At 44.5% G+C, this 57,671-nt stretch carries 52 protein-coding genes and 2 tRNA genes (2 of these 54 only partly in view); 29 read left to right on the top strand and 25 right to left on the bottom strand.

Annotated elements, in window-relative coordinates; all coding sequences use genetic code 11:
* The 5 genes from FLAVO9R_RS02180 to orn form a co-directional block, all read right to left on the bottom strand.
* A protein-coding gene (locus FLAVO9R_RS02180) for a tetratricopeptide repeat-containing sulfotransferase family protein (protein WP_159528378.1) crosses the window boundary here: on the bottom strand, positions 1–490 show its beginning. 1,097 nt of this gene lie to the left of the window's left edge; only the first 490 of its 1,587 coding nucleotides appear in the window; it begins with the start codon at positions 488–490; its stop codon lies beyond the left edge, outside the window.
* Positions 491–576: 86 nt separating this feature from the next.
* Positions 577–3,051, bottom strand: a complete 2,475-nt coding sequence (locus FLAVO9R_RS02175) for a TonB-dependent receptor (protein WP_159528377.1) — start codon at positions 3,049–3,051, stop codon at positions 577–579.
* Positions 3,052–3,680: 629 nt separating this feature from the next.
* Positions 3,681–3,756 (bottom strand) — tRNA-Gly (locus tag FLAVO9R_RS02170).
* A 64-nt stretch (positions 3,757–3,820) separates the two neighbouring features.
* Positions 3,821–3,896 (bottom strand) — tRNA-Gly (locus tag FLAVO9R_RS02165).
* Between the two features lie 104 nt (positions 3,897–4,000).
* Entirely contained in the window at positions 4,001–4,546 is a 546-nt protein-coding gene (gene orn / locus FLAVO9R_RS02160) for an oligoribonuclease (protein ID WP_013785622.1), read from the bottom strand.
* Between the two features lie 84 nt (positions 4,547–4,630).
* On the opposite strand from orn, the gene rsgA reads away from it, so the two are divergent.
* From rsgA to FLAVO9R_RS02140, 4 genes are all read left to right on the top strand, one after another.
* Positions 4,631–5,677 carry a small ribosomal subunit biogenesis GTPase RsgA gene (gene rsgA, locus FLAVO9R_RS02155; RefSeq protein ID WP_126872918.1) on the top strand — a complete coding sequence of 349 codons (1,047 nt, stop codon included), beginning with the start codon at positions 4,631–4,633 and terminating at the stop codon, positions 5,675–5,677.
* 168 nt (positions 5,678–5,845) lie between these two features.
* The gene (gene asd, locus FLAVO9R_RS02150; protein WP_159528375.1) at positions 5,846–6,796 is read left to right on the top strand and encodes an archaetidylserine decarboxylase; all 951 of its coding nucleotides are present in this window, start codon (positions 5,846–5,848) and stop codon (positions 6,794–6,796) included.
* Positions 6,797–6,799: 3 nt separating this feature from the next.
* Positions 6,800–7,684, top strand: a complete 885-nt coding sequence (locus tag FLAVO9R_RS02145) for a DMT family transporter (protein ID WP_126872920.1) — start codon at positions 6,800–6,802, stop codon at positions 7,682–7,684.
* A complete protein-coding gene (locus FLAVO9R_RS02140; RefSeq protein WP_159528373.1) occupies positions 7,685–8,374 on the top strand; it encodes a glycerophosphodiester phosphodiesterase in 690 nt (229 codons plus the stop codon). It abuts the gene before it with no gap.
* Positions 8,375–8,457: 83 nt separating this feature from the next.
* Here the strand turns inward: FLAVO9R_RS02140 and FLAVO9R_RS02135 are convergent, their stop codons facing one another.
* Together FLAVO9R_RS02135 and FLAVO9R_RS02130 are read right to left on the bottom strand one after the other, a co-directional pair.
* The gene (locus FLAVO9R_RS02135) at positions 8,458–8,886 is read right to left on the bottom strand and encodes a MerC domain-containing protein (RefSeq protein ID WP_159528371.1); all 429 of its coding nucleotides are present in this window, start codon (positions 8,884–8,886) and stop codon (positions 8,458–8,460) included.
* Positions 8,887–9,218: 332 nt separating this feature from the next.
* On the bottom strand, positions 9,219–10,061 hold the full coding sequence (locus tag FLAVO9R_RS02130; RefSeq protein ID WP_159528369.1) for a divergent polysaccharide deacetylase family protein: 843 nt from the start codon (positions 10,059–10,061) through the stop codon (positions 9,219–9,221).
* 302 nt (positions 10,062–10,363) lie between these two features.
* Here FLAVO9R_RS02130 and FLAVO9R_RS02125 point away from each other — a divergent pair, with 302 nt between their 5' ends.
* Positions 10,364–10,696: a hypothetical protein gene (locus FLAVO9R_RS02125; RefSeq protein ID WP_159528367.1), complete on the top strand. Its 333-nt coding sequence runs from the start codon at positions 10,364–10,366 to the stop codon at positions 10,694–10,696.
* 43 nt (positions 10,697–10,739) lie between these two features.
* On the opposite strand, the gene FLAVO9R_RS02120 is transcribed toward FLAVO9R_RS02125, so the two are convergent.
* Entirely contained in the window at positions 10,740–11,840 is a 1,101-nt protein-coding gene (locus FLAVO9R_RS02120) for a murein hydrolase activator EnvC family protein (RefSeq protein ID WP_373996582.1), read from the bottom strand.
* Between the two features lie 311 nt (positions 11,841–12,151).
* On the opposite strand from FLAVO9R_RS02120, the gene FLAVO9R_RS02115 reads away from it, so the two are divergent.
* The 4 genes from FLAVO9R_RS02115 to gpsA all read left to right on the top strand — a co-directional run bounded on the left by FLAVO9R_RS02115 (position 12,152) and on the right by gpsA (position 14,435).
* Positions 12,152–12,577, top strand: a complete 426-nt coding sequence (locus FLAVO9R_RS02115) for a rhodanese-like domain-containing protein (protein WP_159528363.1) — start codon at positions 12,152–12,154, stop codon at positions 12,575–12,577.
* Positions 12,578–12,589: 12 nt separating this feature from the next.
* Positions 12,590–12,850: a glutaredoxin 3 gene (grxC, locus tag FLAVO9R_RS02110; protein ID WP_159528361.1), complete on the top strand. Its 261-nt coding sequence runs from the start codon at positions 12,590–12,592 to the stop codon at positions 12,848–12,850.
* 62 nt (positions 12,851–12,912) lie between these two features.
* The gene (gene secB / locus FLAVO9R_RS02105; RefSeq protein WP_013785633.1) at positions 12,913–13,419 is read left to right on the top strand and encodes a protein-export chaperone SecB; all 507 of its coding nucleotides are present in this window, start codon (positions 12,913–12,915) and stop codon (positions 13,417–13,419) included.
* An 11-nt stretch (positions 13,420–13,430) separates the two neighbouring features.
* Positions 13,431–14,435: an NAD(P)H-dependent glycerol-3-phosphate dehydrogenase gene (gene gpsA, locus FLAVO9R_RS02100; RefSeq protein ID WP_159534338.1), complete on the top strand. Its 1,005-nt coding sequence runs from the start codon at positions 13,431–13,433 to the stop codon at positions 14,433–14,435.
* A 60-nt stretch (positions 14,436–14,495) separates the two neighbouring features.
* Here the strand turns inward: gpsA and trmL are convergent, their stop codons facing one another.
* The 4 genes from trmL to FLAVO9R_RS02080 all read right to left on the bottom strand — a co-directional run bounded on the left by trmL (position 14,496) and on the right by FLAVO9R_RS02080 (position 18,190).
* A complete protein-coding gene (gene trmL / locus FLAVO9R_RS02095) occupies positions 14,496–14,960 on the bottom strand; it encodes a tRNA (uridine(34)/cytosine(34)/5-carboxymethylaminomethyluridine(34)-2'-O)-methyltransferase TrmL (RefSeq protein ID WP_159528359.1) in 465 nt (154 codons plus the stop codon).
* A gap of 84 nt (positions 14,961–15,044) precedes the next feature.
* A complete protein-coding gene (locus tag FLAVO9R_RS02090; protein ID WP_159528357.1) occupies positions 15,045–16,010 on the bottom strand; it encodes an alpha/beta fold hydrolase in 966 nt (321 codons plus the stop codon).
* A 72-nt stretch (positions 16,011–16,082) separates the two neighbouring features.
* Positions 16,083–17,453 carry an ATP-binding protein gene (locus tag FLAVO9R_RS02085; RefSeq protein WP_159528355.1) on the bottom strand — a complete coding sequence of 457 codons (1,371 nt, stop codon included), beginning with the start codon at positions 17,451–17,453 and terminating at the stop codon, positions 16,083–16,085.
* On the bottom strand, positions 17,450–18,190 hold the full coding sequence (locus FLAVO9R_RS02080; protein WP_159528353.1) for a response regulator transcription factor: 741 nt from the start codon (positions 18,188–18,190) through the stop codon (positions 17,450–17,452). The genes FLAVO9R_RS02085 and FLAVO9R_RS02080 overlap by 4 nt, the downstream gene beginning before the upstream one ends.
* Positions 18,191–18,438: 248 nt before the next feature.
* On the opposite strand from FLAVO9R_RS02080, the gene FLAVO9R_RS02075 reads away from it, so the two are divergent.
* A complete protein-coding gene (locus FLAVO9R_RS02075; protein ID WP_159528351.1) occupies positions 18,439–19,263 on the top strand; it encodes a Spy/CpxP family protein refolding chaperone in 825 nt (274 codons plus the stop codon).
* A gap of 53 nt (positions 19,264–19,316) precedes the next feature.
* Here FLAVO9R_RS02075 and FLAVO9R_RS02070 read toward each other — a convergent pair whose 3' ends face one another.
* The gene (locus FLAVO9R_RS02070; RefSeq protein ID WP_159528349.1) at positions 19,317–20,507 is read right to left on the bottom strand and encodes a flagellar assembly protein T N-terminal domain-containing protein; all 1,191 of its coding nucleotides are present in this window, start codon (positions 20,505–20,507) and stop codon (positions 19,317–19,319) included.
* Between the two features lie 12 nt (positions 20,508–20,519).
* A complete protein-coding gene (locus FLAVO9R_RS02065; RefSeq protein ID WP_159528347.1) occupies positions 20,520–21,269 on the bottom strand; it encodes a flagellar basal body L-ring protein FlgH in 750 nt (249 codons plus the stop codon).
* Between the two features lie 159 nt (positions 21,270–21,428).
* On the opposite strand from FLAVO9R_RS02065, the gene FLAVO9R_RS02060 reads away from it, so the two are divergent.
* Entirely contained in the window at positions 21,429–22,265 is an 837-nt protein-coding gene (locus tag FLAVO9R_RS02060) for a hypothetical protein (RefSeq protein ID WP_159528345.1), read from the top strand.
* Between the two features lie 65 nt (positions 22,266–22,330).
* Here the strand turns inward: FLAVO9R_RS02060 and FLAVO9R_RS02055 are convergent, their stop codons facing one another.
* Positions 22,331–22,741: a methylglyoxal synthase gene (locus tag FLAVO9R_RS02055; RefSeq protein ID WP_159528343.1), complete on the bottom strand. Its 411-nt coding sequence runs from the start codon at positions 22,739–22,741 to the stop codon at positions 22,331–22,333.
* Between the two features lie 526 nt (positions 22,742–23,267).
* Here FLAVO9R_RS02055 and argC point away from each other — a divergent pair.
* From argC to FLAVO9R_RS02015, 8 genes are all read left to right on the top strand, one after another.
* Complete coding sequence (gene argC, locus FLAVO9R_RS02050) at positions 23,268–24,281, top strand: N-acetyl-gamma-glutamyl-phosphate reductase (RefSeq protein ID WP_159528341.1); 1,014 nt, start codon at positions 23,268–23,270, stop codon at positions 24,279–24,281.
* On the top strand, positions 24,281–25,087 hold the full coding sequence (gene argB, locus FLAVO9R_RS02045) for an acetylglutamate kinase (protein WP_159528339.1): 807 nt from the start codon (positions 24,281–24,283) through the stop codon (positions 25,085–25,087). Before argC ends, argB begins: the two co-directional genes overlap by 1 nt.
* Positions 25,084–25,995 carry an ornithine carbamoyltransferase gene (locus FLAVO9R_RS02040; RefSeq protein WP_159528337.1) on the top strand — a complete coding sequence of 304 codons (912 nt, stop codon included), beginning with the start codon at positions 25,084–25,086 and terminating at the stop codon, positions 25,993–25,995. The genes argB and FLAVO9R_RS02040 overlap by 4 nt, the downstream gene beginning before the upstream one ends.
* 14 nt (positions 25,996–26,009) lie before the next feature.
* On the top strand, positions 26,010–27,215 hold the full coding sequence (locus tag FLAVO9R_RS02035; protein ID WP_159528335.1) for an argininosuccinate synthase: 1,206 nt from the start codon (positions 26,010–26,012) through the stop codon (positions 27,213–27,215).
* 10 nt (positions 27,216–27,225) lie between these two features.
* Positions 27,226–28,608, top strand: coding sequence for an argininosuccinate lyase (argH, locus tag FLAVO9R_RS02030; RefSeq protein ID WP_159528333.1), 1,383 nt, complete (start codon positions 27,226–27,228; stop codon positions 28,606–28,608).
* Between the two features lie 4 nt (positions 28,609–28,612).
* Positions 28,613–29,923 (top strand): amino-acid N-acetyltransferase, encoded by a 1,311-nt coding sequence (argA, locus tag FLAVO9R_RS02025; protein ID WP_159528331.1) that lies wholly within the window; start codon positions 28,613–28,615, stop codon positions 29,921–29,923.
* Between the two features lie 132 nt (positions 29,924–30,055).
* Positions 30,056–32,311, top strand: a complete 2,256-nt coding sequence (locus FLAVO9R_RS02020; RefSeq protein WP_159528329.1) for a sensor domain-containing phosphodiesterase — start codon at positions 30,056–30,058, stop codon at positions 32,309–32,311.
* Positions 32,312–32,402: 91 nt separating this feature from the next.
* Entirely contained in the window at positions 32,403–33,263 is an 861-nt protein-coding gene (locus tag FLAVO9R_RS02015) for an alpha/beta hydrolase family protein (RefSeq protein WP_159528327.1), read from the top strand.
* Here FLAVO9R_RS02015 and FLAVO9R_RS02010 read toward each other — a convergent pair.
* The 4 genes from FLAVO9R_RS02010 to FLAVO9R_RS01995 form a co-directional block, all read right to left on the bottom strand.
* A complete protein-coding gene (locus tag FLAVO9R_RS02010; protein ID WP_159528325.1) occupies positions 33,253–36,087 on the bottom strand; it encodes a tetratricopeptide repeat protein in 2,835 nt (944 codons plus the stop codon). The genes FLAVO9R_RS02015 and FLAVO9R_RS02010 overlap by 11 nt on opposite strands.
* A 26-nt stretch (positions 36,088–36,113) precedes the next feature.
* On the bottom strand, positions 36,114–37,064 hold the full coding sequence (locus FLAVO9R_RS02005; protein WP_159534337.1) for a choice-of-anchor A family protein: 951 nt from the start codon (positions 37,062–37,064) through the stop codon (positions 36,114–36,116).
* 297 nt (positions 37,065–37,361) lie between these two features.
* Positions 37,362–38,534, bottom strand: coding sequence for a DUF2855 family protein (locus FLAVO9R_RS02000; protein ID WP_159528323.1), 1,173 nt, complete (start codon positions 38,532–38,534; stop codon positions 37,362–37,364).
* Positions 38,535–38,552: 18 nt separating this feature from the next.
* Positions 38,553–39,974 (bottom strand): NAD(P)/FAD-dependent oxidoreductase, encoded by a 1,422-nt coding sequence (locus tag FLAVO9R_RS01995; protein ID WP_159528321.1) that lies wholly within the window; start codon positions 39,972–39,974, stop codon positions 38,553–38,555.
* 152 nt (positions 39,975–40,126) lie between these two features.
* Between FLAVO9R_RS01995 and FLAVO9R_RS01990 the strand changes: the two genes are divergently transcribed.
* Positions 40,127–40,717, top strand: coding sequence for a TetR/AcrR family transcriptional regulator (locus tag FLAVO9R_RS01990; protein WP_159528319.1), 591 nt, complete (start codon positions 40,127–40,129; stop codon positions 40,715–40,717).
* 102 nt (positions 40,718–40,819) lie between these two features.
* Here the strand turns inward: FLAVO9R_RS01990 and yghU are convergent, their stop codons facing one another.
* From yghU to FLAVO9R_RS01975, 3 genes are all read right to left on the bottom strand, one after another.
* Entirely contained in the window at positions 40,820–41,677 is an 858-nt protein-coding gene (yghU, locus tag FLAVO9R_RS01985) for a glutathione-dependent disulfide-bond oxidoreductase (protein ID WP_159528317.1), read from the bottom strand.
* 964 nt (positions 41,678–42,641) lie between these two features.
* Entirely contained in the window at positions 42,642–44,333 is a 1,692-nt protein-coding gene (locus FLAVO9R_RS01980; protein WP_159528315.1) for an NAD-dependent malic enzyme, read from the bottom strand.
* 71 nt (positions 44,334–44,404) lie between these two features.
* Positions 44,405–47,083, bottom strand: a complete 2,679-nt coding sequence (locus tag FLAVO9R_RS01975) for a penicillin-binding protein 1A (protein ID WP_159528313.1) — start codon at positions 47,081–47,083, stop codon at positions 44,405–44,407.
* Between the two features lie 139 nt (positions 47,084–47,222).
* On the opposite strand from FLAVO9R_RS01975, the gene pilM reads away from it, so the two are divergent.
* From pilM to FLAVO9R_RS01930, 9 genes are all read left to right on the top strand, one after another.
* Positions 47,223–48,290 carry a type IV pilus assembly protein PilM gene (gene pilM, locus FLAVO9R_RS01970; protein ID WP_159528311.1) on the top strand — a complete coding sequence of 356 codons (1,068 nt, stop codon included), beginning with the start codon at positions 47,223–47,225 and terminating at the stop codon, positions 48,288–48,290.
* Positions 48,278–48,862 (top strand): PilN domain-containing protein, encoded by a 585-nt coding sequence (locus FLAVO9R_RS01965; RefSeq protein WP_159528309.1) that lies wholly within the window; start codon positions 48,278–48,280, stop codon positions 48,860–48,862. Before pilM ends, FLAVO9R_RS01965 begins: the two co-directional genes overlap by 13 nt.
* Entirely contained in the window at positions 48,859–49,470 is a 612-nt protein-coding gene (locus tag FLAVO9R_RS01960) for a type 4a pilus biogenesis protein PilO (protein ID WP_159528307.1), read from the top strand. The genes FLAVO9R_RS01965 and FLAVO9R_RS01960 overlap by 4 nt, the downstream gene beginning before the upstream one ends.
* Entirely contained in the window at positions 49,470–50,000 is a 531-nt protein-coding gene (locus tag FLAVO9R_RS01955; protein ID WP_201299235.1) for a pilus assembly protein PilP, read from the top strand. The genes FLAVO9R_RS01960 and FLAVO9R_RS01955 overlap by 1 nt, the downstream gene beginning before the upstream one ends.
* Positions 50,000–51,760: a type IV pilus secretin PilQ gene (locus tag FLAVO9R_RS01950; protein WP_159528303.1), complete on the top strand. Its 1,761-nt coding sequence runs from the start codon at positions 50,000–50,002 to the stop codon at positions 51,758–51,760. Before FLAVO9R_RS01955 ends, FLAVO9R_RS01950 begins: the two co-directional genes overlap by 1 nt.
* Positions 51,761–52,032: 272 nt before the next feature.
* Complete coding sequence (aroK, locus tag FLAVO9R_RS01945) at positions 52,033–52,548, top strand: shikimate kinase AroK (protein WP_013785664.1); 516 nt, start codon at positions 52,033–52,035, stop codon at positions 52,546–52,548.
* A gap of 27 nt (positions 52,549–52,575) precedes the next feature.
* A complete protein-coding gene (gene aroB / locus FLAVO9R_RS01940) occupies positions 52,576–53,643 on the top strand; it encodes a 3-dehydroquinate synthase (RefSeq protein WP_159528301.1) in 1,068 nt (355 codons plus the stop codon).
* Between the two features lie 74 nt (positions 53,644–53,717).
* A complete protein-coding gene (locus tag FLAVO9R_RS01935; RefSeq protein ID WP_232370556.1) occupies positions 53,718–55,211 on the top strand; it encodes an SPOR domain-containing protein in 1,494 nt (497 codons plus the stop codon).
* A 211-nt stretch (positions 55,212–55,422) separates the two neighbouring features.
* Positions 55,423–56,301 carry a Dam family site-specific DNA-(adenine-N6)-methyltransferase gene (locus FLAVO9R_RS01930; RefSeq protein WP_159528299.1) on the top strand — a complete coding sequence of 293 codons (879 nt, stop codon included), beginning with the start codon at positions 55,423–55,425 and terminating at the stop codon, positions 56,299–56,301.
* On the opposite strand, the gene FLAVO9R_RS01925 is transcribed toward FLAVO9R_RS01930, so the two are convergent.
* From FLAVO9R_RS01925 to FLAVO9R_RS01915, 3 genes are all read right to left on the bottom strand, one after another.
* Complete coding sequence (locus tag FLAVO9R_RS01925; protein ID WP_159528297.1) at positions 56,302–56,502, bottom strand: DUF2970 domain-containing protein; 201 nt, start codon at positions 56,500–56,502, stop codon at positions 56,302–56,304. It abuts the gene before it with no gap.
* Positions 56,503–56,535: 33 nt separating this feature from the next.
* Entirely contained in the window at positions 56,536–56,814 is a 279-nt protein-coding gene (locus FLAVO9R_RS01920) for a hypothetical protein (RefSeq protein ID WP_159528295.1), read from the bottom strand.
* A gap of 194 nt (positions 56,815–57,008) precedes the next feature.
* On the bottom strand, positions 57,009–57,671 hold the 3' portion of the coding sequence (locus FLAVO9R_RS01915) for a TorF family putative porin (RefSeq protein WP_159528293.1). Its footprint extends 63 nt past the window's final position; 663 of the gene's 726 nt are visible here — the last part of the coding sequence; the start codon falls outside the window, past its right edge — the gene reads right to left on this strand; it ends in the stop codon at positions 57,009–57,011.

Below are 57,671 nucleotides of genomic sequence, written 5' to 3'. Positions count from 1 at the left end.
GCTCGAAGTGGTCTCTGGCTTGAGTAAAACTACCGGCGAACTTACTACTGACGCCATAGTTATAATGAAACTGTGGATTGTCATTATTAATAGATAACGCGCGCTTGAAGTAAGAAAGTGCCCCTTCATGATCGCCTACTCTGCTTAACGCTACCCCAACGGTATCTAAATCAAGCGCTCGGGTGAGTGACGTTGGTGGGGCGAGTTTAGCGGCGGCTTGGGCAAGATTAAGATCGCCAATGAGGGCAAAGCATTTGGCAAGATAAGCATAGGTGAGCGCCCTAGCATCAAGGCTATTCGACTTCTCTAACAACTTAACCGCTTTATTAATTTGTCCTAATTCAATGTGGATGATACCCAGAAGAAAATAAGCATGAGGGTCATCGCCGAAGGCCTGAATAACCTCTACGCAGGCTTTATGTGCTGACGTATAATCTCGTTTGCTAATGGCTGTGGTGGCCACATTGAAATGCTGTTGTTTATCTATCATTGCTGTCTATCATTGCTATTATCATGATGCGCCTGAAAAAAAGGCACTCCATGGAGTGCCTTTATTAAGTACTGTTGGTAATACTACTACATATCAAACTTGTAGTTGAACTTCAGACCTACTGTACGTGGCGTAAGTATGTAATGCCCATAGTTACGGCTTAATTCAGTACCGTTTGGTTCAAGCACACTGTCATAAACACCTTCGCCAATATCACTTACGTTGCGTCGTGTAGACACAAACGCGTACTTGTCGAATAGGTTGTCGATGTACAAGGTTACCGACCAAGTTTCAGATGAAATACGCGCATTTAAGTTACTGATTGCATATCCTGGTAATGCTTCACCGTCCTGGCGTAAACCAACCGTAGTATAAATATCACTTTGTGCAGTGATACCATAATTCACGTCTAACATCTTATCGCCAAATACTTCTTGGCTGTATGTCATACCAAATGAAAATTGATGCTCGGCTGAACCTGGCAAACGATCACCATCTTTACCATCATAAAAATCTTGTAGTTCAGATCCCTCTTCACCTTGGGCTGTAAACAAGAATGGCGCATCAGCGGTTAACTCTGCTTTCGTATGAGCATAAGTAGCATACATGGTTAAATAGTCGTTTGCGCGACCACGCAACGATAACTCTAGCCCTTTAGATGCAGCACCTTCAGCATTAACCGTAATGGTTTGCTGACCATTTACGGTTGCACCAGTAACTTGTGGATCTTCCCAATCAACATAGAACAATGCGGTGTTCACTTGTAGTTTGTTGTTGAAGAAATTGGTTTTAACCCCAAGCTCGTAGTTGGTAGTGGTATCCGCTCCGTAAGTCTGCTCATCCGGTAATGCGCACACTATTTGGTTATTCAAGTCATCAACATTGTCGGGGCACGCCGGGGCACCATTAGCGCCACCAATTCGGAACCCTTCGCTGATTGTCGCGTAAGCCATGGTATCGCGGGTAAACTTATAACTGGTATTAAATTTAAACAGTGTACCGCTGTCATCCTCGGTAGGCGCTTCGGTGAGTTCTAAATCGATGGAATCAGAAGCTCGACCTTCAAATACTGAGTAGTAAAGCGGCAAGTCTACGCCTGAGCGGGCTGACACTTCATAGTCGTAGGCTCTCAAACCGATGGTAGCATCCCACTTATCGGTAATTTCATAAGTGAGCTCACCGAAAAGGGCTTTTTCAGTAATATCGATTTCGTCTGCTGAGAAGTATTCAAGGCTGTCTGGACGATAGTTGCCGTCAACGCCCCACACTTCAATAGCGTACACGTCAAAGTTTGGGGTAAATTCTTTACTGGTACCTTCGCTGTCGGTGTCGTAATAGAAACCACCCACAATCCACGATAATGGACCATCATCTAGCGACACTAAGCGCACTTCTTGCGTCAGCGTAGAGCGTTCTGTTAATTCTTCCGTGTAAGAAGAAAACGCCGGAAATTCTTCGTAACTGTAGTCTAAGCGAATAAGCAGGTCAGTTTGGTCCCGTTGACCGTCTGATTCAAACTTCGAATAACCTGTAGCCGACACCAATTCAGCAAAACCAAGATCGGCTTTAACTTCTAAGCTTAATAATGAATCTTCTTTCTCACGAGGCTCTTCGTAACGATAAGCCGACTCGTATTTACCTACTAACGCACTTAACCCGTTTTCATCAGACAACGCATTGTAGTGGCTGATTGAACGGCCTTCTACGTCTTGTGTCTGGAAGAAATAAGTCAGCGTAGCGTCAATGGTGTCGGTGGGTAACCAACGTACTGCTACGCGACCTGTTAGCGTGTCTTCACCGTTAGCATCTTCTACTTGGCGTAAGTTTTCGCTAATAGCCGTGCTGTCGGTCCAATCTGGATCGGGCAGTGAAACACCACCTTCTTGCACAACGTAATTGTAATCAATAAACCCCGGATTATTGAAATAATTAAGTGATGCACGAACACCCAATTCACCTTCAATAATAGGCGCGTTGAATACGAAACTTCCTTCGCCACCTAATGAATCACTTTCTTGAATGGTGAACACATCACCGGTAATTTCAGCAGTAGTAAAATCTAAATCTACTGTTTTAGGTATATAGCGAATGGCACCGCCAAGCGTACCAGCACCATATAAGGTGCCTTGCGGCCCAATGAGTACTTCAACACGATCTACATCAAGTAAACGCATGTTAAGGAATAATGGAATTTCACCAAAATAAGTAGCTACCGTCCCCCCATCTGAACCTGGGCCAGATGAGTTTGTATTTAAGCCTCGCACGATAATAGGAGAATCGTTTCGACCACCCTGATCGGTGACGGTCAAGCCTGGTACCCAGCGAGCTACTGAGTCAAGGTCTTCAATATTTTGTTGGGCCAACACGTCCGATGTTATGGCGGAGATATTAATTGGAACTTCCTGCAAAGTGCCGCTTCGGCGGGTTGCAGTAACTTCAATTGTTTCTACTTGTTTTTCATCTACAGTAACTTCTTGGGCGACAACTGCACTGCTACTTAAAGCAGTAAATACAGCGCCGGCAACCAAAGAGTACCCGAAGGTGCTGCCTTTATAGTGCATGCTTGTGTTTTCTCCTGGCGGGGCTTCTATCTTTGTACCCGTTAATTTTATTGTTGGGTACGTGCATCAGTGTTTTCAGCATGATCCGTAGCAGAATCTATGCCGTTAAGGGCGCGCATTCTAAAGCAAAAACACATAAATTTTTAATTATTTTTGAATAAATATGCTCTAATATCGCGCATGCATGCACTAAATCTGAATTAAGAGTAATAAGCAGCGGATCTAATGCAGCATTAGAAATTGATATCTAAGGACTTTTATAGATTATCACCAAAACAGTGAGTACATGCTCGCACACGGTGCAAAGCTGCGGGAATAAAAACCCATTCAAAAAAAGAAGCCTTTTAAAGGGTGTAAAAAGAGAAAATTTACACTCGCTTACGCTAAAAAGTGCATTATTGGCATGAATAAACATAGAAAGCTTAAATAAAGACAGCGGGTTTTAGCTGGGAGATGATTTAAATATTAAGGCTGATTAAATTTAGATAAGAAAATTTGAAGCCGGAAACGAGACTTGTAACTGGCCGACACTCGCTGGGCCGACATTCGGTCGCCGGGAACCGGTCGTGACCCGTGGGGTCGCATTAATCAAACTGAAGTAGGTTGATTTAATTTTATATATGAAAATTTGGAGCGGGAAACGAGATTCGAACTCGCGACCCCGACCTTGGCAAGGTCGTGCTCTACCAACTGAGCTATTCCCGCATAGAGTCGATGCTGTTGCATCTGATGATACTCACTACCATTTGGATTGTGATAGGAGTTTTTTTGGAGCGGGAAACGAGATTCGAACTCGCGACCCCGACCTTGGCAAGGTCGTGCTCTACCAACTGAGCTATTCCCGCATACAAAAAAAGGCACTTCGTTTTGAAGTGGTGCGCATTGTACAAAAATAATTTTATTTGGCAACCATTAATTGGATTTTTTTGTACAAACGCACCTTTCCCGCTTAAATCGTGAACACTTTCTCACGATAGTAGCGCATTTCTTCAATAGACTCGCGAATGTCATCAAGGGCTAGGTGAACCCCCTTTTTATCAAATCCATCTAATACTTCTGGCTTCCATCGCTTAATCAGCTCTTTTACGCTGCTCACATCAATACTGCGGTAATGAAAGTAATCTTCTAGCTCTGGCATGTACTTCACCATAAAGCGTCTGTCTTGCCCTATAGTGTTTCCGCACAAAGGAGATTTACCGGCATCAACATAGTCAGATAAAAACGCCATTGTTTGACGGGCGGCTTCAGCTTCATTCACCGAACTGGCTCGACAACGTGCAGTAAGCCCAGTTTCACCGTGTACACGCGTACACCACTCATCCATATTATCAAGTACATCATCAGGCTGATGCACTGCAATAACGGGGCCTTCAGCAAGCACATTTAGCTGTGCATCTGTCACTATGGTTGCAATTTCCATCACCACACAAGTCTCTGGATCGAGCCCTGTCATCTCCATATCAATCCACACTAAATTACTGTCGTGCTTTGTCATCGGCTTCCTCTTAGTACTGAGGCATGGCAACCATGCCCTACAAACGTTATTATAAGCGCAGTATACGTGAACTAGAAAAGAATCGTGGCGAAAAAACCAAAACTTACACATAGACAGAAACGCCAAGTCGCAGCTAACAGAAGCAAACGGCTGCAAGATAAGCATGGTGACAACAAGCAAACGTCAGTAGATGAAAGCCAACTAATGAGCGGCGTTGTGACGGGGCGCTTTGGCAAACATGCCGATGTTGAAGACGCCGAGGGCAATGTGTCACGGTGTCATATCCGCCGTACAGTAGACTCTGTGGTATGTGGTGATAAAGTACTATTCAGTAAAGGCGACGATGCCGACTCTGGTAGTGTACGTGGTGTTATTGAAATAGTTAACGATCGCCATTCAGTCCTCACTCGCCCCGACTTTTACGACGGCATAAAGCCCATTGCGGCTAATATCGATAAAATTATTGTGGTAAGCGCTACCCTTCCATCACTCTCTACGCACATTATCGACCGCTATTTAGTGGCTTGTGAAGACATTGGCATTACCCCTTTTATTGTTTTAAACAAAGTGGAGCTCCTTTCACAAAGCGAAAGAGAAACCATTAATGAACAATTAAAGGTTTATAACGATTTAGGTTATGAAGTGCTTTTCACCAGCTGTAAGACCGGTGAAGGTATTGATGAACTTAATGCCTATCTTGATAACAATGTAAGTGTTTTCGTAGGTCAATCGGGTGTAGGGAAATCTAGCTTAATTAATAAAGTATTACCTGGTGCCGACATACTCACCGGTGAAGTATCAGATAACTCAGGCTTAGGCCAACACACCACTACCGCAGCCAAACTACTGCATTTACCGGCTGGCGGTGATTTAATAGATTCTCCAGGCGTCCGTGAGTTTGGCTTATGGCACATTCCTACCGAACGCATTACTTGGGGCTTTATTGAATTTAGGGATTACTTAGGTGGGTGTAAATTCCGTGACTGTAAACACCTTAACGACCCTGGCTGCATTCTTCGGGAAGCCGTAGAAGAAGGTAAGATTAATGCCGAGCGTTTTGCTAGCTACCACAAAATATTAACCACCATGGACGAGCAACGTCCGAGCCACAGCCAACCACCTGGCGCATAAGGCTTATATTTACGCTTTGTTTGGCTTGTTGAAACAGAATATAGACACGACTTCAACAAGCCCAACCTTTCTGGCTTATTCCAAGTTTGTAGCATACATAATCTTAAAGTTGCTTACGCGCTTATAAGTTAGGGTACAATTAACCTGTCTTTTTAATGGAGAGCTTTCGTGCTGGACTGGCTTAAAATAAACTTACAATACATTACCCCTAAACATTTGTTGTCTCGCCTAGTAGGCAAATTAGCGGCAGCAGAGCTTGGTGGTTTCACTACGTTTCTTATCAAGCTTTTCATCAAGCAATATAATGTTGATATGAGCGAGGCATTGCATTCAGATCCTGCGCATTATCGCAGTTTCAATGCCTTCTTTACTCGCCCACTAAAACCTGAAGTGCGCACCGTTGACCCACGAGAAGACGTGTTAATTCAAGCGGTAGATGGGGCGGTAAGTCAATTTGGCGACATTGAAGCTGACAGTATATTTCAAGCTAAAGGACACGATTACAGCCTAACCAGCTTATTAGGCGGTAAGCCAGATTTAGCGGCGCCGTTTAAAGACGGAAAATTTGCCACCATTTATTTAGCCCCTCGAGATTACCACCGCATTCATATGCCGGTAGAGGGCACGCTTACCGATATGGTTTATGTACCTGGTGAGTTGTTTTCTGTAAACCCGCTTACCGCACAAAACATTCCAAGTTTATTTGCCCGTAACGAGCGCGTTGTGGCGTTATTCGATACGCCCGTAGGCAAAATGGCTATGGTACTAGTGGGCGCTACGATTGTTGCCAGTATAGAAACCGTTTGGGCAGGTACTGTGTCGCCGCCTACCGGTAAAAATGTACAACATTGGACTTACGAGAAAGATACCGAAGCGAGCGTACACCTTGCAAAAGGTGACGAACTAGGTCGCTTTAAACTAGGCTCTACCATTGTGGTATGTTTCGAAAAAGACATGATAGATTTTGATGCATTAGCGCCTGGGCAAATAACTCGCCTAGGTGAACCTATGGCTTTTGTTGCCAACGCGCCCGTAAATACTGATGCGAGCGCTGATTTAGGCGATAACACTGGCGATGACACAAGCGCTGATTTAGGCACGCAAGCGACAACAAGCTAGTTTATGAATGCAGTAAAACGAAGTTTGATATCACTGCACTTTACCGTTGTGTTATTGGGCGGTACCGCACTTTTTTCACATTTAGTGCCCCTGAGTGCCAGTGATATTACGCTAATGCGATCGGTATTTGCCTGTATCGCATTATTTCTCTTCCTGAAATTTTCTAGCGAAAATTTGGCGCTGGCAAGCCGCAAAGATTATCTGATAGCCATAGGGCTAGGTATCTTAATGGCCCTTCACTGGGTAACCTACTTCGCCGCAATGCAATACTCTAGTGTGTCGGTGGGTATGATTGCACTATTCACGTTTCCGGTGATTACGGTACTGATAGAGCCGTTCTTCGAAAAAGTAAGCTTGGTATGGCAAGATATTGTATCTGCGCTGACCGTTATTGCAGGCGTCTATTTTATTGTGCCTGAAACGTCACTGGATAATGACATCACTTTAGGGGTGCTGATTGGCGTAGGTTCTGCGGTGCTTTACGCGTTCAGAAACCTAATACATCGAAAACACTTCAAACAATACAGTGGCGCTAAAGCCATGGCATGGCAAACCTTAGTGATTGCTATTTTCCTGCTACCTACCGGCAGTAATGAAATTGCAAATGCCCCGATGAGTGCATGGTTAATGCTTTTGCTATTAGGTACGGTTTTTACCGCGTTGCCACATGCACTAATTGCGGCAAGTTTACGGCATTTACGCGCTAAAACTTTTTCGCTGATTGCCTGTATGCAGCCTTTCTACGGGGTTATTCTTGCCGTATTGCTGCTGGATGAAAACCCCAGTGGAAGCACACTTTTAGGTGGTATTCTTATCACCTCAGCATCTATCTACGAAACCTTAAATACCCATAAGCTACACGGTAAGTCAGAAAAGGACAGCGACTAAATGCTTATTATTGCCCACAGGGGCGCGAGTACGCTTGCGCCTGAAAACACGCTTAAAGCATTTACGCTAGCCTTCGAGCAGCAATCTGATGGTATAGAATTCGACACCTACCAGCATGATGACGCCATTATAGTATTTCACGATAAAACCCTTGTGCGCACCACAAACGGTTCAGGATTTTTATTACAAACTTCACTGGCGGATTTAAAGCAGCTAGATGCTGGGGAAGGTGAAGTTATTCCTACCTTGGAAGAAGTGCTGGCTACCGTACCAGATGGTGCGCTGTGTAATATTGAAGTGAAGCACTTGCGCAATGCTGAAGCCTGGGTGCAAGACGTAAAGTGTGCAGTAGAAGATGCACAGATAAACTCAAATTCCTTACTTATTTCTTCGTTTAATCACCATTGGCTAGCCGAAATAAGCGCATTATGGCCACAGGTGGCTATTGGCGCATTAACCGCCACCTACGCACTTGATGCAACGTACTGTGCCCGTCAGCTTAAAGCGAAATCGATTAATATTGCGTTAGATGTGGTGAATGCTGATTTTGTGAATGCGGCGAAGCAAGCAGGATTGGATGTGTATGTTTATACGGTAGACGAGCCAGAAGATATGCTGCAATTGAAGCTATGGGGCGTGAGCGGTATTTTTACCAACGTGCCGGATATTGCAAAGCGAGTTCTGGGTTAGGAAGCTAAAATTTAGCGTTATTTTTAAAGCTTGGGGCGTAAAGCTTGAGTTAAAAATTTATGCCAGTTAGCTTACGGAAGCGGCTATTCTACTTCGGTAGATAAGTGATTAGAGAATACCGTTTCTTTACAGCACTTACATTGACGGCACAAACGCATGTTAATCCAATGCCCTGCCACAATAAGTAAAGCCCCCACAGCGATGGTGAACGGCTCATAGGCTTCACCAAACATGTTCTTGTTCCAATAAATTGCACCTCCCGTAAACAGCAACGCCAACGGATAATAACGGCCGTGATAGCGTGTGGCCCCGCCGATAAGTGCAACCGCACCAATAAATAACGAAATGGTTAATATAGTACGTTCAAACCAAACCTGTGCGAAAAACGATGAACCAATAAGTGGCAATAATGGCACAACAACAGGCAGCGCTAGGCAATGCAACGCACACAAGCTCGACACCCAAATGCCAAGTCTGTCTAATTTTGTTGGATTGTCATCTACCGGATTCATTTACTGTACCTTTACAACATCAAAAACTTTAAAGCACGCCACTTTACACATGCGCTTTAGTCTTAAGGGCATTGCTTATATTAACAATAGCCGCACGTGCACTGTAGACGCAGAGTAACTCTGCCAGAGACGTTATAATATAACATTTTAAAGGGAATGCGAAACTTTCCCCTATGATATTTTAAATCTTTAACAGAACAAAATGCCATAAGTGAAGATTCAGGTCCGGAAGTGGCTGATTATTAAAAGATTAAATGTCGACCTGCTAATCACGGAAAAAGCAGAAAGGAAGAAAAAGGTAGCGCTTATTACTTCAATGAAACTAACAAGGGCTATTCATTAGGCGCGGCCGCTTCGGTTTCTAAGAGCGACTTTTGATGAACCTCTTTTACCAAAGCGTTATTGGAGATGCTATAGGAGGTATTAGCCACCTGTGTGAAATAATCGTTTACCGACGCTAAAGAGATCCCCTCGTTAGCGAGGCTAGGCAAACGGTGCGCTAAAAAGGTAATAGTTTCTGGATAAGGGTGTGCAATAACCACAACGGTGCCGTTTCGTTTAGCCAATCGTTTTGTGTATTCGAATTGCTTACTAAGCGATGCTACTGAGCGATCGTTATCAAGAAACACCTGCCGACTTGCGTTCGGCACCCCCACTCTATCCGCCACCTGTTGCGCTGTGGTATTTACGCTGGTTCGACTATCTACAAAGAAGAGTCCTTGGCGCTTTATCTCTTCCATAATGGTTTGCATGGCAGGCTCTTCAACCGTAAATGCACTGCCCATATGATTGTTAACCCCCACTGCATTTGGCACACTTTTAAGTGCTGCTCTTAGCGTGTGAGTAATGGCAGCAGGATACATATCGGTAGATAACCCTAAGGGTCCCATGGCTTTGCCACTGGTCGATTGCATTGGCATGTGTAACATGACAGCGCGGCCTTGTTGCTCTGCTTTACGTGAAATAGTTTGCGCAAGAGGGGTTTGCGGAAGGATGGAAAAGGTCACTTCACTGGGAAGCGCAAATGCCGCCATATCTGATTTTCTATAACCCAGATCATCAAGAATAATAATAACACGAGGCTTTACTGGGATAGTCGCTGACGCAGCAGCATGACTGGTAAAGCTACTCATTAAAATTAACGATAAAATACACAGACGCCAAAGCACCTTCATCTACGTTTCTTCACTTCCATTATTGATTTTATTATTTCCACGCGCACTGCTGATATTAACAACGAGATACTATGCCTAAAAAGAACTGAGCCTAATAAGAGCTGAGCCTGACAACAATTGTTTGGCTACATCTTGGCTCCGTTGAACCAGCATTAATGCAGCATACCAATTTACAAAAAGGAAACAAGCACTGCTGAGCAGTTGTTAGCATGTAAAAGTTGCGTAAAGAGTGACCACTAAGCTCAATTTCCGCTTTAATAGTCGATAAGGTTAAAACGTATACTAATTATTGTGGAGTAATTATGATTTCTTCTGTAAACAGCTCGGCCATGCAAGCTGGCATGTCGCCTCGCCCTGAAGGCCAAGCACTTAGCGATACACAAAAAGAGTCCGTGAGTGCTATTCTGTCATCTTACGATCCCGAAAACCTATCAAGCGAAGATGCGGCTTCTATTGTAGAGCAATTCAAAGAGGCTGGTATTGAGCCAAGTAAATCATTGAATACCGCGTTAAGCAGTGCTGGATTTGAAGGTAAGAATATTGCTGAATTAGCGGGAATGGGTAAACCACCGCCTCCACCGCAACAAGAAGCATCGAATTTACCTGACAATTCAACATTTTCGATAACGGTGTAACCGCGGAAAAAGTTAACTTTTCGCAGTGTAGTGTGCTTGGCGATTAGTTAAACCAAGCGGTGGGATTTAACGCTTTTCCCTTGTGGCGTATTTCAAAATACAAATTAGGGTAATCTTGTCCGCCGCTTCTGCCTACCAAGGCAATACTTTCGCCTAAAAGAATATCGTCGCCAGCTTGTTTCAACAACGCTTGGTTGTGCCCGTAAACACTCATGTAACCTTCTCCATGATCGACAATGGCCACTAAACCAAACCCGCGAAGCCAATCGGCATAAAGTACTTTGCCCGATGCCACGCTCTTTACCGCTTCGCCTTCCGAACCATCGATAATAATACCTTTCCAGCGCACTTGTCCTTGCCTGCGATTGCCAAAGAGTTTACGAATGTGACCTTCAACAGGCACTGACAACTTACCCTTTAACTTGGCTAACCCATCTAGTGATACCTTAGCTCTAGCCGCAGCGCGTTCAGCGGCAATACGGGCAGCTTCAATAGCATCAAGTAAAGCCTTTTCATTTGCCTGCAAGGTGGCAATTCGTCCGCTTTCACTGGCAATGGTTTTGTTGAGTTTTACTAAGGTTTGCTTTCTATCATCTTGGCGAGTGAGTAACACCCCGCGCTGACTTTCTTGTGTCTTGCGAAGGGCAAGCAAAGATTCCGCTTTATCAGCAAGCTCTTCGGTTACCGCTTCAAGGCGAGCCACGTTGTCTCTAAATCGGGTAATTTCTTGCTGACGTGCTTTTGCCAAATATTGATAATACGTAATGACCCGTTCGAAATTACGGGCATCTTCTTGATAAAATAGCATTTTGGCGTAGTCGTAATGCCCCGCCATAAAAGCACTTTTCAATTGACTTGAAAGCAAGGACTGTTGCTGGCGAATGGCTTCTTTTAACCCTTCCTGCTCTTTTACCAGCGCTTCTTCTTCCGCTAACACACTATTTAATTGCTGTTTGTTTTGCGCCAACGCTTTCGCCACTTTCGCTATTTCAAGCTCTGAGCGCTTGAGTACTTGCTCAAGTTCTTGTGCGCTAGCTTTGTTATTTTCTAAAACCTGCTGACGCGCTCTTAATTCAACTTGTAGCTCTGCCAGCTTCTCTTGGCTTACATCTTGCGCCTTTACGGTAGATGAGACTAAACCCATACCGAATATGACAGCAAGTAAACAGACAATTGTGCAAAATCGTTGAATAAACATAAAAAGGTAATAGCGGCCTTTAGCGGTGTATTGGTGGCAAAAACAAATTGCAGAATCCGCCTACAATCATGATGATAGTTAGCGTATCAGTGTATCTGAGGGCTAGATTAAATCCCAGTGCAATTTGATTGTAATATCAAGCCGCTATTGTACCGCGCACAATTACAAGACACGCTTGACTATTGCAGGGTGGTTTCTCGCCCGTTTTTCTATATACTTTGCACTCTTTTTATGGTCTGTAGACAAGGTTAGAAGTAATGGATCAGCTAATAGCGTTTGCCAGCGATAATATTGTACTTGCTGGTGTATGGGTTGCTTTGGTAGGCATGTTGGTGTTTAGCTACATTTCAACGTTTACCTCTTCAATCAAAGAAGTAAATACACACGAAGCCACTTTGTTAATGAATAAAGACGACGCAGTTGTCTTTGATACTCGTGCGGCAAAAGACTTTAAAGCAGGGCACATTTTAGGTGCTAGACAAATAAAACCGGAAGAATTGCGCGAGAAAAACTTCGCTAAGCTTGAAAACAGCAAAGATAAACCCATTATCGTTGTATGCGCTATGGGCAATCAAGCTCGTGGTACAGCCGGTGCGATGTCGAAAGCAGGCTTCACTAATGTGAAAGTCCTTAAAGGCGGCATGAACGCGTGGCAAAGTGCAAGTTTACCGATTTCAAAATAATAGGCGATCATAGTGAGTAAAGTAGAAATTTACACCAAGGGCCATTGCCCATACTGCCATCGTGCTAAAGCACTTCTCGCACAGAAAGGTGTTGAGTTTCAAGAGTACCCTATTGATGTTCAGCCAGAGTTGCGTGACGTGATGATTGAGCGCGCGAATGGCGGTTGGACAGTGCCACAAATTTTCATCGACGATAAGCTTGTAGGTGGCTGCGATGACATGATGGCACTAGAAGCACAGCAAAAACTAAATCCTATGCTTGGGTTAGCATAACGCGTCAGCGCGTAAAGCAACGCAATACATTAAAGTAAAACGACAATTAAACAGGAAATATCATGGCTGACGATAATCAGACTACTAACGGCGCCGCAGCAGGCGACCAAGCGCAAGCCCCTCAATTCAACATTCAGCGTATATTCACTAAAGATATCTCTTTTGAATCGCCAAATGCGCCGGCTATTTTCACGAAAGAGTGGAAGCCAGAAATTAAGCTAGATATTGACACTAGCACCAACAAACTAGACGAAAACGTTTACGAAGTGGTGTTGTCAGTAACAGTTACCGCTACACTTGGCGAAGAAACTGCATTCTTATGTGAAGTTCAGCAAGCCGGTATTTTTGCCATTGGTGAAATGCCAGATCAGAACAAAGCGCATACGCTAGGTTCATTCTGCCCGAACATGCTTTTCCCGTATGCACGTGAAACGATTTCAAACCTTGTGAACCGTGGAACTTTCCCTCCACTAAATTTAGCGCCAGTTAACTTCGACGCTATCTTCGCTGCTTACGTTCAAAAGCGTGCACAGCAAGCACAAGGCGAAGCGCCTAAGATGGACGCGTAAGCACCATTATGATGAACCCGAATTCGGTTTCAGTATTAGGGGCGGGGTCTTATGGCACCGCCCTTGCTTTTTGTTTAGCCCGAAATGGCAACCCTACTTTGCTGTGGGGTCGCGACGAAAAGCACATGGAAGCACTGGCCTCAAGTAGAGAAAACGCGCGCTATTTGCCAGGTGCTACCTTCCCTGATGCGCTTAGTGTAGATGCCAATTTAGAAACGGTCATTGCCGCAAGCCAAGATATCCTTGTGGTGGTGCCAAGCCACGGCTTTGCTGCAATGCTTCAAAGCATTAAGCCTTTGTTGCAGCCTAACCATAGAATTATTTGGGCAACCAAAGGGCTTGAACCTAAAACCGGCAGATTGCTTCGAGAAGTTGCAGAAGAGATTCTGGGTACTGCCTATCCGCTAGCCGTATTATCAGGCCCCACATTCGCGAAAGAAATGGTGGCTGGCTTGCCTACTGCTATTTCGTTATCGTCCACCGACAACACGTTCGCTGACGAATTTGCCGCTAAGCTACATTGCGCGAAATCGTTTAGGGTATACAAAAACCCAGACTTCACCGGCGTACAATTAGGCGGTGCAGTGAAAAACGTGATTGCCATAGGCGCTGGTTTGGCAGATGGGTTAGGTTTTGGTGCGAATGCCCGTACCGCATTGATTACTCGTGGTCTTGCAGAGCTTACACGTCTTGGCGTGAAGCTAGGTGCTCAGCCGGAAACCTTTATGGGCATGGCTGGCCTTGGCGACTTAGTACTCACCTGCACCGATAATCAATCACGTAATCGTCGATTTGGCTTAGCCTTAGGCCAAGGTAAATCTGTCGATACTGCCATTGAAGAAATTGGGCAAGTGGTAGAAGGCTATCGCAACACGGAAGAAGTACATGTGTTATCACATAAAGTAGGTGTTGAGATGCCAATTTGCGAGCAGATTTATGCTGTGCTTTATCATGGCAAATCGCCCAAAGAAGCCGCATTAACCTTGCTCGGCCGCGATCTTAAAAACGAAGCCTAACTAAACAAATTATACAAAATTGATAAAACGCGCAGCGTCAACACTGCGCGTTTTTTATGTCTAGCGCGCGCCGTCGTAGCCTAACTGGCGCCAGCTTTCATACACAAAAACCGATACCGCATTCGATAAATTCATACTTCTGCTGTCGGGTAACATGGGAATACGTACCCGCTGTTCTGGCGGTAGCGCGTCAATAACATTGTCGGGCAAGCCTCTGGTCTCTGGCCCAAACAATAAAGCATCACCCTTCTTGTATTGAGCGTCACTGTGAAATGCTTTGCCCTTCGTGGTGCAAGCGTAAATACGACTTGGCTTTTCAGTTTCAATGTAAGCTTCCAATGAGGCATGGCGCTTAACGTGGGCAAATTCGTGGTAATCCAGCCCTGCCCTACGTACACGCTTATCGTCCCACTCAAACCCAAGCGGCTCAATCAAATGCAGCATAAAGCCGCTGTTGGCACATAAGCGGATAATATTTCCCGTATTGGGGGGAATTTCTGGCTGGTAAAGTACGATGTCTAACATGCTGGCTCACTGTCGAAATGCTAAATTGCCACGCTTTTAAATGGCGATATGACGTACGGGCGCTCATCGCCCATCTACTTTATTTTACGCACTTAAAAAATCAAATACAGTAGAAAGTGCGGCATCGCGAATGTCGTCCGATTCGGTAAGCACCTCATGATACGCCACAGGTATAATTTCTACCTGAGCATTGGGGAACTTTGCCGCCACACGACGTTGGCGTTTGTTCTCTATAATACTGTCGCCATCAGCACTTAAGATTAACGATCGCGTAGTAATCGAGGCCGCATTGAGTTCAATGGTATTCATCGCGGCTTGCGCTGCACGTAACCATTCGGTGGTTACACCACCAAGTTGAATTTGGCGCTCTTCATCATACAGCTGACGAAATAAGCTGTAGCGGTTTTTACTATGCGTAAGCTTATTAAGGGCATAAGGAAAGGCAATATAAGGGGTTTGCCCAAAAAAGTAACCCGACTCGCGCTTTTTCAGTTTATTGATACTAAGCCCAACCTTAATAAGGCTATTGGCCAACCAGTTTGGTAGCGCAGGTTTAATACCAAACATGGGGGATGCGAGTACTGCTTTGTCGAACAAGCTAGGGTCTCTTAACAGGGTTAGTGCGCCAATAGCGCCGCCCATAGAATGGCAAAGTAACTGCAACTCGCCCTGTTGTCGCGGCATGACAATATCATTTACGAAGGTGATTAAATCATCCACATAATCGGCAAAATCTGCCACGTATCCGTGTTGAGGATCGTGAGTCATACGCCCCGATAGCCCTTGACCTCGGTGATCAAGAATGAAAACTGCAAAGCCATTTTGGTACAAATCAAACATGAGCTCTTTGTATTTTAAGTACGACTCGATACGCCCAGAACTGATCACTACCGTGGATTTCGGGTTTTCTGGTATGCACCACGCGTAGCGTACATCAATACTGTCTTTACCAACAAACTCGCCAAGGGTGACAGAAGTTTGCCAAAAAGGATTAATTGCAGTGGCAAACGTTGAAGCTAAGTCTTGCTCTGACGTAAACGTCCAGCTCATAGAAGCATATCCTAATAGAATTGTGACGCAGTGATGATTTGAACGCTACACGGCAGTGCGAAGCTATGCGCGTTAACGGTTTTCTAACTTACGAGGGAAGGACAGTGTGACACATAAGCCACCTTCTTCTCTTGTCACTGCTTTAATAGCGCCATGATGCAATTCTACAGCAGCTTTTGCAATGGATAAGCCCAAACCCACCCCGCCAGAGGCTCTTTCTCGGGCTAAGGTTGCACGATAAAAAGGGGCAAATACCCGCTCGCACTCCTCACTTGATAAACCTTCACCATCGTCGCAAATGGTCACTGCCCACTCCGATTCTGTAACGTTAAACTCAACCGTCGTTAAATATGCGCTGTGGCGGATGGCGTTACGTAATACATTCTCTACCGCTCGGCAAAGTAAAACTTGGTCTACCAACACGGTCAACTTGGGTATTTCATCGATATCGAGGGCTTTGTTGCTATTCGCGGCTTCAAACTGCCCGTCGGTAAAAATGTCGCTAAACAACAAAGATAATGAATAAGACGAGAAGGTAGTTACCCCGTTTTCAGCGCGGCTCAGTTCCAGCAATTGCGTCACTAAGGCTTCCATACGCTCGGCCTCTCGCTCAATACGCGCCAGCGAGGCTGGGTCTACATTTTGCTGATGTGCCAAGCCAAGTGCCATTTGTAATCGAGCCAATGGAGAACGAAGTTCATGGGATATATCTGCCAGCAAGCGCTTTTGAGCGCTCCACATTTTCTCTAATTGATTGGCCATAGAGTTGAAATCTCTGCCCAACTGGCCTAGCTCGTCTTGGCGCTTATCCGTGTTACAGATACGCGTTTCCCAGTGTCCACCGGATAACAAGCGTGCAGATTTCTGAATTCGCAGAATAGGACGGGTGAGCGATTTTGCGAACAACCATGACAGTAAAGAGGTAGTTATGATGGCAATACAAAGAAACAATATGAAAGGCGGCGCATTTTCGCTAGGGCCCTCAAATTTTGCTAAGAAAAGCCCGAAACGTCGTCCATCACGCTCAAAAAAAACGGGGCCTGTAATTTTTAGCGCGCCACGATTTAGTGTGATGGGCACTTTTTGATCTATGATGCGCTTTATGTCACGTTTGTCATCTTGGGGGATTGGCGGTCCTCCTGACGTTATTACCATGCCGGAATCAACATCCACAGCAATAATTCTGCCTCTCACACCCCGCGCATTCCTGTCTAAAACCATCCTTAGCGGCGTACGAATAGAGCGATCACGAGAGACCCCCTCAAGAACTCTTTCTAGCTGGCTAACTTCTTTTGGCGATGCACTATTGACTTGAAGCTCTTCAAAGAAAAAACGACTTCCCCACCCAGCCAGCACAGCGGTAACAATAAAGGTAGCCCAAAACCATAAAAACAAGCGCCCCATAATGGCGCGAGCAGGATTTATTTTACGAAAAAACGTCATTGACCAGATAGCAACATATAACCCACGCCGCGGATGGTTTTAATTTTTTCAATATGACTAATAGCGGCTATTTTTTTGCGCAAGTTACTTACGTGCATATCGATACTTCTATCAAACGCTTGAAGAGATTTACCTAATACCTTCAAACTGATTTCTTCTTTCGTCACTCGGCTTCCTGTGTTTAGCATAAGCAACCGAAGAATAGAAAATTCTGTACTGGTTAAGGTCATTTCAACCTCACCGACTTTGGCGACTTGGCTACTGGTGCTTAAAAACAATTCATTCACAACCAAGTCTTGCTCAATAGTACCACCGCTGTTGGTCAATGCTAGTCTACGGAATATGGCTTTAATTCGCGCGACCAGCTCTCTATGATTGAACGGCTTTGGCAAGTAGTCGTCGGCACCTAGCTCTAACCCTAGAATGCGGTCGTAGTCATCACCGCGCGCCGTCAACATAAGCACAGGTGTAGCATGACTTATTCTTAACTTTTTAAGTACGTCGAAGCCATCCATTTTAGGCATCATAACATCAAGCAGAATAAGGTCGTAATGACCGCCGGCCGTCGCTTCCGCCAATCCTGACTGCCCGTCATTACTGACGTGAATTTGATACCCCATACTTGAAAGGTAGGTGGCTAGCATGTCAGTTAGTTCATTATCATCATCGATAATAAGAATGGACTGCAAATGAAACTCTGAACTCATGTTTTTGAAACCTACGACGGCTTGATTCATCTTTCGGATACCCAAGTATAATGCATAGAGGAATGACAACGATTAAATACTGCGCGCTGCGTTAAAAAACTAGGAAACGCAACGAGCGACGACCTAGCCATTCCCACACACAAACGATGGAAATGATAAACTTTGTGACCGATAGAATCTGCGTATGGTTCAAACTTTACACAAGCTTTACAATGCGTTGACTGCTTTTGGCCGCAGAGCTAGTAATATTCTGGGGTGCGAATACAAAGGAGACGCCCGTGAAATCAATTCTCATTGCTGGGTTATTAGCGACCACTTTTACCCTAGCCCACAGCGCAAATGCGGCCCCTCAAGGCCCCAAAATGCGTGATCATGCTCCTGGGATGGAAATGATCAAAACCTTAAGCCGCCTTTCTCTTTCTTCAAAGCAAATGGATGAGGTGAAAAAGCTTGTTACCGCGTTTAAAGCCAATCATGAACGCCCAGACGCCTCGCCGGAGCACCCAGACAAGCCCGACCTCGCTACCCTTTCAGAAAGTGAAATTCGTAGCCTTGTAGAAACCAGAATACTGAAACAACAATCGCATCATTTTGCTAGTGCAGAACTTCGCAATGCAATTTATGGACTTTTAACCGAATCGCAGCGCGCGTTACTTTCTGAGCAAAAATCAGCACGGGATGCCAGAAGAAGCTCAATGCAAGATGAAGCGCAAAATAGACCGCAAGGCAAGCCATTTGGGGCCCGCAGAGGTAACCCGTTAAATAACCTTAGACCGCCGTTTGAAGCACTTCAACTGACTGACGAGCAGTTAGCATCACTTGAAACCTTAAACGCCACTTTTCGTGAAACCCGCTTTCAACATAAAATGACACTGGATGAACTCAGAGACGCTGAGCAAGCCCTTGTGCGAAGTGGCAATTTCTCCGAATCTGCATGGGATGCACTTTACGCTGAATATAAAGATGATCTCGTTAATGCAGCAATAGAAAATATTACTCATAAACAAGCCACGTTTGCGGTACTTACCGACGCCCAGAAAACTGAGCTACAGCAAAGGCGAGAAAATGTGGACGCGCTTCGCCGTTTGTTCAGCGATAATTAACACTACTCGCTAGAAAAAGATAACAACATAGAACATAAGCAAAGACGCAAACTTTAGTTTGCGTCTTTTTTTTGTACTGGCGACACTATGTCATATAAGTGAACTGCCGATTCTGCGCCTTCAACCTTTAACACACTCACTTCATCCCCTAAATGGGTAATGGCGAATTGTCCATCTTCTACCGGTAACATAACGCTCTTAGTTGGTGATAAAAGTACCGGTAACGACTGCTGCTTGTACAACTGAAAGCTGTCGCCTTCGCGGATACCTTGGGCAAGACCTAAATCGACAATCAACTGCTGGTTACTGGTATTAACCACGCGCGCAAAGGTAGGCTCGCAGGTAATAGCGGCAGATATATCGGTTACTGCTGCATTTACGGTGTTTAATACCATTCGCCCATACTCACTGCGCCAGAATAAGCTGTTGTTAGTATCGACTTGATAGCTATTTTCAAACTCCCAATCTGCTTCACTGTGATAACTGTCGTTATAAATGATACGTTGCCTGAAGGTATCTAGCACGAACACTTGAAGGGTAAAGTTGCGCCTAACCGCTACCTCGTCGCTGCTAAAAAAGGACTCACTTTGTGCTATTTGCTCAAACAGACTTACATCTTTAATGTAGCCGAATAGTGCGAACTGCTGACCATAGGTATCGCGTAAGTAAGTCGATTTTTGTTGTAACTCTACGCCTGAAAGTGCTTCGGCAGACCACATATCGGCGCTAGTCATGGCTTGTGATATCTGCATGACATTAGGTGTATCCGCGGTATTTTTCAGTTGCTGCGCAAATCGTTGTGTAATGTGTTTACCAATATTATAAATACCGCCTGTGGCCGCCTGTCGTGAGTCGAGTAAGGCAAAGTGCGTCACCAGCAAACGCTTTTGAAAACGATTGGGTTCACAATCAAACAAGGGAGTTAGATTGACATTCACCACTACCGATAGGACATTGTCTTTAACGCTTTCGCTAATGATTTCAACCCGCTGTATTCGGCCTGCTGTACGAAGCTCGGCTTTGCTGCTGAGTATTAACCCATTGATTAGAACATCTTCGGCAGCAATAACACTTCCGCTCTTGTAAGACGCATCCGCGATAGCATTTTTAATCACTGTAGGGCGCACAGAATCTAAGTCTGCACCGGTAAAATTGAGACTTGCTTCACCTTGTACCCATATCGCCATGGCCGGGACATGCCACAGCGTTAATAGTGCTATACCCAGACGAAGATAGCCTTTCATACTTTTCACCTATTAACCGAATATTGCGAACAATTTGTCTATCACAGAGCGCTCTTGATTCTCTTGCAAATCACCGGTTCCACTATATTCAATGAGTGCGTTGCCTACTTTTGAAGACACCACTGTATTGCTTTCATCAACGTCTTGCTTGCGTACTTCACCAGAAAAGCGAATGTATTCTTTTCCTTTATTCATGGTTATCCATTTTTCCCCTGTGACCAGCAGGTTTCCCGCAGGCGTAATGGCGGTGACGTAAACCGTAATGCTGCCTTGCAATGAGTTTGACTGGCTTGATTGAGCCGAACTGGTAAATTCACTGTCTTGTCCGTGGTCTACTTCAAGATCATCGCCTTCAATTTGAATTCCCCCTACCCGCACAGTTAAAGGTTCTATATCAAAGGTGCTGTTTTTATCTTGGTTGTAATCAAGTGACTTCTCAGACTGGGTGGTCTCATCCAGTTTTATTAGAATCATATCGCCCACTTTGTACTGACTATGGCGCTGGTATAAACCCATGGCTAGCTCCGGGTTAAACAAAGAGCCACTAGGAATACGAACTTGTTCAACAGGATAAGCCCGCGGTGGAGCATAAGTGGGATCGCCGGGCGCAGGGTTATCAGAGGTAGGCGAGATGGCTCGTTGCTCTACTTTTGGGTTAGTTGGACTGCTTGCCACCACTTCTTCTTCTTGTGAAACCGTTTGGGCGCAACCGGTCATTGTAAAGATTATGGCAAGAAACACTTTCTGGCATCGATTTTTCATAATGTGCTCTGAAGGAAATAAAAAATAATGTTAATTAAATGCCATCCATGACCCGAACAGGAGCAAGTTTAAACGAATAATTTCCACACGAAATACGTTCTTTAGTAACTTTGCAAAACCTTTACAAAACAATGATATGCCTGCGGGTATGGGGGAGTTATGGCCATTGAAACATCGACACAAGGCACAATAAATTCGTTGCTTTCAGCAGTACCATTAACGGGGGACAATTCCACCTCGAATACGGCAGAGGAAGCGGCAACAACTAGCCAGTCTTTGCCGTCTATGTTTGCCGCTTTGTTGTCAAATGAAGAAGCTAGCAATGACGAAACGTCAGATTCACAAAGCAGTACTAGTACAAGTCAATTTGATACCAGCTTGTTATCGAACCTCGTCACTGATGACGCCATTAGTCTAATGCAAAACCAATTGCTTGGTGCGCTACAAAATAATGTCTTCGCGGCGCTTACTGCGGCAGCATCAACGTCTTCAACCGATACCGAAACACAAGCATCAAGCAGCGCTGCTATTTCAACTACCACTTCAACTTCTGTAGAAGCAGCAAGTACTGAAATCGATGCCGAAACAACCTCGATGTTCGATAGCATGATGACATCGGTATTTGGTGAGGACGGGCTGGGGCTTCAAGACGGGTTCGACGCACTAAATATTGTGAACCACTTGCCAGTTGTGTCTGATATTTATGAGGCGACGACATCAAGCCATATTGCGGCGGCATCCAGTATGGCAGGCAGCTTCTTATATGGTGGCCTCGGCGGATTACTTTATAACGCCGTCGACCTAACTGTAGAGGGGCTTACCGGTAAGAGTATCTCAACTAATTTATGGGATGCGGGCAAACAAATAATAAATGGTAATACGGCCACTGAAAGCACAGGTGAAAATAGCCTAATGATAGATGAGGCCGATGGCGAGACATCATCAACACCTGCCAGTGACGTTTATGAATTTGTACGTCGACAAGCTGGTGGCTAAGGGGTTACGCAAACTTTGGGGAGGTAACGTACGAGAGCTATAAGCGGCGGCTAGCGCCGCCACGCTTAAAAATTGGGCTTAATTGGTTTGTATTCAGACGATAAGAAAAGTGGTGACGTTACCATTAAATCGGCGGTGGCTGGCGTACATGCCACTGGCACATTCCACACTGAACATAATCGCAATAGTGCGCGAACATCAGGGTCGTGAGGAGCTGCGTTTAACGGATCCCAAAAGAAAAACAGCGCATCAAGTCTGTTTTCAGCGATTAATGCACCAATTTGCTGATCGCCGCCAAGTGGACCACTTTTAAACCGTTTTACTACTAGTCCGGTTTCGTCACTAATGAGCCCGCCTGTAGTACCTGTTGCCACTAGGTCACATTGTTTCATTATTTCGATATGATTATGAACCCATGCCAGTAATTCAGGCTTTTTATGATCGTGAGCGACTAGCGCAACGGTAAGTTTACTCATACTTAGAAATTCCAACTGTCGTTTGTTTAACCATGGATAATCCGTATCTTCGCCGATTTATGCGATAATTAGTATAAATATTCAGTTTTATACACTCAATTGTCAACATTATGTCATATCTCAGTGGCTACTATAGACAAAACTCCTCACAAGCTATTTCGTGCCAATTCTTCGGCGCTGAAAACTTAAAATATTTATACATTTTTATTGCATAAATATTCCATATAAGTAAACTAGGTGACGGTTAAGGCATCCAACCCACTTTAGGGTTGATACAGACACAGGAAGCACTGATGACACAACCAACTCTCGTTCATGGTAGTAATACTGGGAACGTAAAAGAGTTAACCTCTCCCCTGGATAGCTGCACATTGCATGGCTTGCGACGACGATTGTCTGCGAATATGCTTTTTCGGTAGCACACTTTTTACCTTTGTAATGTGGTAGCGGTTAGGCAAAGGATTACGCCAAATCAGTTTACAAAGGTAAAAAGTGATTTTTTTCTCCATTTATTGAATTTTTCATTATGTATAACGTTTCGATTATTGGTGCCAGTGGTTACACCGGCGCACAGCTAGTTCAATTAGTTCATCAACATCCTGCTTTGTCGCTTGAGGGTACTTATGTCTCTGAAAATAGCGCTGATACGGGCAAAAACATTGCGGCTCTGCATGGCAATCTAGCCCACCTCAACTATACGTTGACGCCTATTAGTAATGACATATTAGTCGAGCTGGCCGCCGAGATGGACTTCGTATTGTTAGCAACGCCGCATGAAGCTAGCCACGACTGGATGGAAACTTTGTCTGCGGGCAAAGCAAAAATACTCGACTTATCTGGTGCATTTAGAATTAAAGACACCCAAGTTTTTGAGCAGTTTTATGGTTTCCCTCATACCGCAAAAACCAGTTTGAGCGAGGCGGTATACGGTCTGGCGGAATGGTACGAAGACGATATTGCACAAGCAGATATCATTGCAGTACCTGGCTGCTACCCAACTGCGAGCTTGTCAGCACTGAAACCTTTGGCTGCAAATGGCCTATTAGATGATGCGGTTCGCCCTGTGATCAACGCGGTATCGGGTGTCTCGGGAGCAGGCAGAAAAGCCAGTCTAACGTCAAGTTTCTATGAAGTTAGCTTGCAAGCTTACGGTGTGCTTGGTCATCGCCATACGCCAGAAATTGAAGCCTATTTAGCGACGCCGGTTATATTTACTCCTCATTTAGGCAACTTTAAACGGGGCATACTTGCCACTGTTACGGTTAAGTTAAATAAGGGAGTGACTAGCGCTCAACTAGATACCGCCTTTACCGAAGCATATGCTAATGCGCCTTTGGTAAGATTACGCGAAAGCTTCCCTAAAATTGACGATGTGGCGCATACGCCTTTTGTTGATTTACACTGGAAGTTTGATGAAACATCTGGTTATGCAGTAGTGACGGCAGCCATTGACAATGTTATGAAAGGGGCAGCATCCCAGGCGATTCAGTGCCTTAACATTATGACTGCCCAACAGGTTGAAACAGGACTCGTGCAATAATGAACAGTTCACCCGTTGTAATAAAAGTGGGCGGTGCATTGCTAGACGACGCAGCCGCTATGCAAAAGCTATTTTTAAGCATTAAACACGTCAGCCAATCACGCCCTGTCGCCGTGGTTCACGGTGGTGGTCCTTTGGTTGAAACCCTCATGGCAAGTTTAGGCTTGGCAAGCACCAAAATTGATGGTTTGCGGGTTACCCCGGATGAGCATATGCCTTATATCTGTGGTGCATTAGCCGGCGCTGCAAACAAACAGTTATGTGCTGCGGCGATTGCCTCAGGATTAACGCCCGTCGGTCTTTCTTTACTTGATGGCAATATGGTAGTGTGCCAACCGATGGCTGAGAAATATGGCGCTGTGGGCATTCCTTCAACTGCCGATGCCTCTTTCCTTAAGAGTGCATTAGCGCAAGCCACATTACCGATTATAAGCTCAATTGGCAGTAGTCCTGAAGGGCGTTTGTTGAATATCAACGCAGATCAAGCCGCCACTGTCGTTGCCGAGTTGCTTGATGCTGAATTGCTGTTGCTATCGAACGTTGATGGTGTACTTGATGCTGACAAGCAACTCATTGAAGTGCTTAATCACGATTCAATTACCGAGCTAGCACATGCAGGGGTGATTACCGACGGTATGAAAGTTAAGGTAGACGCCGCGCTGCAGTCTGCCAATACCCTTGGACACCCGGTTTATATTGCTAGCTGGACGGCTGACATAACTGATATTTTAAATAAGAATACGGGCACGCAGGTATTACCTACATCGCAAGCACCGGAACATGGCGTACTAGGAGACGCATTATGAAACAAGACCTACTGACTTTTTCCAATTGGACACCCGAAGCAATGCATAAGCTGTTGAATTTGGCTGTTGAAATTAAGCAATCACCTTCGAGCTACAGCAATGTATTAGCCGGAAAATCGGTAGTCGCCTTGTTTGAAAAGCCTTCCTTGCGTACCCGTGTCAGCTTCGATATTGGTATTAATCGCTTAGGCGGCCACATGGTGTATCTAGATAGCCAAGGTGGAAAACTTGCAGGCCGTGAAGACGCGGTCGATATGGCGGCTAATCTAGCATGCTGGGCAGATGCTATTGTCGCCCGAGTTTTTTCTCACAACACGTTAGAGCAGTTCTCTACTGCCTCTAAAGTGCCTGTAGTCAATGCACTCTGCGACAAGTATCACCCTTGTCAGGCATTAGCCGATTACCTCACCGTATTCGAACGCTTTGGTAAGACCCAAGGCATTACCATGGCCTACATTGGTGATGGCAATAATGTAACCCACTCTTTGTTAATTGCAGGTGCATTATTAGGCTGCAATCAAGTAGTGGTTACGCCAGAAGGTCACGAATGTGATGCCGAGATTGTCGCGCATGCTAAAAACCTTGCCGAAAAAACGGGCGCGACCATCGTTGAAAGCCACGACGTTAGCGCTGCAAACGGCGCTGATGTGATCTACGCTGATACCTGGTTGTCGATGGGTGACGAAACGCCGCTGGCTGATATTAAAGCGAAATTTATGCCGTATCAGGTCAATGAAGCGCTGATGGAATCTACCGGTGCAAGCTATGTAATGCACTGCCAACCGGCACACCGCGACCTAGAAATTACAGGTTCGTTGATTGATAGTGACAAGTCGTTACTAATGCAACAAGCCGAAAATAGAATGCATGGCCAAAACGCCATTCTCACTCAATTATTAAGTGCCTAAGAGGACTCTTTTAGATGCAAAACGTAAAGAAAATCGTACTCGCCTATTCAGGCGGCCTTGACACTTCAGCCATCATTCCATGGCTTAAAGAAAACTATCACTGCGAAGTCGTTGCCTTTGCGGCCGATGTTGGCCAAGGCGATGAAGAACTAGAAGGTTTGCATGAAAAAGCAATCGCTTCAGGTGCTAGTGAATGTCACATCGTTGACTTAAAAGAAGAGTTCGTGCGCGAATACATATACCCCACCATTAAAACGGGCGCGGTATATGAAGGCGAATACCTACTTGGTACATCAATGGCTCGCCCGGTTATTGCCAAAGCGCAAGTTGAAATTGCCTTAAAAGTAGGTGCTGATGCACTTTGCCATGGTTGTACCGGTAAAGGTAACGACCAAGTTCGCTTTGAAAGTACCTTCGCTGCCCTTGCACCACAGCTCACTGTTATTGCGCCATGGCGAGAGTGGGACATGGTATCGCGTGAAGACCTATTGGCTTATTTAGCTGAGCGTAATATCGAAACCACGGCATCTGCCACCAAAATCTACAGCCGCGATGCAAACGCATGGCATATTTCCCACGAAGGCGGGGAATTAGAAGATCCATGGCAAGAGCCAACCAAACAAATCTGGACCATGACGGTTGATCCAGAAGATGCTCCAGATGCACCTGAGCGTGTTACGCTTTCTTTCAATGAAGGTGAACTCACTCACGTTGACGGTGAAGCCTTATCGCCTTACCAAGCGCTGGTTAAGCTAAACACAGTGGCAGCTGCACACGGTGTGGGTCGTATTGACATTGTTGAAAACCGTTTAGTGGGCATGAAGTCTCGTGGTTGTTATGAAACACCAGGAGGCACAGTAATGCTCAAAGCTTATAAAGCCCTTGAAACAATGGTGCTTGATAAAGCCGCGCTTAAATACCGTGAGCAAATTGGCCTTGAGTTCTCGCACGTGATGTACGATGGCCGTTGGTTCACAGCCTTAAACGATGCCTTACTAGCCGGCGCAGAATCTTTCGCTAAGAAAGTGACTGGCGACATCGTAGTGAAGCTTTATAAAGGTCAGGCGACCGTTACACAACGCCGCTCACCTAACAGCCTTTATTCAGAAGATTTTGCTACCTTTGGTGCAGATGATGTTTACGACCAAAAACACGCTGAAGGCTTTATTCGCTTGTTCAGTCTTTCAAGTCGTATCGCTGCATTAAAAAATCAAGGTTAAGGAGTAACACATGGCATTGTGGGGTGGTCGATTCGAATCAGGCGCGAGTAGCATGTTCAAGCAGGTTAACGATTCGTTGCCGTTTGACCAAGTGATGGCAAGCCAAGATATTCAAGGCTCTATTAGCTGGTCTCGTGCGCTGCAAAAAGCAGGCGTACTGACCACAGACGAACAAGCACAACTTGAAGGTGCACTAAGCGATTTGAAAGCGAAAGCTGACGCGGGTGAACTAGACTTTAACGCTTCTAGCGAAGAAGACATTCATAGCTTTGTTGAGTCTGCACTTATTGAACAACTTGGTGATATTGGCCGCAAACTTCATACGGGCCGAAGCCGTAACGATCAGGTAGCTACAGATTTTCGTTTGTGGGTGCGTGAGCATATTGCGTCACTTCGTAGTGATGTTGTGGCCGTTATTCGCTCACTCCTTAATGCCGCAAGTCGTCACCAGGAAGCCATTATTCCTGGTTACACCCACTTGCAACGTGCTCAGCCTATACACTTTGCTCACTGGTGCTTAGCATATGTTGAAATGTTTAAGCGCGACTTAAGCCGCTTAGACGATTTAAAAGACCGTATGAATCAGTGCCCACTGGGCTCTGGTGCATTAGCGGGTACGACTTACCCCGTTGACCGCCACGCTATTGCACAAGAGTTAGGCTTTGACTCGCCATGCTTAAACAGTCTAGATGCTGTATCAGACAGAGATTTCGTATTAGAGCTTTTGTTTGTCGCGAGCACCAGCATGATGCACCTGTCTCGCGTGGCCGAAGACATGATTTTTTATAACTCTGGCGAAGCGGGCTTCTTGCAGCTTGGCGATAGCGTAACCTCAGGTTCGTCGCTAATGCCACAGAAGAAAAACCCTGACGCATTAGAACTTATGCGCGGTAAATGTGGCCGTGTATTCGGTTCACTGCAAGCCTTGCTGGTGACCATGAAAGGTTTACCTCTTGCGTACAACAAAGATATGCAAGAAGACAAAGAAGGTGCCATCGACACGGTAAACCAATGGCATATTTGTTTGTGCATTGCTTCCGAGGTACTTGACTCATTACAGCTTAATGAAGAGCGTTGCCGCGAAGCCGCGACACAAGGTTTTGCCAACGCCACTGAGCTTGCCGACTACTTAGTAGGTAAAGGTATTCCGTTTAGAACGGGTCATGATATTGCCGGTAAAGTGGTACTAGAAGCCATTGAAGCAGGCTGTGCGATTGAAGATTTACCATTAGAAAGCTTGCAAGCTGTATGCGATAAAATTGAAGATGATGTTTATACCGTATTGCAATTAGAGTACGGCGTAAATCAGCGCAACATATTAGGTGGCACTAGCAAAGAAACAGTGACTAAAGCACTGTATCAAGAGCTAGAAAACCTAGATAAGCAAGGGTAATCACATGGTGCTTGCCCATCATGACGGCGTTAAACTTTTCAGGAGTTCACTGCCGTATATCAATGCTCATCAAGGGAAAACCTTTGTTTTGATGTTCGGTGGCGAAGCCATTGAACATCCTAACTTCCCCAATATTATTCATGACATTGCCCTGCTGAATACCTTAGGTGTTCGCGTGGTAGTAGTACATGGTGCACGCCCGCAGATTGATCAACGCGTGGCCCTTCGCAACATTGAAGGTCGATTTGAAAATGGCGTGCGTATTACCGACAAGCAAACCCTAGAGTGCGTTAAAGATGCCGCAGGCTCTGTGCGCTCACAAGTAGAAGCCTTACTTACCATGGGACTACCTAATTCACCGATGCACGGCGCACAAATTCGGGTGTGTTCAGGTAATTTGGTGGTTGCTAAGCCTATGGGTGTGCGAAATGGCATTGATTTCGAAAATACCGGCATGGTTCGCCGTATTGATACCACCGGCATTAACGACCACTTAAACGATGGTTCTATTGTGTTGCTCTCCCCTATGGGGTATTCAGCTACAGGGGAAGTATTTAATCTTTCCCATGAAGATGTAGCCACTCAAGCGGCCATTGCGCTTAAGGCTGATAAGCTCATTGTGTTTTCTAACTTCGACGGTATTTACAATAGTGAAGAAAAGTTACTTCGCACTATTGAGCGCCCGCAGCTAGAACAGCTCATTATGAGTGGCAATATCACTACCGAAGATACCGTTTTGCGTGCCCTTACCACCAGCGTAGCCGCTGGTGTGCCAAGAGCGCACTGCATTAGTTACGAAAAAGACGGCGCATTGCTGCAAGAGCTCTTTACCCGCGATGGTACAGGCTCGTTGGTGATGGAACATCACTACGAACAACTGCGTGCCGCGACTATTGATGATGTGGGTGGCATTTTAAAACTCATTAAACCGCTAGAAGAAAGTGGTGTATTGGTTAAGCGCTCACGTGAACGGCTGGAAAGTGAAATCAATCAATTTATTGTAATTGTTCGGGACGGGATGATCATCGCGTGTGCGGCGCTTTACCTTTACCCCGAAGATGGTTGCGCTGAATTAGCCTGTGTAGCTACCCACCCTGATTATCGCGGTAAAAATCGTGGTGAACGAATTTTAGATGAAGTTAAAATACGAGCCCGCGAAGCGGATATCAATCGTGTATTCGTGCTTACTACAGTTACTGCGCACTGGTTTTTAGAGCAAGGTTTTGAACACGCAGATATTAGTGCTCTGCCAGAAGTGAAAAAAGAACTTTATAACTTTCAGCGTAACTCTAAAGTGTTCACCCTAAACATATAGATTATGATTTAGCGCGCACCTTAAAAGAAAAATTAAATTATCAATAAATATCAGCAATTTAAAACAATATTCTCGACAAACAGCCAAGGCTGAGATAACGTTGATGATAGAATAATTACTCGGTTATATGTAGTGTTTAATCGTTGCAGTACGTTACTCAAACGTTACCTTCTTCTTGATGCAGAGCATGTTCGCGCCCCAGACGCTGATACATGGAAGCTTAGCGTGCTGCGAATTATCCTTCTTATTGGTGTTACCTTAACCTCAGCCATCGTACTGCACTCATCTTATGCCGCCTATCAAAAGGGCATGTATTACGTTTTGTATCTTACTATTGGCTTTTCAGCGTTACTTTACGCCACATTGGGGCTTCGTAAAGGTCAAATAAAACTCGCGTCAGCCAGCCTTACCCTCACTATAGTTTTAGCGGGGCTGTGTATACTATTCTTCACGATAGATATTGCCTCGGCTCGTTACGGCTTGTTATTTTTCTTCACGCTTCCCATTATTTTGAGGCTGTTTTATGGCAATAAAGCCGCCATGATTGGTATGTTTGTGAACCTTATTCCTTTTGCCGTTCTAATAAACAACCAGCCAATTGCCCCACTTTTCGGCATCGACATCACCTTACCCGACACTCACACCTATTTAAGTTCGTTAATATTCCTGTTTTTTAACTTTTGCCTTCCCATGGCAGTGATTCGCGTGATGACATCATTGGAAAGTCAGTCATCGCAAAACTTGAAGCAAACGAAAAAGATGGAAAAACTGGTAAGTCGCTATCAAGAAATTTTTAACAACGGCGGCACCCCTTCCCTTTTTTGTGATCAGCAAGGGAAGATATTGCAAGCTAACAAAAGCGCCCGAAAACTGATTAATCAATTACCGGAACCCTGCCATTATATTCATCAACTTTTTGAGCTAAATGAGCCGCTAAGTGCAGGTCATCGGCAAAAGACACATATATCGGGCAATCCACACGCCACCTTCGAGCTTCAATCTGCCAGCCTTCAGCACCACAAAAAACAATTGATCCATTGCTTCGACGTATCTGAGGCAACGGAACATGACCGCAAGTTTGACGCTTTTAAACGCCAGCATTTTGAAAAGCATTATTACGATGAGCTCACCGGCCTGCGAAACCACCATTATTGGAATTGCAGTATTAATCAGCCCGTTCCCGCAAACACACACGCGGTCATGCTAAAACTTGCGAATTTACGTGACATTAATTTGCAGTATGGTTACACCCAAGGTGATAAAGCATTGGCCAGATGTGCGGCGCAGATACAAAGTGTGCTGCCCGCATCGGTGAACGTATATCGATTACCTGGCGCTAGATTTCTGGTCTCAAGTCAACATGACTCCCGCAAGTCCAAAGACTTTAATACTTGGCTTCGGAATAAGCTTCCCCGCACTATTCAGATTGATGACAATTTCGTAAAGCGAACTCAAACACTAAACTGGTTGGGCGGTTTTGTACAAGTAAACACCCCCAAGTCGCCCTCTCAGGTTACTGAGTCTTGTGCAATCGCCTTAAGCCAAGCCAGTAGCGACAAAGATTTCAGTCAGTTCGATAGCAACGTAGTAAAACTTATTCGTAAAGACACGCAACATAGAGACAAGGTGAAACGGTTACTCGACAATCGCTGCTTAGCGTTATGGCTACAACCTCAAGTTTCAATTGATAATGCAATTGTCGGCTTTGAAGTGCTTGCTAGGCTCAAAGATGATGAAGAGGATAAGATACTTCACCCCTACCATTTTCTTCCTGTTATTGAAAAGAATAACTGGCATATTCTCTTTACTCAAAAGGTGCTCGATAACACCATCGAGCTTATAGAAAACTGGCCGAACACTATTCCGCCAGTTCCCGTGGCAATAAACTTGTCAGGCCCTGAACTACTCAGTGATTTGTTCTACGAAAAGCTACTACGCCGCTATTCAGAGAGCCCATTTTTACGAGAGCGCCTGAAACTTGAATTAACAGAAACATCAGTATTGGCAAGTCACCAAGAAACGAAACGCAGGCTAACTTCATTGGCCAATGTGGGCGCAACTATTATTATTGATGACTTTGGTACTGGCCACGCGTCGTTGTCGCAACTTATTGATATGTCAGCATCGGTATTAAAGGTTGATAGAGAATTTATAGATCGTATAGACAGTTCAGAGCGTCACCGAAAAATTGTTCAGATGACGCTAGAGTTGGCAAAAAGCCTCGATATGAAAACCATTGCCGAAGGGGTAGAAACCCAAGCACAGCTTAAGTTACTCACCGACATGGGTTTTACCCTATTTCAAGGCTACCTTTTCGGGAAGCCAGCTCCTCTTGAGGCCTGGCAAGGAATGGAGACAGCCATCATCGTTGGAAAATCCGCAGTTTGATAGCGGTCTATAACAAATTTAAATACCCATTCTCTTGCAATTTCAATCGGCTCCCGCTTTACTGGTAAGACCAGAAGGGCGAGAACGACGAATGCTTAAAGATATCAGCGTTACCTGTGAAGACAGTACTCACTTAACCGCAACACTCTACACACCTGAACGCGCTATTAAAGGCGCAGTAATGATAGCGCCTGCCACGGGAATTAAGCGTCAGTTTTACGCGGCGTTTGCTAACTATCTTTGTGAACAAGGTTTTGGTGTGATTACATTTGATAACCGGGGTATTGCTGAATCGTTAAAAGGTAAGATTAAACACAGTAAAGCGTCGCTCGTCACCTGGGGGCAACAAGATATGCCCGCCGTTTTAGAAACCCTAAAAATACACTTCCCTAAGACCCAATATTTTTTAGTTGGCCATAGCGCAGGTGGGCAACTTTTAGGGCTAATGCCAAACGTTAATGACCTTACTGCATTTTGTAACTTCGGTAGCTCTTCAGGCAGCTTACGTAACATGCGAGCAGGTTACTTGCTCAAAGCGCACTTTTTCATGAATTTCTATATCCCTTTGAACAACTTACTTTTCGGGCACACTAAGTCTCACTTAGTCGGCATGGGTGAGCCCTTGCCTAAAGGCGTAAGCAGGCAGTGGCAAAAGTGGTGTAATGGTCAAGGGTATGTGAAGGAAGCCTTTGGTAAAGAAGTACTCAGGCACTGGTATGATGATATACGCCTGCCATCTAAATGGATATTGGCCACCGATGATGACATAGCAAACTTGTCGAATGTGAAAGACATGATTAGTGTTTTTCCAGAGCTCGAAGCGGATATTCGTCTGCTCAACCCCGATGACTATAACCTTGCAGAGATAGGCCACATGAAGTTTTTCTCAAGAAAATGTCAGGCATTGTGGCCTGAGGTTAGTGATTATCTGATATTTCACCTCAACGCTTGATTTTTGTAATCAACGCTTCGGCCTGTGAGTGGAGATCAACATATTCTTCTTTGGCTAGTAATGACGTTAGAATTCGTTCGGCCTCATCAAGGCTACCCAAGTTATAAAGTGTATAGGCTAATCGATATTTAAGTGATGGTGATATCGCATCCCTTGCCGATGCCTCTCTTAGAATAGGTAAGCTTTCTTTGTAACGGCCATTAAGCGCTAAGCTCCACCCATAGGAATGCAAGACATCTGCATTGTTGGGCGCAAGCTCAAACGCTTGTTTTGCATAAACGAAGCTTTGGCTAGTATTGGTGGGAAAATGTAAAATAGCCAACCGATTTAACATGGCATATCGGCTATTGTCATCAACAAGACTAAGTAATTGCTGATAATGACCAATAGCTTGTATTCTATCGCCATAGTAGTAGTGATATTGAGCAAGTAAATTGCGAGGGAAATAACGCGTTGGATCTTGCTTTACTATACTATGTAAGCGCGCCAACAAGCGGTTAAAGCTTTGCTGTTGCACACTAATTGAATACAGCTTTGCTAAGGCCAAGTCGAAACTTGCATCTAGTGCCAAAACGTTTTCAAAATACTGATGGGCTGTGTCTAATTGCCCTTGCGCTTGTGCTAATTCACCTTGCTTAAATCTCACTAGCGGGTCATTAGGGAAGTCGCTTTCAAGTATTTCAAGGGAAGTCGCGGCAGCTTTCAATTCCCCAGAAGCAAGCATCAACTTCACCAGCTGCAAATGGATATTTTTATCACCTGGCACTAGTTCATGTGTACCTTTCATGACCTCTAACGCCTTGGCTTGCTGGCCTAATGCTGTCCAAAGCGCGACTTGCGCGAGTCGAGTGTTGATAGAAAGCGACGGGATAATATCCATCTTTTTAAGTGTAGTAAGCGCTTGTTGTTTATCTCTTACTTTTACATAGAACCCTGCTAGTTGCACTAACGCGACTTGGTTTCCAGGTTCACTAGCTAACAGCGTTCTCAGCAAGTCTATAGCACGCTTGTAGTCGCTTACTTGCGCATAGGCTGCTACTGCCGCAAAGGTAACGTTCGATGGTGCCGCAGCACTATTAGACACTAATATTTTACGAAAGCCTGAAATGGCTGCCTGAAGATTACCCATTTGGAAATCAATTTTGGCCAGCTGAAAAGCAACTTGCAAATGTTCAGGACGTAAAGCAGATAGGGAGAGTAATATTTCCCTTGCTTCATCTAACTCATTACGCTGGAGCAACAAGGTTGCCTGATTATAGCGTGCTGCGAACAACCTCGGTGATTGTATAAGTACCTTATCAAGAACCTCTTGCGCTTTTTCGTACTGCTTATTAATAATAAGCTGCGCAGCGTACATATTTTGAATCGACACGTCACTTGGAAAGCGTGTTATCAGAAGCGCAATTGCTTCACCAGCGAGTGCCGAGTTTCCGTTATTGAGATGATGTAGCGCATAGGTCATCAGTACTTGCCGATTTTCAGGGTAACGTGCTTTTAAACGAGACAGTTGCGCATTGCTTTGCGCAACTTTCCCGCGACTTAAGTTTACTCGCACCGCATATAAAGCGACGTTAACGTTATTTGGATATGCTTCTTCCAATTTATTCAATAAGTTTACTGCTGCAAAATTCTGCTTGTTCTCAAGAAAAAGCGTTCCGAGCATTAAGGCTTGATCAATATTGTTGTCTATCAAGGTGTCTGCATGAGGCTGCAAAGCTGACATCGCTGATTTCTTATCCCCAAGCGCAATATTAGTACTTGCTAGCAATATCGCCGTTTGTACATCTTCTTCTGTGTACTTCGCATAACTGAGAAAATTATCGCGGGCTGTTTCGTAATTTTTCTGCATCAACGCCACCATACCGCGTAGGTAATAAAGTGCGGGGTCAGTATGCAACATCACGTCATCTACGTTGGCTAATTGGGTAGCAATTTGCTCTAACTGAGGCCGGATAACCGCTAAGGATTCAACCTGACTAGTCAGCCAACTATTGACGAACAATACGTAAAGATCGCCTTCCGTTTGCAGCAACAAATCTTCAGTGATTAAAAGCGCAGCATCAAAGTCAGAAGAAGAAATGTAAGCATCAATTAAACTACGCGCCATGGTTGGATTATTGGGAGACAACAAGAAAGCTTTGCTGTAAAACGTTTGTGCTTGCGCATACTCCCGACGTTCTTTGGCCAGTTGCCCCTTTAGCCACCACGTTTGCGCTTGGATATCACTTTGCCTCATGGACTTCGCTAATAGGGATTCAGCTTCTTTAAAACGACGCTCAAGTATGGCTAATAGTGCCAACCCGTTGAGGCCTTTGGGATGGTCAGCAGCGCGTGTTAAGATCTGGTCATATTCATACCTAGCGCACAATATTCTAGATTGCTGTATACACGCCTTAGCACGAATTGTATGCCAGTTTATTCGCGCTTCAACAGGAAAGGTTGAATCAAAATCAAGAGAGAGGATGCGCTCACTCTCACCTAAGCGAAGTAGTACCTCGCCCCAAGATTCGAAAATAAGCCCTGCATCGCCCCCTGCGTCATAGGCAGCTTGAAATGCAGCGTCTGCTTGGTTAAACATGCCGTTAACCTGATACAACTGTGCCAATAATATCTGTGCGGGTAAATAGTCTGGTTCAGCTTGAAGTGCATTCTTCGCATAAATAAATGCTTCTTTGTATTCCTTTTGGGCGAAGGAAGCCTTCCCTTTTTCATAGTCTTCGTTATTCGCAGGATATACTGAGAAAGAAAAAGAAAAACACACAAAGAAAACAAGCGCACACAGTGCGCTTGTATTCATAGAAAGCGGGGGAGAGATTTTACTCATCAAGTAACATAGTCTGCTATGGAAACTTAGTCGCAGCGTGCTCTTCTAAAGCTTAAGAATAACAACAATAACGCTAATACTGCAATGGTAGGTGGCTCTGGCACACTCACCACTGGAGGCGCTGAAGGTGTCTCATAATTAAATACATAGTTATGAAATTCTCGGGCGCCGGTATATGAAACCGCAGCGAAAGAGCCATCGAACGACGCACCACCACGGGTTGTCGCTAAGGGCGCTAACACCGAACCTTTAACCGCTAAACTATTAAAGTCAATGCTCTCTGCGTCGTAGAAGTTCCACAGTACATTTGAAAACGCTTCACTACCGTTGAAACCATTGTTCAGGTTCACTCCACCACCTACTACTATGTCATTCGCAAGCGCGTTGCTCGCAGAAACATTGATGATAACGGTTTCTGCATCGCCCCAGTTTAGTGACAAATTACTATTTTGCGCAAAGATATCGTCAGCTGACACATTAAATACTGCAACGCTGTCAGTACCTATATAGTTAAATATACCATCACTGTACGTGCCATTCGCGCTAAGGCTAGCAAAGTAAGCTGAATCGGCGTGAAGTGAGGCCGCGACGTCATCAACACTGAGGTCGGCGTTATAGATTGCTTTGCCATCATTACCGTCATTCAGTTCTACGTGCGATACATTAAGTGAACCGCCATAAACTAAATTATTGTCATTTAATACACGAATTTGGTTAGCATTGACGTCGCCCATAATGGTAACGGCATCTATGGCAGTATTTGTATTTGCAAGTCGACTTCCGAACTCAGCCGCATGACCGCTAGCATTCAAATCACCACCGATAAGCACCTGTCCCTGCACGTCTCCACCTTGAAAGTTATAATCTTCCAACAAGATGAGGTTGTAAGTACCTAATGTGCTTGAAGTAGTCTCTTCGGCGCTCACCGAAGCTATAAATGTAAACAACGACATCACTAACACTGCTAAGCGAATCATTACGCACTGCCTTATGTTTGTATAAAGTATGGCCAAGTCTATTAACTTAGGAAATAAAGCTAAAACTTGTGCCTTTTAGTACGCGATTTGCAAAATTCACACCAAACATGCAAACTCATGATTTAAATAAAATTTATAGACTCAGCTATTATATTAAATATCAGCTTGTAAAATTTACTGACATCCGACAATATTTTTTACATTAAATTAACTTAAGGCACAACATTGGTGCAATGAGTATTCTAAAAAACGTTTTGTGTCTCCGCCCCCATTTGAAAGGGGGGCGTTAAAAATAATTTATGGCGCGAATATCAGGCCTTCTTTAGGTGAAACATCGCCATGACAAATAGCGTCAAAGTTATGCAGTAACGACGCAATATTTTCATGCTCTCTTACCGATAACCACGATGCTGTCCACAGCATAGCTTCTTTTACAAAAGCCCCGCTTTTTGCGTGAAATACACCCGCACCTAACTCAGTCATTCTGGTTTGAATGTGTGCAGGAGCAAAAAAGAATTCATCACTTACGCCAGAGGCGTCTTTTGTATTTTCAGTGCCATCACCTGTGCTTACTTCTTGCCAATGGGTTAATCCCACTTGCACATAGCGCATAAGATCATCGCCAAGCTTATTCTTAAGCAGCAGCTTTACCTTATTGTTGCCCGACATATCTACCACAATGCTGGCTTTGTTGGCGATGTCATCTAGGTCGTCATAACAGACCACTTGATGGTAAACATCTAGTCCTTCAACAAATCCTTGGCTTTTACCAGAAGTCACACCTACCACGTGATAGTCATCTTTTTTAAGAGCATAAGCCAATCCCAGACTGGTTTTACTTGATGCGCTTAATACAATCACTTGTTTTGGTTTAGGTGCATTGCACTGGTCGATTAAATCCCATAAGCAATAGGATGTGATGTATAAAGGCCACAATAACATTTGCAGGTTTTCACGGTGTGACTGAGCTTTATCACCACTACGTTCTAATGGCCGATACAGGTTATAACCCTGCGGTAGTGCTTTTCTATGCGCGCTGGTATCAATCAAATTTCCTTGAGCAAAAGTAATGGCGTCCATATGCAGATGAGTGGCAGGCGGGAAATACCCAAAATAACGACTGCCTACGTCCACACCTTCTACGCTAGATGCTGATACCTTACCTATACCCCACACAGGAATAACGCCCCATTTGTCGTTGGCGTTGTTCTCCAAAGGTTTGTTGGAAGTCGCGTCACCCGAAACAGCTGGAAAAAACTGCCAATACCCAAGCTTTTCACCCATCATGAAATAAGTGAGATTGTTGGCCGTAAACGCAAAACGCTCTACTTCAAAGGTCACACCCTCTTTGGACTGTTCTTCTTTTAATGGTGCGTCTTTTAATGGCGCTTGTTTATAAAGATCGGCATGTTCTATGGAGACTATACGGTGTTGGCTTAAGTCCTGTTTATCAACTTGAAACTGTTGCATTACTTTATTTCCCTTTTCTTAAGATGCGAGTTTGCCGCTGGCTTTCAGCATATGCATGTACTCCATGAGTTTACCCATAGCAGGTTGCGACCCGGCTTTTAGGCGCCCTAACACTTGTAGTTTTGGCATATCGTCTTTGGCCACACCATGAACAATTTTGGAAAAACCATCGAGTCTACAATTATGGATCCATGCACGAAGTTCAGGCGCTTCGCCCCAAACATGCATATTTCGTAGCATCGCTGCCGTCATAGGAACCCAGTCAATATCACGATTTGGCAGAGGAACAACTTGTGTCAGTTTCTGTTTGGTGGCTTCATCATCATAGGCTGCCTCAACATGCGCAATCAGCGCTGCACTGAACACCGGTTGGTAAGCTCGCACGGTTTGCGGCGTAATCGTATTGCCTTCAAAAACAGGTTTTATTTCTAAATTTGTGAGTGCTGATGCCGAACAGTCCACCACCAATGCATCTTCTGGCATTGCCCACTGAGTATCCTCAAACGTAAGCGCCTCTTTTCCAACATGCGTTACTCTGCCATGGCGAATTATATTAGGTAAGGTTTGCAGTGCTGCCAATTCGGCTTCACTTACCGTAGCACCATGGAACATAGCAGGCCTGACGTCTTTATCTATACGCAGCATGACGCCCTTTTCCTCTAATTTATCGAACATGTCATCGATAGAGGTCGACTGTGCAATGGCTTCCATTTGGTTAGCTTGCGCGCCAATGGTATCGAAGAAAAATTCATCTAGTGGCTGGGTGTTTTTTCTATTGAGTAGCCATGCGTCCCGAGATACCACCCAATGAATGTTTTCAGGGTTTACAAAATTGCTAAGTAACCATAAACAGGTGTCGATCCCCGTTTTACCTCCCCCAATGACGACATAATTTTTATGACCTGTTACTCGTTGGGTTAAGGTATTGACTGGCGTAAAATCAACCTTGTCATCACGGGTAAAGCTTGGCTTGTGGGTAATGGGAATACTGGTTTTTAAATAAGTCGCGTCTACTGTCTTTTTGTTGACGGTAACGTCGTACGTTTTACCGCCAGTGATATTGGTAAATTTGCCCTCGCCTTCGTATTGGCTGAGGGGAAAATATTGAACACGACCCGAGGGCAAAAAGGTCTCTTGCATGACTGAATCGAAGTAGGCACTCACCTCAGCACCAGAGGCTAAGCTCATCAAGCCCTCATTCATTCCTGTTTTATCAATCACTCCGCGATTTAGCTCTCGTGAACAAACACCATAGAAAGCAGAAGGCTGATGTAAGGTGACAAAAGGGTAAGCTAAGTTCCAATGGCCGCCAGGCTTGGCATATTTATCGACTATGATAATGCTGGCATCGGTTTCACTGAGTAGTACATCGGCAAACGCCATGCCTACCGCCCCACTTCCCACAATCAAATAATCGCAAGTTAATTGTTCTGCTTTCATATACTATGTCCTTTATGTATGAACCTGCCTGCACGCGGGTTTAATAAATGTAATCACGCTAAACGACAATCTAATGGAACGATTGAATATAACAGTGTTATATTCAATATATATAACGCCGTTATATTGCGCAACATGTAAATTCAATGTAAATGAAAAAAGATACTCGTCAGAAAATTTTAGAAGCGGCTTCAACCCTGTTCTTAAAAGGGGGGAGTCACGCGTTAAGCGTACGTGCTATTGCTGAGGGTGCAGGTATGTCTACGATAGGCATCTACAGCCACTTCAAGGGGAAGCAAGGTATTCTTGATGCCCTGTATATTGAAGGCTTTACCCTTGTTGATGAAATGATGAAGCAATCTGAGGGTAGTACCCCATCAGATAGGTTGCTCAATGCCTGTGAACACGTACTTCAATTCTCTGAAGCACATGCAGCGCATTACAATCTAATATTTGGCTCTAATCTAAAAGATTACACCCCCAACGAAGACGCGATTGCTGCTGGGGAAAAGGCATTTATTACCTTAACTAAAGTGGTATCAGCGATAATAAAAAAAGAGACTGCTGTAGAAGAGCGTCAGGATATAGCAATGCAAATATGGGCGTTGTGTCATGGCTATATAAGTTTAAACCAACATGAGATTCGCAATAGAATTAATTGGGTAGATTGGAAGACGCGGGCGTTAAATGCTATTCGGCTGCACGTTTACGCGTTGGTAGCTACGCACAACAATAATTCATAACAACAATACAAAGCGGCAACACACAAACCAGCCTATCAAGAGAGTATACTCGAAATAGGTAACAATTTTATGTGTTGCTAACTCTTATCGCTGTTCGAGGGCTTATTTCACTTCGTTTAGCGCATCATCGATGTCTTTAGCACTATGTCTATTTTTAAGCTGCGCATCCCCCCACGTACGATTAACAATCACCCCTCGCGTTACAGCAGGGCGCGCCTCAATTTCTGTTGCCCAGCGTAAAAGGTGTTTGTAGTCGTTCACTTGCAAAAAAGTGGCTGCATCATAAAGATTACCGAGTACTAAGTTGCCATACCATGGCCAAATAGCCATATCAGCAATACTGTACTCCTCTCCGGCAAAATAGGTATTTTTGGCGAGATGTTTGTCTAGCACATCCAGTTCACGCTTTACTTCCATGGTAAAACGGTTAATGGGATATTCCATTGGGTAGGGCGCATAACTGTAAAAATGCCCAAAACCGCCGCCTAAGTAGGGTGCTGAACCTACTTGCCAAAATAACCAGTTGAAACATTCTACTTTTGCAGCAGGATCGGTAGGAATAAATACCGTAAACTTATCCGCTAAGTAACGAAGTATTGAACCCGATTCAAACAGCTTCGTTTCTGGTGAAGTGGAAGTATCTACCATGGCTGGAATTTTTGAATTTGGGTTTACGTCAACGAAGCCAGATGAAAATTGATCACCTTCACCGATATTAACCAACCACGCATCGTAATCAGCGTCAGTAATACCTGCGGCCAAGAGCTCTTCCAACATGATGGTGACTTTTTGTCCATTTGGTGTTGCCAACGAATAAAGCTGAAGTGGATGCTGGCCTACAGAGCGTTCTTGCTCATGGGTAGCACCCGATACTGGGCGATTGATACTAGCCCACTTGTTACCGTCATCTTCATTTTGGCTCCATACTTTTGGAGGGGTATAGGTATTACTGTCAGACATATCAGATCCTTTTCTATCGCATTAGCATGATTATAAATTTGATGTGTGTACTGAATATGGAATTACAATGAGCAGGATTAAGGATATACGACCAAGCGCTTCTCGCTAGGACAGTTCGCAAAGAAGGCAGAATAAAATCGTTTTTAAACGTATTTTAAACTGCCCCTGCGATAATAAAAGGCGCGCAATCCATTGCCCGCAAACTGTGTGGCCATTTGGTGCCTGCTAGTCATAGTGCATTCACTATGACTAGCAGCCCCAGTAACCGAATTCTATTCGAACAAGTACTCAATGTTGCTTGAAAAAGCCTAGTCTTGTTCCAAAGAGGACAATGCATCAAGCAACATGCACGTATTGAAATCGTTCGACATAAGCTCGTTTGACCTAAGCTCATTATCAAAAATGCTTCTGGTAAAATTCCTTACTATTGCAAACATACGCTTCCTCCCTGTGGGTATTGGGTTAACTCACAATACCGATGCTGTTATTACCGTGTTTCCAGTGCCGTGTTCCAAATACTATACAACTAGCATTACGATGCATTAAACCAAGCGATGCCCAAACTTATTAGGCTTAAAGCCCCCTTCCTCTTTTAAAGAGTACTACTTAAAAGGCGCGAGGCTGAGCTAGGCGAACCGACCAACGTAATGGAGCGGTTGCTGGCTTTCTAACTTGGAGCCCTACTAGGGTTCTTACCCGAACTTTTTAAGCTAAGCAGCATTTATGCCATCACAACAAATCAAATAATATCAATAACTTAATAGTAATATGAAATTAGGAAAGATAGGGGGGACTGAGAAAATGTTGCACTCTCGCAACACTTTATTACTGACGTGGAGAATAGCTGGAACTTGTAGTGAAAAGAGTAAGTACATGTGAGCTAGAAAAAGCTACCAGAAGAAACAAAAAAGCAGCCCTAGGGCTGCTATCGTATACTTGAACAAACGCGTGCAAAGATACTTATTTAAATACTCACGCGCTTATATGGTCTGTATTCAGCTTTCCAGAAATTACGCTCAATATGGTCATTCAACGCATCGTCTGACATCTCAAGGGCTAGCCCTTGCGCCATTGCGACCTTACCTACTTCAAAGGCTATTTTACGGCTAAGCTCAGCGATAGCACCCAATGGTGGTAATAAGGAACCTTCACCTGTGTTTACCAAAGGCGACGCGTCTGCAAGTGCGTTACTTGCCGCCATCAGCATTTCATCACTAATTAATTTTGCTTTTGCAGCAACCACACCAAGGCCTATGCCAGGGAAAATATACGAGTTGTTACACTGGGCAATGGTAAATACTTTACCTTTGTATTCAACTGGCTTGAACGGGCTTCCCGTTGCAATAACCACTTCGCCATCGGTCCATTCGATAACCTGCTCTGGTCGTGCTTCAACCTGACGAGACGGGTTACTTAATGGAAAGATAATCGGTAGCTCACAGTTTTGCTTCATGGCGCGAACCACCTGCTCAGTGAACAAACCAGGTTGCCCCGATACCCCAATAAGAATATCTGGCTTGGCACAGTGCATAACATCAAGTAGCGATGCGTAATCGCCGCTAAAAGTCCAAGTTTCAAGGTCGACTAACTGCTGATTGAGCTTTTGCTGGAAATCGCGTAGGCCTTCCATACCTTCGGTCACTAAGCCAAAGCGGTCTACCATGAAGACTTGCTTACGCGCCTGCGCATCGCTAATACCTTCATGCACCATTTGCTGAATAAGCATCTCAGCAATACCACAGCCGGCTGAACCTGCCCCAACAAACACCACTTTCATGTCAGATAACTTTTGTTGTTTCATGCGACATGCCGCTAAAATAGTGCCTAACGTAACCGCAGCAGTACCTTGAATATCGTCGTTAAAGCAACACACTTGATTGCGATAGCGGTTCAGCAAAGGCATCGCATTAGGTTGTGCGAAATCTTCAAACTGAATCATTACTTCAGGCCAGCGGCGTTTTACAGCCTGAATGAACATATCGACAAATTCATCGTAGTCTTCTTGCCCAATACGAGGGTGACGTGCCCCCATATACATAGGGTCGTTGAGCAACTTCTCGTTGTTAGTTCCCACATCAAGCATAACGGGCAAGGTATACGCAGGGCTAATACCACCACAAGCGGTATATAGCGAAAGCTTACCAATCGGTATACCCATTCCACCAATGCCTTGATCGCCAAGGCCAAGAATGCGTTCGCCATCAGTCACTACAATCACTTTGACTTTACGCTTGGTGGCATTACGAACAATGTCATCTATTTGGTGGCGCTCTTCCCACGATACAAACAGCCCGCGCGAACTACGATAAATGTCCGAGAACTGCTCACAAGCATCACCCACTGTTGGGGTGTATATAATTGGCATCATCTCATCAATATGTTTTTGAATAAGACGATAAAACAGGGTTTCGTTGTTATCTTGAATGGCGCGTAAATAGATATGCTTGTTCAGTACTTCGTCGAAGCTACTGTATTGCATGTACGCACGCTCAACTTGCTCTTCAATACTTTCGTAACGAGGCGGTACTAAGCCCGTTAAGTTAAATGCAGCGCGCTCTCTCGAGGTAAATGCACTGCCCTTATTTAACAGGGGCGTTTCCAACAGCGAGGGTCCAGCATGAGGAATATAAAGATATCGATTTGAATCTTCTGACATGGGTAATCCGGTTTTATTTACAGGCAATTACTTAGCTGCAACCTGATAAGCGTGCTTTTGCACGCTTTTTATTAAAATATTTCTTCAGGCTCTGGCGTCGTCGTTTTATTTTGCGAGGCAGGGTCGACCACTTCATCATCAAGAACATATGAGGTGGGTTCAGTGCCTTGCAAGAAATATTCGAACAGTGTCGTATGGTCTGTCCTTCGGGTCAACTTCCCACTGGTACGATCAATGCGGACACGCACTATTTTTTCAGGTACAGGAATAGGTGAATGAGGCTTTTCTGCCAATGCATATTCCATAAATCTTATCCATGCCGGACCGGCCGCTTTTGCCCCGTCTTCGGTACCAATTAACGCATTACCAATCCAATTGAATTTTTCAGGGTTGCGATTAACGAGGTTTTGATTGCGAGTAGCACGGCCAAGTTGTCTTCCCATGTTGTCAAAACCAACCCAAGCGGTCGCGACGATATCTTTTTGGAAACCACTGAACCATGTATCTCTTGAATCGTTCGTGGTACCTGTTTTACCTGCAATATCGGTGCGCTGCAGAATATTTCGTGCACGCCAACCTGTACCAAGCCAATAAGTCTTCTTACTCCAATTCCCATTAGCACGGACACCGGTACGCATCATCTCACCTACCAAGAAGGCATTTTGTGCGGTAATGACTTGGGGTGCACTCTGCTGTTCCGTTGTTTCGCTCTGTGCTAGCAATACATCTTTATTAAGCTGGGCTTCGAGTAAGGCTTCAACATCAACATCGTTATTGTCTAAATCGTTTTCTACATCACTTTCCGGATAGCTTTCAGGCGCATGAGCCTTGGTGCAGTTATCGCATGCCCAAACAGGGTTAGCTTCCCACAACACTTGATTATGTTCATCCAGCACTTTAGCAATAAAGTGAGGGTTTACTAAGTAGCCGCCATTAGCAATAACTGACATACCACGAACCACTTCTAGCGGTGTATGAGAGCTAGACCCTAACGATACGGTTTCGTCTAATGGAATATCGTCTGGATCGAAACCAAAGCGAGTCAGATAGTCTGCCGCTTTACGAAGCCCAACACCCCGCAGTAGACGAACTGACACTACATTCTTCGATTTACCCAAGGCTTTACGCATACGAATAGGACCATCGTACTCCGCCGGTGAGTTTTGAGGGCGCCAAGCAACACCGGTTGCCGCATTCCATTGATTGATAGGGGCATCATTAATAATAGAAGCGAGGGTATAGCCGCTGTCTATCGCCGCAGAATAAATAAAGGGCTTAATGTTAGAGCCTACTTGTCGTTTTGCTTGCGTCGCACGATTAAACTGGCTTTGGTAAAAACTGTATCCACCGACTACCGCTTCAACCGCACCATTTTTTGGATTAAGCGCAATAAACGCCCCGCTCACTTCTGGCAATTGCGCGATACGCCATGCGTCGTCTTGTTCACGAACATAAATTACCGCACCAGGTTGGGTGATATCTGAGGCTGTTTCGGGCTCGCTACCTTGCCTAAAGTCGGTGATATATCGTCTCGCCCAGTCTAAACCTTCCCAAGTGATCGTTCGCTTCTCGCCGTTTACATCAAGCACATCAATAGATTGATCAGCGGCCAAAAGTACAACTGCAGGCACAAGAGGCTTAATGTATGGCACTCGTGACAACGCAGAAAGCATCTCGCGCTCGCTCCAGTCACTGGCGAGCAACTTTTCACTTACGTCAAAATCTAAAGAAAGCTGAGGTACTGGCTCATCTTGGCTCTCTGGCGAAGGGGCGTCCCACAAATAGCCAAGCGGCCCTTTGTAACCATGGCGCTCATCGTAGTCGTGTAGATTCCTTACCACCGCGCGCTGAGCAGCGAGTTGTAAGTCGGAACCCGCGGTCGCGTAAACCTGATAGCCGCCTGTCTCCGCTTCATCTTTACCGTAAATATCGACCATTTCGTTATAGATGATGTCGGCTAAATAAGGTGCATCCACTTCAATTTCAGCCCCATGCTTACGTGCAGTTATAGGCGCGCTTGCCGCATTATCAAAGTCCACTTTAGATATGTATTTTTCATCAAGCATGCGCAGCAACACCACGCGGCGACGGCCTGCTGATGCTTCAGGGTCAGTAATAGGGTTTAGCGCTGAAGGCGCTTTTGGAAGGCCTGCAATAGTGGCAAGTTGTGCCAAAGTGAGTTCATTAAGAGATTTACCATAATACACTTGGGCAGCGGCACCAAAACCAAACGAACGATGGCCTAGCTCAACTTTATTTAAATAGAGTTCAAGGATCTCTTCTTTACTGAGTTCCTGCTCCATGTGCCACGCGATAAATATCTCTTTTACCTTACGAATATACGTTTTTTCTCGACTTAAAAAGAAGCCTCGAGCAAGCTGCATTGTTAATGTACTCGCCCCCTGCCTTTTTTCTCCCGTAATAATTAAACTTAACGCAGCACGGGCAATTCCAATGGGGTCAATTCCGTGATGTTCAAAGAAGCGACTGTCTTCGGTTGCCAATATTGCGTGGATTAATTGTTCAGGAACTTCCTCAAGTTTTACGGGTATCCGCCGTTTAACGCCATATTGGGAAATTAATTTTCCATCATGAGTATATATCTGCATGGGCGTTTGGAGTCTAACATCCTTAAGTACAGTAACGCTTGGTAGGTTAGGTTTGATATAAAAGTAAATACCAACAAGCGCGACACACCCAATAAGGCCTGAGATGACAAAGAATAATAATAACGGTTTAATGTACTTCACAATTTAAGGATACCAAGGCATTTTTGCGAAAATGACGTATATTTTCATACGTATGTGTTATCAATAGAACCATACGCACAATAAAAACTGAGTAATATTGTACTTTAGAGCAACTACCATTGAAACCGGACACTTGTAAATGAAATCGCTGTTCAAGAAAAAGATGCCTCCCATTGTGGGTTTAGACATAGGCACACGTCAAATAAAAGCGGTATGGCTAGAACCTTCAGTCAATGGCTATATGCTTCAAGGCTATGCTTGTGAATCTATCAATAAAGTGGCTTTTTCTGAGCGAGATATTAAAGATTACGAGGCGGTAAGTTTAGCACTTAAAAAAGTACGTAACAGCTTAAAAACTAAAATAAAGCAAGCTAATGTAGCGGTAGCGGGTACATCAGTAATCAGTAAAATCGTTTATATGGAGCCAGACCAAAACGATTATGAACTTGAAAGCCAGATAGAAATTGAAGCGGACAGCCTCATTCCTTTTCCCCTTGAAGAAGTTTATATAGACTTTGAAGAACTAGGCCCAAGTGAAACACATTCTGGCAAGGTCAATGTTCTGTTGACGGCCGCACACAAAGATTTAGTAGATAGCCGATTGCTACTGTCCCGCGAAGCCGATTTCGAACCTAAAATTGTTGATGTGGAAAATTACGCAATTGGAAACGCTATCGACTTTTTCTATAACGGAAAAGTGGAAGATGAAACCATTTGCGCCATTAATGTAGGTGCCTCATTACTTCAAGTTAGCGTGGTACGTAACGGCAATGTTGTCTATACAAAAGAGCATGCGTTCGGGCTAAATAACTTAGTCAACGACATTAGCGCTATTCAAATGATTGAGCGTGATGAAGCCGAGCGTCTATTGATGGACGAGTCATCGTCTGACAGTTGGTTAGACGAAGTGTTACCTATCTTTGCCGCTAATTTACAGCAGAACATCAATCGTGCATTGCAAATGTACATGACGACATTTCATGTTGACCGGCCTGCGAAAATTTTACTTTGCGGCGGCGCTGCCACCATCCAACCTTTGGTCGATATTTTACGCCAAGACTTGGGCCTACACGTTGATGTATTCGACCCCTTTTTGGGCATGACCATGAACCCTAAGTTAGATTCCCAGCGGTTACGTCGTATCGCCCCACAGCTAACTATTGCCGCGGGCCTTGCTAGCCGGAGTTTCACATCATGGCACATGTAAACTTACTTCCTTGGCGCGAGCAGCGACGCCAACATCAAAAGCAGCAGTATTTGATGGGTCTGCTAGCCGTTGCTGCTATCGTGGGGTTAATTTTTTGGTTTATCGGTCAGGCCATCGACCAACAAATTAATCATCAGAATTCTAGGAACCAGTTTCTTGAGCGCGAGATTGCCTTATTAGATGCGAAAATAGCAGATATAAAGAATATTAAAGAAAGTAAAAATGCGATTGAACAACGCATGGCCCTCATTGAACAACTACAGGCTAGCCGAAATGTAGCGGCCATTATATTTGATGAGTTGGCCAAAATCGTACCTGTGGGTGTGACCTTTCAATCCATGAAGCGCATGGGAAATAAGTTAGAAATTGAAGGCGTTAGTGATTCAAATAACCGACTTTCTGATTTCATGCGTTCATTAGATAACTCTGATGTTTTTGTTGGAGCAGAATTATCGTCAATAAAAGCAGACACCAATGCCTCGCGCGCGATTAGCACCTTCACGCTTACCTTTATGGTTAGCGCTTCGGTATCACCGTTGAAGCAAGGCGCTGAAGGGAAGACTAATAAATGAAATTTGATGTAGAAAAGCTCAAAGAACTCAATGAGCTAGACTTTGAACAAATTGCTATTTGGCCCAATGAAGTACGCATAGTGGTTGCTGCCTTCGTGGCAATCTTAATTGGCGCGCTTAGCTATTATCTGCTTATAAGCCCTAAACTGCCTATCCTTGATACGGCCGAGTTAAAAGAACAAGAGCTGAAACTGCAATATGAAGCCAAGTACCGCATTGCGGTAAATGAAGAAGCGTACCGAGAACAGCTTGCCCAACTGGAAGATGACTTTTCTTCCATGCTGAAAAGCTTACCTACCAGCAATGAAACCCCAGGTTTGCTAGACGATATAACCTATGTAGGCACATCATCTGGGCTTACCTTTAAATTATTGAACTGGCAACAAGAAGTACCTAAAGAGTTTTACACCGAACTGCCTATTGAAATTGAAGTCAGTGGCGGATATCACCACTTTGGAGAATTTGTCTCCAAAGTGGCTGGACTTTCTCGTATTGTCACCTTACATGATTTCGATATTTTACGAGATAGCAATGGGCTCACATTGCAACTGCAAGCGAAAACCTACCGCTCAGAAAACAGTACCGGAATAAGCGGAGGATCTCAGTGATGCGCTTTTTTTTAGTACTTGCTGCGGTTGTTATGGTAACCGCTTGCTCGCCAAAACTTGATGACTTGCAGGCATATACGCAGAGTGTCAGCGAAAATGTAGTTCACAATATAGAGCCCTACCCTGAGTTTGCTACACCTACAACCTTTATATATTCAGCGAGCGAATTGCCTAGCCCTTTTGATTCGCCTAAAGAAAACACGGCGCCATTAACGCAAACTCGACAAGAAAACTGTTTTCAACCTGACTTTGAACGTACAAAGCAGAAATTGGAAAGGTATGGCTTAGACTCATTAGGCTTAACCGGTAACTTTAAAAGCCAAGGCATTGAATGGGCACTAATCACCAGTAATGACGGCGTTTTACATAAAGCCAAAATTGGCAGCCGCATCGGGTTATTTTACGGTAAAATCACCGGAATTAATCCAAACTCACTAACAATAGAACAGTTAATACCTGATGGCGCAGGTTGCTGGCAGAAAAAAGAGATAACGTTGAGCAAAACCTCAACGTCAGGAGAGAAAAAATAATGGCTGAGCGTTACCTATTTAACAAGTCTTTAAATCGTAGAAGTGCTCGCTGGCCTTGGTTGCTGGGTTTTGCCGCTATCTGTACGGTATTGATACTTTATGTTGCGCCCGCCAAAGCGTTAGAACCCGTATTGTACGACCCAAGTGACAACACACCGTCAACCCGGATTACCGATATAGACTTTACCCGAGAAGCAAATAATATCGGTGTTGCGCTAGTCACCTTTGAAGGAGCTTCACCTACCCCGCAACTCGTTGAGTCTCAAGGAAAGGTTACCATTACCCTCGCTGATAGCGAGTTAGATGAAAGTCAGCTCGTTGAATTAAACGTGATAGAGTTTTCCACGCCAGTATCAATCATTGAGACATTTCAAGACGAAAAAAGTACCCGCATAGAAATTCTTTATAGCGATACCGTGACCGCCCGCCACGCGGTAGAAGATAACGTCATTCGCATCAAAATTGAGCCGATGAGCTTGTCGCAACAAGAAGAATTAGAAAACAAAAAAACCTACACTGGCGACCCGATTTCGTTAGATTTTCAAGATGTACCTGTACGTCAAGTGTTGCAAATTATCGCGCAAGTTAACGGCTTTAACTTGGTGACCACAGACACAGTTACCGGAAATGTCACCATAAGCCTGTCTGGTGTTCCATGGGATCAAGCCCTTGATATGATTTTACGCGTTAAAGGGCTGGATAAACGCCTAGAAGGTAATATTTTACTGATTGCACCAACAGAAGAGCTTACCGCCAGAGAAACCCAAGCGCTGCAGTCAAAGAAACAGGTGTCTGATTTGGCCCCTCTTAGCACCGTCAATATTTCGGTAAATTACGCCAAGGCAGCCAAGCTAGCGACTATCTTGAAATCTTCAGAGGGTGGCATTTTATCTGAGCGCGGCACTGTCACCGTAGATGAGCGCACCAACACTATGCTTATTCGAGATACCTTACCTTCAATTGATGAAGCAAGAAAAATGATTGATGCACTGGATATTCCGGTTAAACAAGTATTAATTGAAAGCAGAATGGTCACCGTACTTGATAACGTTGATGAAGAGCTAGGCGTTCGTTGGGGCTTAAGCGATAGAGAAAGTGACAGTGGCGTTTCAGGGACTATTGAAGGGGCGGAAACTATTGCAGGCGGCTCTGTTCCAAGTATTGACGATAGACTAAACGTAAACCTCCCTGTTTCTGGTGCAGCTGGCACTATTGGCTTTCAAATAGCGAGCTTGGTTGATGGCACCATATTAGACTTAGAATTGTCAGCACTTGAATCTGAAAACAAAGGTGAGGTTATTGCTAGTCCGCGTATTACGGTAGCGAATCAGCAAGAAGCTTATATTGAACAAGGAACTGAAATTCCGTATGTTCAAGCTACCTCAAGTGGTGCTACTTCGGTTGAATTCAAAAAAGCGGTGTTATCGCTTCGTGTAACACCACAAATTACGCCAGATAATCGCATTATTTTGGATTTAGTTGTTACTCAAGATACCCGTGGTGAAACCGTTTCAACTTCAACCGGTGATGCGGTGGCCATTGATACCCAAGAAATCAAAACTCAGGTCTTAGTAGAAAACGGCGAAACCATAGTATTGGGCGGTATTTTCCAGCAAACGAGTACCGATAGCGTGTCAAAAGTGCCATTATTTGGCGACTTGCCGTTTTTAGGTGTACTGTTTCGAAATACATCAGAGTTTCAAGAGAAGCGTGAGCTACTTATATTTGTAACGCCCAAAATAATTACAGAAAAACCGTAACAACCTATAATTCAAGGTAAAATGCGGACTGAGAGTAGTCCGCTTTTTACGTTTTCTCGTACTGCAATGCCTCTGTATTTACATTATAGTGCTAATTGTTTTCAACAATACTTGCAAGGGCTTGTTAGAAACTGAGATAATCGCGGTCTCGAAATTTTAGCGAGGTTAAAGGAGTAGTGCTTATTGGACATTAAATAAGCACGAGTCAATGGGTAGGCTGGTAAGGCAACAGTGCATGCCCCTAACATGATAAAGTTGTGATATAAGCAAATATGGCTGAAAAACGTAATATCTTTTTGGTTGGCCCAATGGGTGCTGGCAAAAGCACCATCGGTAGACACCTAGCAGACGAACTTCACCTGGATTTTTATGACTCCGATCAGGAAATAGAGCGCCGTTCTGGTGCTGATATCGCCTGGATCTTCGACCTTGAGGGCGAAGATGGATTCCGTGCGCGTGAAGAAAACATCATCAATGATTTAACAGACAAGCAGGGTATCGTGCTTGCCACTGGTGGCGGTTCAATTGTAACCAAAGCAGTTCGTAATCGTTTGTCTGCACGAGGCATTGTTGTTTACTTGCAAACTACGATTGACAAGCAAGTTGCTCGAACACAGCGCGATAAGCGTCGCCCTTTACTTCAAAACAACGATCCGGAGCAAGTACTTCGCGATCTTGCTGATTTGCGTAATCCTCTTTACGAAGAAGTTGCAGATTATGTAGTTGATACTGATGACCAATCTGCTCGCGCAGTGGCTAACCAGATCATTAGTAAAATCGGTTTATAAATAAAATAATTAGGAGGTGCTACGCCCATGTCAACTTTAACTGTGGAACTTGGCGAACGTAGCTATCCTATACATATTGAGGCCGGGCTGCTTAAGCAGCCTGGCCTTTTTGTGCCTTATATAAAAGGCCCATTAGCGGTTATTGTCACCAACGAAACCGTGGCGCCTTTATATCTTGATGCAGTGAAAGCCGCATGTGGTAGCAAGCAAATCGAAACCATTGTCTTGCCTGACGGTGAACAATACAAAAACCTTGAGCAATTTGAGGTTGTCATGACCCACTTGCTTGAAATCAACGCTGCACGCGATACCACCCTTATTGCATTAGGTGGCGGTGTTATTGGCGATTTATGTGGTTTTGTTGCTGCAACGTATCAACGCGGCGTCCCCTTTATTCAAGTGCCCACTACCCTACTTTCTCAAGTAGACTCTTCTGTTGGCGGTAAAACCGCGGTTAATCATCCGTTGGGTAAAAACATGATTGGCGCTTTTTATCAGCCAATCTTAGTCGCCATTGATACGCAATCATTGTCTACGCTACCTCCCCGTGAATTCTCTGCAGGTATGGCGGAAGTCATAAAATACGGCATCATTTATGATGAAGCCTTTTTTTCTTGGCTTGAAGCGAATGAGCAAGCGCTAAAACAGCTTGATGAATCAACCCTTAATGTCGCCATTAAACGTTGCTGTGAAATTAAAGCGGAAGTGGTTGCTAAAGATGAACGTGAAGGTGGACTGAGGGCTATTTTGAACCTGGGTCACACCTTTGGTCACGCAATCGAAGCTGAGCAAGGTTACGGTAACTGGTTACATGGCGAAGCCGTGTCAGCTGGTACTATAATTGCTTGTATAGCAGCAGAGCAGTTAGGTTGGTTTACAGCGTCAGAAACTCGTCGCGTACGTTCACTCTTCGAGGCATTTTCACTTCCAGTGGAAGGCCCTAGCACAATGAGTAAGCCGGATTATGTTAAGCATATGAAGCGCGATAAAAAAGTAGAAGCAGGTAATATTCGTTTTGTGCTGCCTAAGAATATGGGTAATGCAGTCGTCACTAAAGACGTCACTGACGATATTCTTACTGAAATTCTGCGCTAGTCGTTTACTGGCGCATACCTAACTAACACCAACATTCGTTTTTTGCTAGCCCTTTTACGCAGGTATTGGGCTTTATGGGGTTATTGCGCATGCACAGTGAATTGCATGAACGTCTTGAGTATTTAGTTAATTATTCCTCTCAACTGGTTTTTGTCAGTGGCGACTCTATTGCAGAGCAACAGCAAACCCTTGAAGCCTTCGTTTACCAGCAGCATGACGATACTGAAATAGCATATTTAACTGCTGAGTCTAATATGGATATTTCTGACTACCGTGGTCAGTTATGCCGTCAGTTGTTAGGTCAAGTAGTAGGCAGTTTTGTACGCCCTCTTAACGAACTTTTATCCGCACTTAACATCCATGAAGGGCCAGTACTCATTGCTATAACGCAAGCCGAGCACATGCCCGACAAACTGCTTCAAGAACTATGGGATTTGGTGTTACAAAGCCGCTTTGCGGGTAACAAGCAGCATTTGAATGTATTGCTATTTGCCACAACCGAGTGGGCTGAAAATGCCAAAAAGTGGCTCCCAGCCAAAAATACCGATACGCCATTGCTTATTAGTAGTCAGTCTATTTCTTCAAATCTTCAAGGTTCAAAGTCTCAAGGCTCTGAACTAGATAGGATGATTTCCCAGCGCAGAGAAGCGTTTCAAGCTCACCTTGATAAACGAAACCTTCCTATCGAAACGACCCCGTCAAATCCACTTACCTCTACGGGGTTCTATATTGCTATTGCCTTAGTTTTCTTAATAACCTTTGGCGGGTTGGTTACCTGGCAATATGGCGATTCAATATCGTCATTATTTTCACCTATTGCACAACCGTCTATGCCTTCTGAGTCTGAAAATGTGATACCAGGCTCTGCTTTTAGCAAGGTTGCAGACAATCAAGCTGAACAGCCTATTGCCTCAATCACAGACAATGAGAGCAATGTAGAACTGGTGACTGACTGGAAAGGTGCCGTTTCCTCGCTTAATGGCGACGCAACAGATAGCGTTTTAATAGACGGCTCTGCTGAACAGACTACGCTTGTAGTAGATTCAATAGTGCAAAGCAGTAACCAAGATTCTCAGCAAAGTGGATTGTCTAATGAAGTTGACAATAACGCGCCTTCATTGAGCAAATCTGATACCAATACACCACAGCCCACTGAAAATGACACTAAACAAACCGCCACGGCTCAACAAGGCAACGCGCAGGCACAAGTTCAACCTCAAAGCGGTGATGAGACAAGCAGTGAAGGCATTACCTCCACCACGGCAGAAATGTTACGCCCCAACATGGTTTTACCCAATGACTTTGTCATTCAAATGGTCGGCATTAAAGATAAAAACGTTGTTCGACAATTTATTGCTCAGAATAACCTACATGCCGTTACTCGTCAGTATGTGACTACACGGTATGGCGGTGATTGGCACGTGGTGGTCTTTCATCAGCCATTCAAATCATTAACACAAGCTCGTGCGGCGCTGTCCGCGTTGCCCGATTACCCGACTAAGAACGAAGCGTTCATTAAACGTGGGCAGCAAATTCTAGACGAAATGGCACTGGTAGCTGGCGAATAATAGTACGTTGTGCCCATTGTACTGACTTCAAACAAAAGAAAAGCCGTCAGCTTTACGTTTCATGGTTGTTCCATCGTATGAGGAAAGATACAATCTATCTTTAGCGTGGTATTGCGAAGTAATTGCAACGCCACTCCCCAGAATTACGCCAAACTCGGCGAGTACCGGATTGACAACCGTCTATATTCCGTGCAGGTAGTAACGTTTACGCATGATGCAGAAGAAAAACCGGGCCTTTTTAAAGTGGGCCGGTGGCAAGTACAGCCTAGTAGAGCATATTCAGGCAAGGTTACCTCAAGCAAACAAACTTATTGAACCGTTTGTAGGCGCGGGGTCAGTGTTTCTGAACACTCAGTATAAGCGGTATTTGCTGAACGACATCAACCCTGACCTTATAAACCTGTACAACTTCTTAAAAGTTCAGCCCGATGCCATCATCCACGACGCACGCAGTTTCTTTAACGGCGAACGTAACGATGAGAAAATGTACTATGCATTGCGAGAAGAATTTAATGCAACCGAAGACGAGTACTACCGAGCTATTTTGTTTCTATACCTCAATAGGCATGGGTACAATGGATTATGTCGCTATAGTTTAGCGGGCAGGTTCAACGTCCCTTTTGGCCGCTATAAAAAGCCTTACTTTCCTGAGCATGAAATGTTTGTGTTTGCAGAAAAAGCCCAAAAAGCCACGTTCACTTGCTTACCTTTTGAAAAAGTATTTACTCGCGCTCGTCGTGGAAATGTCATTTATTGTGACCCACCCTATGCGCCTATTAGTAAAACAGCTGCGTTTACGAGTTATGCGGCACGCAGTTTTGGGCAAGACGCGCAAGAAAAGTTAGCTGAACTCGCGATGCGATCAGCAAAAAAGCGGGGAATTCCTGTATTGGTATCAAATCACGACTTGCCACTTACTCGCACCTTGTACAAGGGCGCAGATTTCAGCATGTTGTCAGTAAAGCGCTCCATTAGTCAAAATGGTGCTACTAGAAAGCCTGTAGATGAAATTTTGGCGTATTTCCCGCCTAGCGCAGTAGCAAAAAAGCCAAAACGAAATCAACGCAAAAGTATAAAATTAGAAAAATAGCTAATAACCAGTTAGCCATTTCACAAACATCATTAACGATATCACCATCATGGCAACGAGAACTATGCCAATGATCAAAAAGCTGACAAAGGTTCCTTTCGTAAAATCACGCTCGTAGTTTTTATGGCTTTGCACACCGAAAACACCCGCGACAACACTCATAAGCACTGACCAAAAGCCGGTACCCGGTTGTTGACTCATTACTGATAAGTCTTTTGTTGGCAAGCGGCAATGTTACTTGCTGTCATCGTCATGAAGCAACTCAAGCAAGTCGAGAAAATGGAACTGAAATGAGGGTGACTTTCCAGCAATCCATGAAAGCCAACTGACTTCAGCAACGCCATCTCTGTGCCTGGCACACTGATTTTGCACATGGCTAGCGGGTAACTTAGGATTAAAACTAGAAGAAGGTTGAAACTCGCACACTGAGGCTTCCGAGCCCGAACGTGGATAGACCGCTACGCTAACTAGCGCAACCATGCCGCATACTGCATAAAATGGAAGTACTTTCATCCTGAACACTCCTTACGCTATTTTGCTTTGAACATCATTATAAATAAAACCTTATTAGTCACAAGATAATATTCATTAATGATGAATATAATTACTATTTCCAACAGTAAAAAAAACCTGACACATACGCATCAGGCTTTTAATTTTAAACATCAATAACAATTAATTCATTGTTTTTGATGTCATTTATCAATTTACAGTTCGAAGTCCATGCTATAAGCAACAGTAAACTTAACTGAATCGTTATCTAACGAATCATCATCACCACTGTCATCTAAATCAGTACCCGTTACTGCGAAGCTAAATCCGTCTTTGGCAATAGAAACACCCCAGTCTGCGTAACCGCCAACTACACCGTTGAAGTCTTCTGCAAAGTCACCTTGATGGTAACCAACATGGAAACCAAGTTCCGAGCCATTTAGCACTTCCATACCGTAGTCTAGAGAAACATAGGTAGCTTCACCAAAACCGTAATCGCGGTTGGTAGGCTCATCTGCTTCAGTGTGAGCAAGTACAGAAAGAGTAAGACTTAACCCGCCCATACCCACTGAGCCATATACTTCAGCAAAGTCAAAGTTTGCTGCAGCATCATAGTTGTAGTACAGGTAACCAACATCATAAGAGATGTCGCCAGACTCTCCTGAGAAACCGAAATACATATCGTGTTCGTACGAGTAATTATCATCTGAACCGTATTTCACGTTTGATGCCCAAGTACCTGCGTAAAAGCCGCTTTCGTTTGCGTAATCAATTCCGCCCTGAACTGCAGCTTCATTCATTGTTTGAGTTAGACCACGCCAAATATAGTTACTTGTTGCACCAGCGTTAGCAGTAACTTCTGCGTAAGTAGGTAGCGC

The organism is Alteromonas sp. 38 (genome assembly GCF_902506055.1).
GTDB lineage: Bacteria > Pseudomonadota > Gammaproteobacteria > Enterobacterales > Alteromonadaceae > Alteromonas > Alteromonas lipotrueae.
Note: the sequence above shows the minus strand (reverse complement) of the source record. Positions and strands in the feature narration are given on the sequence as shown.

Coding starts and splice junctions, on each gene's coding strand:
- FLAVO9R_RS02175 (WP_159528377.1), bottom strand. CDS start 3,051: ATGCACTATAAAGGCAGCACCTTCGGGTACTCTTTGGTTGCCGGCGCT.
- orn (WP_013785622.1), bottom strand. CDS start 4,546: ATGACAAAGCACGACAGTAATTTAGTGTGGATTGATATGGAGATGACA.
- FLAVO9R_RS02145 (WP_126872920.1), top strand. CDS start 6,800: ATGAATGCAGTAAAACGAAGTTTGATATCACTGCACTTTACCGTTGTG.
- FLAVO9R_RS02140 (WP_159528373.1), top strand. CDS start 7,685: ATGCTTATTATTGCCCACAGGGGCGCGAGTACGCTTGCGCCTGAAAAC.
- FLAVO9R_RS02135 (WP_159528371.1), bottom strand. CDS start 8,886: ATGAATCCGGTAGATGACAATCCAACAAAATTAGACAGACTTGGCATT.
- FLAVO9R_RS02130 (WP_159528369.1), bottom strand. CDS start 10,061: ATGAAGGTGCTTTGGCGTCTGTGTATTTTATCGTTAATTTTAATGAGT.
- FLAVO9R_RS02125 (WP_159528367.1), top strand. CDS start 10,364: ATGATTTCTTCTGTAAACAGCTCGGCCATGCAAGCTGGCATGTCGCCT.
- FLAVO9R_RS02120 (WP_373996582.1), bottom strand. CDS start 11,840: ATGGGTTTAGTCTCATCTACCGTAAAGGCGCAAGATGTAAGCCAAGAG.
- FLAVO9R_RS02115 (WP_159528363.1), top strand. CDS start 12,152: ATGGATCAGCTAATAGCGTTTGCCAGCGATAATATTGTACTTGCTGGT.
- secB (WP_013785633.1), top strand. CDS start 12,913: ATGGCTGACGATAATCAGACTACTAACGGCGCCGCAGCAGGCGACCAA.
- gpsA (WP_159534338.1), top strand. CDS start 13,431: ATGAACCCGAATTCGGTTTCAGTATTAGGGGCGGGGTCTTATGGCACC.
- trmL (WP_159528359.1), bottom strand. CDS start 14,960: ATGTTAGACATCGTACTTTACCAGCCAGAAATTCCCCCCAATACGGGA.
- FLAVO9R_RS02090 (WP_159528357.1), bottom strand. CDS start 16,010: ATGAGCTGGACGTTTACGTCAGAGCAAGACTTAGCTTCAACGTTTGCC.
- FLAVO9R_RS02085 (WP_159528355.1), bottom strand. CDS start 17,453: ATGACGTTTTTTCGTAAAATAAATCCTGCTCGCGCCATTATGGGGCGC.
- FLAVO9R_RS02080 (WP_159528353.1), bottom strand. CDS start 18,190: ATGAATCAAGCCGTCGTAGGTTTCAAAAACATGAGTTCAGAGTTTCAT.
- FLAVO9R_RS02070 (WP_159528349.1), bottom strand. CDS start 20,507: ATGAAAGGCTATCTTCGTCTGGGTATAGCACTATTAACGCTGTGGCAT.
- FLAVO9R_RS02065 (WP_159528347.1), bottom strand. CDS start 21,269: ATGAAAAATCGATGCCAGAAAGTGTTTCTTGCCATAATCTTTACAATG.
- FLAVO9R_RS02060 (WP_159528345.1), top strand. CDS start 21,429: ATGGCCATTGAAACATCGACACAAGGCACAATAAATTCGTTGCTTTCA.
- FLAVO9R_RS02055 (WP_159528343.1), bottom strand. CDS start 22,741: ATGAGTAAACTTACCGTTGCGCTAGTCGCTCACGATCATAAAAAGCCT.
- argC (WP_159528341.1), top strand. CDS start 23,268: ATGTATAACGTTTCGATTATTGGTGCCAGTGGTTACACCGGCGCACAG.
- argB (WP_159528339.1), top strand. CDS start 24,281: ATGAACAGTTCACCCGTTGTAATAAAAGTGGGCGGTGCATTGCTAGAC.
- FLAVO9R_RS02040 (WP_159528337.1), top strand. CDS start 25,084: ATGAAACAAGACCTACTGACTTTTTCCAATTGGACACCCGAAGCAATG.
- FLAVO9R_RS02035 (WP_159528335.1), top strand. CDS start 26,010: ATGCAAAACGTAAAGAAAATCGTACTCGCCTATTCAGGCGGCCTTGAC.
- argH (WP_159528333.1), top strand. CDS start 27,226: ATGGCATTGTGGGGTGGTCGATTCGAATCAGGCGCGAGTAGCATGTTC.
- argA (WP_159528331.1), top strand. CDS start 28,613: ATGGTGCTTGCCCATCATGACGGCGTTAAACTTTTCAGGAGTTCACTG.
- FLAVO9R_RS02015 (WP_159528327.1), top strand. CDS start 32,403: ATGCTTAAAGATATCAGCGTTACCTGTGAAGACAGTACTCACTTAACC.
- FLAVO9R_RS02010 (WP_159528325.1), bottom strand. CDS start 36,087: ATGAGTAAAATCTCTCCCCCGCTTTCTATGAATACAAGCGCACTGTGT.
- FLAVO9R_RS02005 (WP_159534337.1), bottom strand. CDS start 37,064: ATGATTCGCTTAGCAGTGTTAGTGATGTCGTTGTTTACATTTATAGCT.
- FLAVO9R_RS02000 (WP_159528323.1), bottom strand. CDS start 38,534: ATGCAACAGTTTCAAGTTGATAAACAGGACTTAAGCCAACACCGTATA.
- FLAVO9R_RS01995 (WP_159528321.1), bottom strand. CDS start 39,974: ATGAAAGCAGAACAATTAACTTGCGATTATTTGATTGTGGGAAGTGGG.
- FLAVO9R_RS01990 (WP_159528319.1), top strand. CDS start 40,127: ATGAAAAAAGATACTCGTCAGAAAATTTTAGAAGCGGCTTCAACCCTG.
- yghU (WP_159528317.1), bottom strand. CDS start 41,677: ATGTCTGACAGTAATACCTATACCCCTCCAAAAGTATGGAGCCAAAAT.
- FLAVO9R_RS01980 (WP_159528315.1), bottom strand. CDS start 44,333: ATGTCAGAAGATTCAAATCGATATCTTTATATTCCTCATGCTGGACCC.
- pilM (WP_159528311.1), top strand. CDS start 47,223: ATGAAATCGCTGTTCAAGAAAAAGATGCCTCCCATTGTGGGTTTAGAC.
- FLAVO9R_RS01965 (WP_159528309.1), top strand. CDS start 48,278: ATGGCACATGTAAACTTACTTCCTTGGCGCGAGCAGCGACGCCAACAT.
- FLAVO9R_RS01960 (WP_159528307.1), top strand. CDS start 48,859: ATGAAATTTGATGTAGAAAAGCTCAAAGAACTCAATGAGCTAGACTTT.
- FLAVO9R_RS01955 (WP_201299235.1), top strand. CDS start 49,470: ATGCGCTTTTTTTTAGTACTTGCTGCGGTTGTTATGGTAACCGCTTGC.
- FLAVO9R_RS01950 (WP_159528303.1), top strand. CDS start 50,000: ATGGCTGAGCGTTACCTATTTAACAAGTCTTTAAATCGTAGAAGTGCT.
- aroK (WP_013785664.1), top strand. CDS start 52,033: ATGGCTGAAAAACGTAATATCTTTTTGGTTGGCCCAATGGGTGCTGGC.
- aroB (WP_159528301.1), top strand. CDS start 52,576: ATGTCAACTTTAACTGTGGAACTTGGCGAACGTAGCTATCCTATACAT.
- FLAVO9R_RS01935 (WP_232370556.1), top strand. CDS start 53,718: ATGGGGTTATTGCGCATGCACAGTGAATTGCATGAACGTCTTGAGTAT.
- FLAVO9R_RS01930 (WP_159528299.1), top strand. CDS start 55,423: ATGATGCAGAAGAAAAACCGGGCCTTTTTAAAGTGGGCCGGTGGCAAG.
- FLAVO9R_RS01925 (WP_159528297.1), bottom strand. CDS start 56,502: ATGAGTCAACAACCGGGTACCGGCTTTTGGTCAGTGCTTATGAGTGTT.
- FLAVO9R_RS01920 (WP_159528295.1), bottom strand. CDS start 56,814: ATGAAAGTACTTCCATTTTATGCAGTATGCGGCATGGTTGCGCTAGTT.